58 protein-coding genes (2 of these 58 running past the window's edge) are annotated in these 55,042 nt (G+C 66.4%); 43 read left to right on the top strand and 15 right to left on the bottom strand.

Annotation, left to right across the window (positions count from 1 at the left end):
- Positions 1 to 936, bottom strand: the 5' portion of a protein-coding gene (gene hemB, locus FAZ79_RS03800; protein ID WP_136866651.1) for a porphobilinogen synthase. 63 nt of this gene lie to the left of the window's left edge; the window shows 936 of its 999 coding nt (coding positions 1-936); it begins with the start codon at positions 934 to 936; the stop codon falls past the left edge of the window.
- 96 nt (positions 937 to 1,032) lie between these two features.
- Between hemB and FAZ79_RS03795 the strand changes: the two genes are divergently transcribed.
- The 9 genes from FAZ79_RS03795 (at position 1,033) to ccoS (ending at position 10,434) form a co-directional block, all read left to right on the top strand.
- Positions 1,033 to 1,452 carry a hypothetical protein gene (locus tag FAZ79_RS03795; protein WP_136866650.1) on the top strand — a complete coding sequence of 140 codons (420 nt, stop codon included), beginning with the start codon at positions 1,033 to 1,035 and terminating at the stop codon, positions 1,450 to 1,452.
- A gap of 167 nt (positions 1,453 to 1,619) precedes the next feature.
- Positions 1,620 to 2,186 (top strand): DsrE family protein, encoded by a 567-nt coding sequence (locus tag FAZ79_RS03790; protein WP_136866649.1) that lies wholly within the window; start codon positions 1,620 to 1,622, stop codon positions 2,184 to 2,186.
- Between the two features lie 63 nt (positions 2,187 to 2,249).
- A complete protein-coding gene (locus FAZ79_RS03785) occupies positions 2,250 to 2,867 on the top strand; it encodes a pyridoxamine 5'-phosphate oxidase family protein (protein ID WP_136866648.1) in 618 nt (205 codons plus the stop codon).
- 122 nt (positions 2,868 to 2,989) lie between these two features.
- Entirely contained in the window at positions 2,990 to 4,417 is a 1,428-nt protein-coding gene (gene yegQ, locus FAZ79_RS03780; RefSeq protein WP_197039208.1) for a tRNA 5-hydroxyuridine modification protein YegQ, read from the top strand.
- 4 nt (positions 4,418 to 4,421) lie between these two features.
- Complete coding sequence (gene lptF, locus FAZ79_RS03775) at positions 4,422 to 5,513, top strand: LPS export ABC transporter permease LptF (protein WP_136866646.1); 1,092 nt, start codon at positions 4,422 to 4,424, stop codon at positions 5,511 to 5,513.
- A complete protein-coding gene (gene lptG / locus FAZ79_RS03770) occupies positions 5,500 to 6,597 on the top strand; it encodes an LPS export ABC transporter permease LptG (RefSeq protein ID WP_169303559.1) in 1,098 nt (365 codons plus the stop codon). The genes lptF and lptG overlap by 14 nt, the downstream gene beginning before the upstream one ends.
- A gap of 49 nt (positions 6,598 to 6,646) precedes the next feature.
- Positions 6,647 to 8,881, top strand: a complete 2,235-nt coding sequence (gene parC / locus FAZ79_RS03765; protein ID WP_136866644.1) for a DNA topoisomerase IV subunit A — start codon at positions 6,647 to 6,649, stop codon at positions 8,879 to 8,881.
- Between the two features lie 228 nt (positions 8,882 to 9,109).
- A complete protein-coding gene (gene htpX / locus FAZ79_RS03760) occupies positions 9,110 to 10,024 on the top strand; it encodes a protease HtpX (RefSeq protein ID WP_136866643.1) in 915 nt (304 codons plus the stop codon).
- Positions 10,025 to 10,179: 155 nt separating this feature from the next.
- Positions 10,180 to 10,434 carry a cbb3-type cytochrome oxidase assembly protein CcoS gene (gene ccoS / locus FAZ79_RS03755; protein ID WP_136866642.1) on the top strand — a complete coding sequence of 85 codons (255 nt, stop codon included), beginning with the start codon at positions 10,180 to 10,182 and terminating at the stop codon, positions 10,432 to 10,434.
- Between the two features lie 294 nt (positions 10,435 to 10,728).
- Here the strand turns inward: ccoS and rpoH are convergent, their stop codons facing one another.
- From rpoH to ftsY, 4 genes are all read right to left on the bottom strand, one after another.
- On the bottom strand, positions 10,729 to 11,634 hold the full coding sequence (rpoH, locus tag FAZ79_RS03750; protein WP_347709479.1) for an RNA polymerase sigma factor RpoH: 906 nt from the start codon (positions 11,632 to 11,634) through the stop codon (positions 10,729 to 10,731).
- Between the two features lie 144 nt (positions 11,635 to 11,778).
- Positions 11,779 to 12,741, bottom strand: a complete 963-nt coding sequence (locus FAZ79_RS03745; protein WP_136866641.1) for a permease-like cell division protein FtsX — start codon at positions 12,739 to 12,741, stop codon at positions 11,779 to 11,781.
- Positions 12,738 to 13,409: a cell division ATP-binding protein FtsE gene (gene ftsE, locus FAZ79_RS03740; RefSeq protein WP_136866640.1), complete on the bottom strand. Its 672-nt coding sequence runs from the start codon at positions 13,407 to 13,409 to the stop codon at positions 12,738 to 12,740. Before ftsE ends, FAZ79_RS03745 begins: the two co-directional genes overlap by 4 nt.
- 170 nt (positions 13,410 to 13,579) lie before the next feature.
- Entirely contained in the window at positions 13,580 to 14,791 is a 1,212-nt protein-coding gene (gene ftsY / locus FAZ79_RS03735) for a signal recognition particle-docking protein FtsY (protein ID WP_136866639.1), read from the bottom strand.
- A 180-nt stretch (positions 14,792 to 14,971) separates the two neighbouring features.
- Between ftsY and rsmD the strand changes: the two genes are divergently transcribed.
- Positions 14,972 to 15,577, top strand: coding sequence for a 16S rRNA (guanine(966)-N(2))-methyltransferase RsmD (gene rsmD, locus FAZ79_RS03730; protein ID WP_136866638.1), 606 nt, complete (start codon positions 14,972 to 14,974; stop codon positions 15,575 to 15,577).
- Positions 15,578 to 15,606: 29 nt separating this feature from the next.
- On the opposite strand, the gene flgN is transcribed toward rsmD, so the two are convergent.
- From flgN to flgA, 3 genes are all read right to left on the bottom strand, one after another.
- A complete protein-coding gene (gene flgN / locus FAZ79_RS03725) occupies positions 15,607 to 16,104 on the bottom strand; it encodes a flagellar export chaperone FlgN (protein ID WP_169303558.1) in 498 nt (165 codons plus the stop codon).
- A gap of 148 nt (positions 16,105 to 16,252) precedes the next feature.
- Positions 16,253 to 16,570 carry a flagellar biosynthesis anti-sigma factor FlgM gene (gene flgM / locus FAZ79_RS03720; RefSeq protein WP_136866636.1) on the bottom strand — a complete coding sequence of 106 codons (318 nt, stop codon included), beginning with the start codon at positions 16,568 to 16,570 and terminating at the stop codon, positions 16,253 to 16,255.
- 193 nt (positions 16,571 to 16,763) lie between these two features.
- Positions 16,764 to 17,528, bottom strand: a complete 765-nt coding sequence (flgA, locus tag FAZ79_RS03715) for a flagellar basal body P-ring formation chaperone FlgA (RefSeq protein ID WP_169303557.1) — start codon at positions 17,526 to 17,528, stop codon at positions 16,764 to 16,766.
- Between the two features lie 303 nt (positions 17,529 to 17,831).
- Here flgA and FAZ79_RS03710 point away from each other — a divergent pair, with 303 nt between their 5' ends.
- The 24 genes from FAZ79_RS03710 to FAZ79_RS03595 all read left to right on the top strand — a co-directional run bounded on the left by FAZ79_RS03710 (position 17,832) and on the right by FAZ79_RS03595 (position 40,084).
- Complete coding sequence (locus FAZ79_RS03710; protein ID WP_331281117.1) at positions 17,832 to 18,791, top strand: chemotaxis protein; 960 nt, start codon at positions 17,832 to 17,834, stop codon at positions 18,789 to 18,791.
- A gap of 8 nt (positions 18,792 to 18,799) precedes the next feature.
- The gene (locus FAZ79_RS03705; RefSeq protein ID WP_136866634.1) at positions 18,800 to 19,603 is read left to right on the top strand and encodes a protein-glutamate O-methyltransferase CheR; all 804 of its coding nucleotides are present in this window, start codon (positions 18,800 to 18,802) and stop codon (positions 19,601 to 19,603) included.
- Between the two features lie 113 nt (positions 19,604 to 19,716).
- A complete protein-coding gene (gene flgB, locus FAZ79_RS03700; protein ID WP_247709483.1) occupies positions 19,717 to 20,130 on the top strand; it encodes a flagellar basal body rod protein FlgB in 414 nt (137 codons plus the stop codon).
- Positions 20,131 to 20,182: 52 nt separating this feature from the next.
- Positions 20,183 to 20,590 (top strand): flagellar basal body rod protein FlgC, encoded by a 408-nt coding sequence (gene flgC, locus FAZ79_RS03695; protein ID WP_136866633.1) that lies wholly within the window; start codon positions 20,183 to 20,185, stop codon positions 20,588 to 20,590.
- Positions 20,591 to 20,630: 40 nt separating this feature from the next.
- A complete protein-coding gene (locus FAZ79_RS03690; protein ID WP_136866632.1) occupies positions 20,631 to 21,338 on the top strand; it encodes a flagellar hook assembly protein FlgD in 708 nt (235 codons plus the stop codon).
- A gap of 15 nt (positions 21,339 to 21,353) precedes the next feature.
- Positions 21,354 to 22,604, top strand: coding sequence for a flagellar hook protein FlgE (flgE, locus tag FAZ79_RS03685; RefSeq protein ID WP_136866631.1), 1,251 nt, complete (start codon positions 21,354 to 21,356; stop codon positions 22,602 to 22,604).
- A gap of 176 nt (positions 22,605 to 22,780) precedes the next feature.
- Positions 22,781 to 23,524, top strand: coding sequence for a flagellar basal-body rod protein FlgF (gene flgF, locus FAZ79_RS03680; protein ID WP_136866630.1), 744 nt, complete (start codon positions 22,781 to 22,783; stop codon positions 23,522 to 23,524).
- 22 nt (positions 23,525 to 23,546) lie between these two features.
- Positions 23,547 to 24,335 (top strand): flagellar basal-body rod protein FlgG, encoded by a 789-nt coding sequence (gene flgG, locus FAZ79_RS03675; protein ID WP_136866629.1) that lies wholly within the window; start codon positions 23,547 to 23,549, stop codon positions 24,333 to 24,335.
- Between the two features lie 25 nt (positions 24,336 to 24,360).
- Positions 24,361 to 25,053, top strand: a complete 693-nt coding sequence (gene flgH / locus FAZ79_RS03670) for a flagellar basal body L-ring protein FlgH (RefSeq protein WP_136866628.1) — start codon at positions 24,361 to 24,363, stop codon at positions 25,051 to 25,053.
- 11 nt (positions 25,054 to 25,064) lie between these two features.
- Positions 25,065 to 26,198 carry a flagellar basal body P-ring protein FlgI gene (locus FAZ79_RS03665; RefSeq protein ID WP_136866627.1) on the top strand — a complete coding sequence of 378 codons (1,134 nt, stop codon included), beginning with the start codon at positions 25,065 to 25,067 and terminating at the stop codon, positions 26,196 to 26,198.
- 9 nt (positions 26,199 to 26,207) lie between these two features.
- A complete protein-coding gene (flgJ, locus tag FAZ79_RS03660) occupies positions 26,208 to 27,248 on the top strand; it encodes a flagellar assembly peptidoglycan hydrolase FlgJ (protein WP_136866626.1) in 1,041 nt (346 codons plus the stop codon).
- Positions 27,249 to 27,322: 74 nt separating this feature from the next.
- Positions 27,323 to 28,984 (top strand): flagellar hook-associated protein FlgK, encoded by a 1,662-nt coding sequence (gene flgK / locus FAZ79_RS03655; protein WP_136866625.1) that lies wholly within the window; start codon positions 27,323 to 27,325, stop codon positions 28,982 to 28,984.
- Between the two features lie 21 nt (positions 28,985 to 29,005).
- Positions 29,006 to 29,908, top strand: coding sequence for a flagellin (locus FAZ79_RS03650; protein WP_136866624.1), 903 nt, complete (start codon positions 29,006 to 29,008; stop codon positions 29,906 to 29,908).
- Positions 29,909 to 30,051: 143 nt separating this feature from the next.
- Positions 30,052 to 30,978: an ACP S-malonyltransferase gene (gene fabD / locus FAZ79_RS03645; protein ID WP_136866623.1), complete on the top strand. Its 927-nt coding sequence runs from the start codon at positions 30,052 to 30,054 to the stop codon at positions 30,976 to 30,978.
- Positions 30,979 to 31,017: 39 nt separating this feature from the next.
- Positions 31,018 to 31,776: a 3-oxoacyl-ACP reductase FabG gene (gene fabG / locus FAZ79_RS03640; RefSeq protein WP_136866622.1), complete on the top strand. Its 759-nt coding sequence runs from the start codon at positions 31,018 to 31,020 to the stop codon at positions 31,774 to 31,776.
- Positions 31,777 to 31,925: 149 nt separating this feature from the next.
- Positions 31,926 to 32,165 (top strand): acyl carrier protein, encoded by a 240-nt coding sequence (gene acpP, locus FAZ79_RS03635; RefSeq protein ID WP_058575544.1) that lies wholly within the window; start codon positions 31,926 to 31,928, stop codon positions 32,163 to 32,165.
- A 140-nt stretch (positions 32,166 to 32,305) separates the two neighbouring features.
- The gene (gene fabF / locus FAZ79_RS03630; RefSeq protein WP_136866621.1) at positions 32,306 to 33,553 is read left to right on the top strand and encodes a beta-ketoacyl-ACP synthase II; all 1,248 of its coding nucleotides are present in this window, start codon (positions 32,306 to 32,308) and stop codon (positions 33,551 to 33,553) included.
- A gap of 99 nt (positions 33,554 to 33,652) precedes the next feature.
- Complete coding sequence (locus FAZ79_RS03625) at positions 33,653 to 35,104, top strand: chorismate-binding protein (protein ID WP_247709482.1); 1,452 nt, start codon at positions 33,653 to 33,655, stop codon at positions 35,102 to 35,104.
- Positions 35,101 to 36,042 (top strand): aminotransferase class IV, encoded by a 942-nt coding sequence (locus FAZ79_RS03620; RefSeq protein WP_136866620.1) that lies wholly within the window; start codon positions 35,101 to 35,103, stop codon positions 36,040 to 36,042. Before FAZ79_RS03625 ends, FAZ79_RS03620 begins: the two co-directional genes overlap by 4 nt.
- A 33-nt stretch (positions 36,043 to 36,075) precedes the next feature.
- A complete protein-coding gene (gene mltG / locus FAZ79_RS03615; RefSeq protein WP_169303556.1) occupies positions 36,076 to 37,077 on the top strand; it encodes an endolytic transglycosylase MltG in 1,002 nt (333 codons plus the stop codon).
- Positions 37,074 to 37,709 (top strand): dTMP kinase, encoded by a 636-nt coding sequence (gene tmk / locus FAZ79_RS03610; protein WP_136866618.1) that lies wholly within the window; start codon positions 37,074 to 37,076, stop codon positions 37,707 to 37,709. The genes mltG and tmk overlap by 4 nt, the downstream gene beginning before the upstream one ends.
- On the top strand, positions 37,699 to 38,748 hold the full coding sequence (locus FAZ79_RS03605; RefSeq protein WP_169303555.1) for a hypothetical protein: 1,050 nt from the start codon (positions 37,699 to 37,701) through the stop codon (positions 38,746 to 38,748). The genes tmk and FAZ79_RS03605 overlap by 11 nt, the downstream gene beginning before the upstream one ends.
- A 111-nt stretch (positions 38,749 to 38,859) precedes the next feature.
- Complete coding sequence (locus FAZ79_RS03600) at positions 38,860 to 39,213, top strand: PilZ domain-containing protein (RefSeq protein ID WP_136866616.1); 354 nt, start codon at positions 38,860 to 38,862, stop codon at positions 39,211 to 39,213.
- A 43-nt stretch (positions 39,214 to 39,256) separates the two neighbouring features.
- Positions 39,257 to 40,084, top strand: coding sequence for a TatD family hydrolase (locus FAZ79_RS03595; RefSeq protein WP_136866615.1), 828 nt, complete (start codon positions 39,257 to 39,259; stop codon positions 40,082 to 40,084).
- A gap of 365 nt (positions 40,085 to 40,449) precedes the next feature.
- Here FAZ79_RS03595 and FAZ79_RS03590 read toward each other — a convergent pair whose 3' ends face one another.
- Positions 40,450 to 42,000, bottom strand: coding sequence for a LysM peptidoglycan-binding domain-containing protein (locus FAZ79_RS03590; protein ID WP_136866614.1), 1,551 nt, complete (start codon positions 41,998 to 42,000; stop codon positions 40,450 to 40,452).
- A gap of 23 nt (positions 42,001 to 42,023) precedes the next feature.
- The gene (gene gloB, locus FAZ79_RS03585; protein WP_169303554.1) at positions 42,024 to 42,833 is read right to left on the bottom strand and encodes a hydroxyacylglutathione hydrolase; all 810 of its coding nucleotides are present in this window, start codon (positions 42,831 to 42,833) and stop codon (positions 42,024 to 42,026) included.
- Between the two features lie 49 nt (positions 42,834 to 42,882).
- On the opposite strand from gloB, the gene FAZ79_RS03580 reads away from it, so the two are divergent.
- From FAZ79_RS03580 to FAZ79_RS03565, 4 genes are all read left to right on the top strand, one after another.
- Positions 42,883 to 44,844: a ComEC/Rec2 family competence protein gene (locus FAZ79_RS03580; RefSeq protein WP_136866612.1), complete on the top strand. Its 1,962-nt coding sequence runs from the start codon at positions 42,883 to 42,885 to the stop codon at positions 44,842 to 44,844.
- Positions 44,726 to 45,448, top strand: coding sequence for an MBL fold metallo-hydrolase (locus tag FAZ79_RS03575; protein WP_247709485.1), 723 nt, complete (start codon positions 44,726 to 44,728; stop codon positions 45,446 to 45,448). Before FAZ79_RS03580 ends, FAZ79_RS03575 begins: the two co-directional genes overlap by 119 nt.
- Before the next feature lie 215 nt (positions 45,449 to 45,663).
- Positions 45,664 to 46,104, top strand: coding sequence for a hypothetical protein (locus FAZ79_RS03570; protein WP_136866610.1), 441 nt, complete (start codon positions 45,664 to 45,666; stop codon positions 46,102 to 46,104).
- A gap of 150 nt (positions 46,105 to 46,254) precedes the next feature.
- Positions 46,255 to 46,596, top strand: a complete 342-nt coding sequence (locus FAZ79_RS03565) for a DUF2853 family protein (RefSeq protein ID WP_136866609.1) — start codon at positions 46,255 to 46,257, stop codon at positions 46,594 to 46,596.
- An 89-nt stretch (positions 46,597 to 46,685) separates the two neighbouring features.
- Here FAZ79_RS03565 and FAZ79_RS03560 read toward each other — a convergent pair whose 3' ends face one another.
- The 4 genes from FAZ79_RS03560 to FAZ79_RS03545 all read right to left on the bottom strand — a co-directional run bounded on the left by FAZ79_RS03560 (position 46,686) and on the right by FAZ79_RS03545 (position 49,784).
- Positions 46,686 to 47,096 (bottom strand): ectoine synthase, encoded by a 411-nt coding sequence (locus FAZ79_RS03560; protein WP_125198400.1) that lies wholly within the window; start codon positions 47,094 to 47,096, stop codon positions 46,686 to 46,688.
- Positions 47,097 to 47,195: 99 nt separating this feature from the next.
- A complete protein-coding gene (gene ectB / locus FAZ79_RS03555; RefSeq protein WP_197039214.1) occupies positions 47,196 to 48,470 on the bottom strand; it encodes a diaminobutyrate--2-oxoglutarate transaminase in 1,275 nt (424 codons plus the stop codon).
- Between the two features lie 93 nt (positions 48,471 to 48,563).
- Positions 48,564 to 49,037, bottom strand: coding sequence for a diaminobutyrate acetyltransferase (gene ectA / locus FAZ79_RS03550; RefSeq protein WP_136866608.1), 474 nt, complete (start codon positions 49,035 to 49,037; stop codon positions 48,564 to 48,566).
- Between the two features lie 255 nt (positions 49,038 to 49,292).
- Positions 49,293 to 49,784 carry an Rrf2 family transcriptional regulator gene (locus FAZ79_RS03545; RefSeq protein ID WP_136866607.1) on the bottom strand — a complete coding sequence of 164 codons (492 nt, stop codon included), beginning with the start codon at positions 49,782 to 49,784 and terminating at the stop codon, positions 49,293 to 49,295.
- Between the two features lie 114 nt (positions 49,785 to 49,898).
- Here FAZ79_RS03545 and FAZ79_RS03540 point away from each other — a divergent pair, with 114 nt between their 5' ends.
- Both FAZ79_RS03540 and FAZ79_RS03535 read left to right on the top strand, forming a co-directional pair.
- Positions 49,899 to 50,303, top strand: coding sequence for a hemerythrin domain-containing protein (locus FAZ79_RS03540; RefSeq protein ID WP_136866606.1), 405 nt, complete (start codon positions 49,899 to 49,901; stop codon positions 50,301 to 50,303).
- Positions 50,300 to 51,511 carry an NnrS family protein gene (locus FAZ79_RS03535; RefSeq protein ID WP_169303553.1) on the top strand — a complete coding sequence of 404 codons (1,212 nt, stop codon included), beginning with the start codon at positions 50,300 to 50,302 and terminating at the stop codon, positions 51,509 to 51,511. Before FAZ79_RS03540 ends, FAZ79_RS03535 begins: the two co-directional genes overlap by 4 nt.
- 16 nt (positions 51,512 to 51,527) lie before the next feature.
- Here the strand turns inward: FAZ79_RS03535 and hemN are convergent, their stop codons facing one another.
- Positions 51,528 to 52,913 (bottom strand): oxygen-independent coproporphyrinogen III oxidase, encoded by a 1,386-nt coding sequence (hemN, locus tag FAZ79_RS03530; protein ID WP_136866604.1) that lies wholly within the window; start codon positions 52,911 to 52,913, stop codon positions 51,528 to 51,530.
- 214 nt (positions 52,914 to 53,127) lie between these two features.
- Between hemN and FAZ79_RS03525 the strand changes: the two genes are divergently transcribed.
- The 3 genes in view from FAZ79_RS03525 to FAZ79_RS03515 are tightly spaced (at most 45 nt apart) and all read left to right on the top strand, a layout consistent with a single transcriptional unit that may run on beyond the window.
- Positions 53,128 to 53,736 (top strand): trimeric intracellular cation channel family protein, encoded by a 609-nt coding sequence (locus FAZ79_RS03525; RefSeq protein ID WP_136866603.1) that lies wholly within the window; start codon positions 53,128 to 53,130, stop codon positions 53,734 to 53,736.
- A gap of 45 nt (positions 53,737 to 53,781) precedes the next feature.
- On the top strand, positions 53,782 to 54,735 hold the full coding sequence (locus FAZ79_RS03520) for an ABC transporter ATP-binding protein (protein WP_136866602.1): 954 nt from the start codon (positions 53,782 to 53,784) through the stop codon (positions 54,733 to 54,735).
- Positions 54,732 to 55,042: the start of an ABC transporter permease gene (locus FAZ79_RS03515; RefSeq protein WP_197039217.1), read on the top strand. It continues 526 nt past the right edge of the window; 311 of the gene's 837 nt are visible here — the first part of the coding sequence; its start codon is at positions 54,732 to 54,734; its stop codon lies beyond the right edge, outside the window. The genes FAZ79_RS03520 and FAZ79_RS03515 overlap by 4 nt, the downstream gene beginning before the upstream one ends.

The raw sequence follows: 55,042 nt of genomic DNA, 5'->3' as shown, positions 1-55,042 counted from the left end.
CTTGAAGCCGACCAGGGTTTCCATGATGCACTTGTCCCAGTCGAGCCAGCCGCGCTCGGCGGCGGCCTTGAGCATCGCGTACTCGCCGGAGACGTGGTAGGCGAAGGTTGGGGCCTTGAGTTCCTGTTTCACCCGGGAGATGACGTCCAGGTACGGCATGCCCGGCTTGACCATTACCATGTCCGCGCCCTCGGCGAGATCCGCGGCCACTTCGTGCAAGGCCTCGTTGCCGTTGGCCGGATCCATCTGGTAGGTGGTCTTGTCGGCCTTGCCCAGGTTCGCCGCCGAGCCGACGGCGTCGCGGAACGGGCCGTAGAAGGCGGAGGCGTACTTCGCGCTGTAGGCCATGATGCGGGTATGGATGTGGCCCTTGGCCTCGAGGTTCGCGCGGATCGCGCCGATGCGCCCGTCCATCATGTCCGAGGGCGCGACGATGTCGGCACCGGCCGCGGCGTGGGATTCGGCCTGGCGAACCAGCACCTCGACGGTCTCGTCGTTGAGCACGTAGCCGGTCGCGTCGATGATGCCGTCCTGGCCGTGGGTGGTGTAGGGGTCGAGCGCCACGTCGGTCATGATGCCGAGTTCGGGAAAGCGTTCCTTGAGTGCCCGCACGGTGCGCTGGACCAGCCCGTCCGGGTCGAAGGCCGCCTCGGCCTGTTCGGATTTCGCCTCCGGTGGGGTGACCGGGAACAGCGCGAGCACCGGGATACCCAGCTCCAGCGCCTGCTCGGCCAGCCGCGACAGGTTCTCGATCCCGAGGCGCTCGACGCCGGGCATCGACTCCACCGGCTCCCGCCCGTTCGGGTCCTCGAGCACGAACACCGGCAGGATCAGGTCGTTGCTCGAGACCGTGTGCTCCTGCATCAGCCGGCGGCTGAAGGCGTCACGGCGCATGCGGCGCGGGCGATGGGCGGGGAAGGCGCGCGAGAACGTCATGGACGGCTCCGGTTGGCGTTGCTGAATGAAGGCCCGTTAGGATAGCAAAAGGGTCTCGTCGCTCGTGGCGAGGCAAGCGACAAGCAGGAGGGAGGCATGTACGAGTTCACGTTTCTGACGCCGGATCGCGGCGCGGGATTCGTCAAGCGGCTCGAGGCCGAGGGGCTGTCGGTCTCCGTCTCGCGCGACCCGATGGCCGAGGAGGCCACGACCATCTCGATTCCCGATGACATCAGCGATGAGCTGGTCGACCGGATCGAGGGCTGGTACGAGGAGGAAACGCAGGCGGCCGAGGCCGAGTTGTTTCGTGACGGCCGGGCAGAGGCCGCCATTTCCGCGGGCGTATGGGTGACGCTGGCGGACGGCCGGTCGAGCTTCGCCCCGATCGAGCCCTCGATCATGAGCCGGATGCTGTCGGTCCTGAGCCCGGATGAGGTGGGCGAGTTCGTCGACCGGGTGGCGAAAGCGGTCGAGTGCCCCGACGACACCCCCGCCTGCGCCCGTCGCGAGGATTGAAAGCCGGCGAACGAATCGCAAGGCGTTGTTTTCCCAGCAACGCGAGGTGATTGATGGCCTACTCTTGACTTGAGGGAGCGGCAGTCTCCCTCGGCCCGATTGGCCGCCGCGATGCGTCGCCGGCGCTCATTCGGGCGCGCTTAGCGCAACGACGAGAGGTGGTCGCCATGAAACGCCAGATCCTTCCCGCCCGGACACTCGCGGTGCCGGCCTTCCTGTTGTGGTTCGCCCTGTTTGGGTTCGCCTCGGTCGGGTCCCTGCTGGGCGCCTCCTCGGCCTGGGCGCAGGCCAAGGTCGCCACGCCCGACTACGAGCCGCCGAGGGTGGTCTACGACTTCTACCTCGACGATCCGGCCAAGATCAACGCCGCCCTGTACTGGGTGCGCTCGCTGATCAACCCGCTGCAGGCCAGTCCGTACAACATGGACCCGATGCTCGACATGGAGATCGTGGTGATCATCCACGGCACCGAGATCGTCACCGTGGCCAAGAAGAACGAGGCGAAGTACGAGGACGCGGTCGCCCGCATGCGCTACTACGCCAACCTCGGGGTGGATTTCCACGTCTGCGGTCTGGCCGCCGAGGACTACGACTACGACCGCGAGGACTTCCAGGACTTCATTACCCTGGTGCCGTCGGCCTTCACCGACCTGGTCCATTACCAGCAGCAGGGCTACGCGGTGATCAAGCCCGAGGTGTTCGTACGCACGCAGTCGATCGAATCGATGCGCTGACGGTCGTCGTGCCGGGTTTTGCCGTATCCTTGGGGCACGCTTGAGAGTCCCGAGGAAACCGTTTTGGACCCGCATCAGATCCGCTCGCTCGACGAACTCGAGTCCCTGTTCGACACGCCCGGCGAGGCGGCGATCAAGAAGGAGGTCGACCGCCTCGTGCCGGTCTACCGCCGGCTGATCGAGGCCTCGCCGTTCTTTGTTCTGGCCACCCACGGGGCCGGCGGGCTGGACTGCTCGCCGCGCGGTGACCCGGCCGGCTTTGTCGAGGTGCTCGACGAGCGGCGCATCGCGCTGCCCGAACGCCGCGGCAACAACCGCATCGACAGTCTGCGCAACCTGGTCGAGGATCCGCGCATCGGGCTTTTGTTCCTGGTGCCCGGCAAGAACGAGACGCTGCGCGTCAACGGTCGGGCGCGGATCACCACCGACCCGACCCTGCTCGAGCGGACCGCCATGAAGGGCAAGCCGCCGCAGTGCGTCATCGTGGTCGAGATCGAGACGGTCTACTTCCAGTGCGCCCGGGCGTTGCTGCGCGCGGGTCTCTGGGACCCGGACAGCCGGACGCTGGCCGCACGGACGCCGAGTGCCGGCGAGATGCTCGCCGGGGTGCCCGACTCCGGCATCGAGGCGGCGGTCTACGATGACGGGCTCGACGAGCGCCAGGCCCGCACGCTCTACTGATTGAGCCCCGGGAATTGACCTCGTGGCGGGGAATCCCGCCGGGCCTTGTCGGTCAACCTGTTAGAATCGCGCGCCACACACGCACCCGATCGATCCGGAGCCACCTTCTTATGACTCAGGGCATGCCCCAGGCCTCCCCCAACGGCACCACCCGCAAGACGCCCGAGCTGCTTTCCCCGGCGGGCACGCTCAAGTCGATGCGCTATGCCTTCGCCTACGGCGCCGATGCCGTCTACGCCGGCCTGCCGCGCTATTCCCTACGCGCGCGCAACAACGACTTCCTCGAGGACAACCTGCGCATCGGCATCGAGGAGGCGCACGCCGCGGGTAAGCAGTTCTTCGTCACGGTCAATCTCTCGCCGCACAACAGCAAATTGAAGACCTTCATCCGCGACATGGAGCCCATCGTCGCGATGAAGCCGGATGCCTTCATCATGGCCGACCCCGGCCTGATCATGATGGTGCGCGAGGCCTTCCCCGAGATGCCCATCCACCTGTCGGTGCAGGCCAACACGGTCAACTGGGCCACGGTGAAGTTCTGGGAGTCGGTGGGCGTGACCCGCGTGATCCTCTCGCGCGAACTGTCGCTGGACGAGATCCGCGAGATCCGCGAAAAGTGCCCGACCATGGAGCTCGAGGTGTTCGTCCACGGCGCGCTATGCATCGCCTACTCGGGGCGCTGCCTGCTGTCGGGCTACTTCAACCACCGCGACCCGAACCAGGGCACCTGCACCAATGCCTGTCGCTGGGAATACACGCCGCAGAACGCCGCCGAGGATATCTCCGGCGTGGTGCGTCCGGAGCCGGCGTCCGAGCAACCCCAGGAAAAGCCCATCTCGCTGGACGCGCTCAACGCGGCCAACCCGATGCGGGATGGCGCGATGGGCGATCAGGAACGCCATCCGCTCGCCGACCAGGTGTATCTCCTCGAGGAGAAGAGCCGCCCCGGCGAGCAGATGCCGATCGAGGAAGACGAGCACGGTACCTACATCCTCAACTCGCGCGACCTGCGCGCCGTCGAGCACGTCCAGGCGCTGGTCGACATCGGCGTCGACTGCCTCAAGATCGAGGGGCGCACCAAGTCGCACTACTACGTCGCCCGCACCGCGCAGGTCTACCGCCAGGCGATCGACGATGCCATGGCCGGGCGACCGTTCAACGAGGAGCTGATTGCCGATCTCGACAACCTCGCCAACCGCGGTTACACCGACGGCTTCTACAAGCGCCACCACACGCAGGAATACCAGAACTACATCGAGGGCGTCTCCAAGAGCCGTCAGCAGCAGTTCGTCGGCGAGATCAGCGAGATCGAGGGCGACTGGGCCCGGGTCGAGGTCAAGAACAAGCTCCGGGTCGGCGACCAGGTCACGTTCCTGCTCCCCGACGGCAACCGGGTCGACCAGCTCGCCGAGATGCAGACGCTGGAGGGCGAGCCGTTGGATGAGGCGCCGGGCGGCGGCTGGCGGGTACGCCTGCGCCTGCCGGAAGGGGCCGAGGCCTTCGGCGACCGGCTGCGCTACGGGCTGATCGCCCGCAACCTGGCCGACTGACGGCGTGCGGCTTGCCGGATACCTGCGCCGCGAGGCGCTGATTTCCATCGGCGCGGTGACCACCGTGCTGATGCTGATCATGGCCACCAACCTGTTGGCTCGCGCGCTCTCGCTTGCCGCCGACGGCACGTTGCCGGCCGCGCTGGTGCCCAACCTGCTTGGGTTCAACCTGGTCAAGATGCTGATGTACGTCGTCCCGGTGGCGACGTTCATCGGCCTGATGTTCGCGCTCGGGCGGCTCAACCGCGACAGTGAGCAGACGATCATGCGTTCGAGCGGTTTCGGTCTGTGGCGGATCACCGGGTCGCTTTTGCCGCTGGGGATTCCGCTGGCGTTGCTGACCGCCTGGATTTCGTTGTTCGGTTGGCCCATGGCCGAACAGGCGCGCGACCGGATGGTCGAGGGCGCGCAATCGGACTACATCGGCCAGCAGGTGCCGGTCGGCCGCTTCATCGAGGCCAACGAGGGCCGGCTGGTCGCCTACGTGGGCGCGTCCGAAAACGGCGGCTACCAGCGCATCTTCCTGTTCGATCGTGCCGAGGATGGCTCGATCGCGGTCGAGAGCGCGCCGTCGGGCGTGATGGTCGAGGAGGATGGCCAGCGCTACATCGCCCTCGAGGACGGCCGACGCATCGGCGGTACGGTCGGGGCGGCCGATTGGAATCGGCTCGATTACGAGCGCCACCTGATGCGCCTGCCGGGCCAGACGGAGGCCGATGGCGGGCAGGTCCGGGTGCGTTCGTCCGGCGAATTGTGGGCCTCGGGCAACCCGAACGACCACGCCGAGCTGTTCGAGCGCCTGTCGCAGGGCATCATCGCCCTGGTGCTGGTGCTGATCGCGATCCCGCTGGCGCAGGCGCCGCCGCGCAGCGGTCGTTACGGCCGCCTGTTCTGGGCCTTCTTGATCTACGCCCTGTACTTCAACGTCGTGCCGCTGGTTTCCGACGGCATCGAGGCCAACCACTACGGCCTGGCCGGCGCCGTGGTGCTGGCCCATGGCGGGTTCCTGCTCTTGTGGGGCGTGCTGTTCTGGTCGGCGCGTGGCGGCTGGGGACGATTGCGCAGCTTGTGGAAGGGACGCCGTGAATACGCTTGATCGCTACCTGATCCGCAGTGTCGTGACCGGCGGGCTGGCGGCCTCCGCGGCCTTCGGCGTGCTGATCCTCGTGTTCGGCATGATCGACGAGTTCAGCAAGATCGGGCCGGGCTATACCACCATTCAGGCGTTGCAGTTCGTCGTCTTGAGCACCCCGGGGTATCTCTACGAGCTGTTTCCGGTGACGGTGCTGGTCGGCGGGTTGTTGAGCCTCGGCGCGCTGGCGGCCCACTCGGAGCTGACGGTGATGCGGGCGACCGGCATGTCGCTGTTGCGCCTGGCCCGGCCGGTACTGATCGCCGGGGTCATCCTCGCCGCGCTGGGCACCACCATGGGCGAGACCATCGGCGCCTGGGGGCAGGCCGAGGCCAACCAGATGCGCGCGGCGGCCACCGAGAGCGAGGTGAGCACCGATCTGGCCAGTGGTTTCTGGCTGCGCGAGGGCGACCGGATCGTGAACGTGGAGCGCGCGCTGGTCGACGGCCAACTGCTCGGGTTGCGGGTGTTCGAGCTGGGCGCGGACAGCCGTCCGAAGCGGGTGATCGAGGCCGGCCGCGCCGAGAGCCTGGGTGACGATCGCTGGCGGCTCGAGGACGTCATCGACACGCGCCTGCCGATCGACGATCCGGCCTCGGCCGTGCGTGTCGAGCGGCACACCGCGATCGAACAGCGCCTGTTCGACCGCGAGATACTCGAGATCGCCGCGCTCAATCCGCGCTACATGAACGTCGCGCAGCTGGCCGACTACGTCGGTTATCTCGAGCGAAACCAGCTGGATGCCTCGGTCTACGCCACGGCCATGTGGTCACGCGTGGTCCAGCCGATCTCGGTGCTGGCGATGCTGCTGGTGACCCTGCCGTTCGTCTTCGTCGCCCAGCGCGGCGGCTCGGCCGGGCGCTGGCTGTTCATCGCCATCCTGCTGGGCGTGGCCTACATGACGCTCACCCAGATCGTCTCGGCACTGGCGCCGGCCTACGATATCTCCCCGATCCTGAGCACGATTCTGCCGCCGACCCTGTTCTCGATCGCGGGAGTGGTGGCATTGTATCGGGCGACACCGCGCGCCCGACGACCTGCCGGTTGACGATCGGGACGGCACGATCCGGCACGCAGAGGAACACATAGGGACCCGCATGTTCGAAGACCCGAGCCACAACGAATACGAGCGCCAGTCGATCGGCGCCTTCACGGAAAAGGCGTACCTCAACTACGCCATGTACGTCATCCTCGACCGGGCGCTGCCGCACGTCGCCGACGGCTTGAAGCCGGTGCAGCGACGCATCGTCTACGCGATGAGCGAGCTGGGGCTCTCGGCGCTGGCCAAGCACAAGAAGTCCGCCCGCACCGTGGGTGACGTGCTCGGCAAGTACCACCCGCACGGGGATTCGGCCTGCTACGAGGCCATGGTGCTGATGGCCCAGCCGTTCTCCTACCGCTACCCGCTGATCGACGGGCAGGGCAACTTCGGCTCCCCGGACGACCCGAAATCCTTCGCGGCGATGCGCTACACCGAATCGCGCCTGACCCGCTACGCCCAGACGCTGCTGGCCGAGGCCGACCAGGGCACGGTCGACTGGGTCGACAACTTTGACGGCTCGCTCAAGGAGCCGGCCCTGCTGCCCGCGCGCCTGCCCAACGTGCTGCTGAACGGTTCAACCGGCATCGCCGTGGGTCTGTCCACCGACATCCCGCCGCACAACCTCAAGGAGGTGGTCGATGCCTGCGTGGCCTTGATCAAGAACCCGGAGGCCGAGGTCGCGACCCTGTGCAAGCACGTCAAGGGACCGGACTTTCCCACCGAGGGCGAGATCATCACGCCGCCCGAGGACATCCGCCGGATGTACGAGACCGGCACCGGCAACGTGCGCCAGCGGGCCCGCTACGAGATGGAAAACGGCCAGATCGTGGTCACCGCGCTGCCGTTCCAGGTGTCGGGCTCGAAGGTGCTCGAGCAGATCGCCGGGCAGATGCACGCCAAGAAACTGCCGCTGGTCACGGATCTGCGCGACGAGTCCGACCACGAGTCGCCCACGCGGCTGGTGATCGTGCCCAGAAGTCGCCAGGTCGACATCGAGGCGCTCATGGCGCACCTGTTCGCGACCACGGATCTGGAGAAGAGCTACCGGATCAACATGAACGTGATCACGGCCGACGGTCGGCCGCGGGTGCTCAACCTCAAGGAGATGCTGACCGAGTGGCTCGCGTTCCGTCAGACGACCCTGCGCCGGCGGCTGGAATGGCGGCTGGCCAAGATCGAGCGCCGTCTCGAGGTACTCGCCGGCCTGTTGATCGCCTTTCTCAACATCGACGAGGTGATCGCGATCATCCGCGAGGCCGAGGATCCCAAGGCCGAGCTGATCGCCCGCTTCGAGCTGACCGAGCTGCAGGCCGACTCGATCCTGGAAATCCGCCTGCGCCAGCTGGCCAAGATCGAGGAGATCGCGGTCAAGAAGGAGCAGGCCGAGCTCGCCGAGGAGGCCGACGGCATCCGCACGCTGTTGGCCGACGAGTCGGCCCTGCGTGCCCTGATGCGCGACGAGCTGGTCGCCGATGCCAAGGAGTACGGCGATGCACGCCGCTCGCGGTTGGTCACGCGCGAATCGGCCCAGCCGCTCGACGAGACCCGCCTGATGACCGCCGAGCCGGTCACCGTGGTGTTGAGCCAGAATGGCTGGATCCGCGCGGCCAAGGGGCACGACGTCGATCCCGAGTCGCTGTCCTACAAGTCGGGCGACGGCTACCAGGCCCACATTGCCGGGCGGTCGACCCAGCCGACCGTGGTCTTCGACGACACGGGGCGTGCCTACACGCTCGCCACGCACACGCTTCCGTCGGCGCGCGGGCAGGGCGAGCCGGTCACCGGCCGGGTCACGCCACCCTCGGGTGCGCGTTTCACCGCGTTGGCGATGGGCGAGTCCGACCAGCGGGTGTTCCTCTGGTCACCGGCCGGGTTCGGTTTCGTGACCTCGATGGGCGACCTCGTCGGGCGCCAGCGGGCCGGCAAGCAGATCTTCAGCCTGCCAAAGGGCGTGGCACCGGGCCAGCCGGTGTTGCCGGGCAAGGCATTCGACTACCTGGCCGTGGCCACCAGCGACGGGCACGTCCTGGTCATGGAGGCCGACGAACTGCCGGTGCTCGCCAAGGGCAAGGGCAACAAGCTCGTGTCCCTGAAAAGCGGTGCGCAGGTCGTGGCGGTCGCGGCCCTCGGCGAGGACGACGGCCTGCGCGTCACCGCCGGGGCGCGCACCATGACCATCAAGCCCGCCGACCTGGCCCTGTATCGCGGCAAGCGGGCCGCCCGCGGTCGCAGCCTGCCGCGCGGCCTGACCCGCGTGGATGCCCTGGCGGCTGCCGCGGCGGGCGGTTGAGGCGGATGCATCGGCACGCCTCTGCCGGGCTCGACCCGACGCCCGGCTAACCAGTAGCCCGGCGCTGTGAAAATCGCTTGAAAAACCCACCGTGGCACCCCAGATTGGGGTAGGCTGCGTCTCGCACCGCGAGTCGCGGTTTGCCGGCGAATGGCTCGGATGCGCGGGTTAACGCGCATCGAGCCAGGCACACCGGAAGAAGATCAACCACTCATACCCGAGGTAGAGATGAAACGCATCGGCTTGTTCCTGCTGACCAACCTGGCCGTGATCGTCGTGCTGATGATCGTCTGGTTCGTGATTTCCAGCGTCTTCGGTCTAGGCCGGACGATGGATTACCAGGCGGGCACGATCAACCTGACCTCCACGCTGGTGCTGGCGGCGGTATTCGGCTTCGGCGGCTCGATCATCTCGCTGCTGATGTCCAAGTGGATCGCAAAGAAGAGCGTCGGCGCCCAGGTGATCGAGAACCCGCGCTCCGAGGGCGAGCGCTGGCTGGTCGAGACCGTGCAGCGCCAGGCACGCGAGGCCGGTATCGGCATGCCCGAGGTGGCCATCTACGAGTCGGCGGAGATCAACGCCTTTGCCACCGGCGCGAGCCGCAACAAGGCGCTGGTTGCCGTCTCTACCGGGTTGCTTTCCAGCATGACCCGTGACGAGGCAGAGGCGGTGCTCGGCCACGAGGTCGGTCACATCGCCAACGGCGACATGATCACGCTGACCCTGATCCAGGGCGTGGTGAACACCTTCGTGATCTTCTTCGCCCGCATCGTGGGCTTCTTTGTCGATCGCATGATCCTCAAGAACGAGGAGGGGCCGGGCATCGGCTTTTTCGTCACCACGATCGTCGCCGAGATCGTCTTCGGCATTCTCGCGAGCACCATCGTGATGTGGTTCTCCCGTCAGCGCGAGTTCCGGGCCGATGACGCCGGAGCACGCCTGGCCGGTCGCGAGAAGATGATCGCCGCGCTCGAGCGTCTCAAGCTCAACTACGATCGCCCGTCGGACATGCCGGCGCAGATGACCGCCTTCGGCATCTTCGGTCGGGGTGGCAAGTTCGGTCGGCTGTTCATGTCGCACCCGCCGCTCGACGAGCGGATCGCCGCCCTGCGGGCGGCCAGCGGCCAGGCCCAGGTTGCTTGATCAAGGCCCCGTGAGCGTGATTTGAAACCCCGCTGACGGCGGGTGACAATTGCCGGCCCCGCGGGGCCGGAACGAAAGGCCCGCCAAGCGCGGGCCTTCTTGTCGAGGGGTGGCGGATGCCGTTCGCTACGTCGACACCGTGACGGAGTAACGCGATGGAAGTCCTGTTTCTGTTCGTGCCGCTGAGCATGCTGGTGGTCGCCGGGCTGGTCTGGGCCGCGTTCTGGGCGATCCGGAACAACCAGTACGAGGACCTGGAGGGGCCGGCGCATCGCATTCTCATGGACGATGACGATCCGAAGATTCCGACCAACCAGGCCACCGAAGAGGCGGATGAGCCCGACGCCGAGGGCGCAGGCCGAACGCGTCAAGAAACGGCGGGGAAATCACCGCGTTCCGGTGAGGAATAACCCCAACCCAACTAGTGACATTGCCGTGGGGCTGGTTTAGGATACGGCCAACAACGGGAGGAACCAGACATGAAAGACTTCTTCAACTTCGACAATTTCGCGTTCACGTTCATCGTCGGCCTGATCGTGTTTTCCTGGCTGAGCTTCCTGAGCGTCGTCTTCTTCGGTTGATCGCCCGCGCGTATTGCGCGCTGGGTCAGCCACGAAAAAAGCCACCGCGGTGATCCGCGGTGGCTTTTTTGTTTGCCGGTTTGTTGGCCTGGCTGTTTCCAGCCCGCATGGGCCGGACCGGGATCAGGCCGGCTGGGGCAGGGCGGTGCGCAGCTTCTTGAGGGCGGCCGTCTCGATCTGGCGGATTCGCTCGGCCGAGACGCCGTACTCGTCGGCCAGGGTCTGCAGGGTGGCCTTGGGCTCGTCGAGCCAGCGGCGGGAGAGGATATCCCGGCTGCGGTCGTCGAGCATCGAGAGCGCGGCGGTCATCGCCTCGACGCGGTCGTCCTCGTCGCGCTGGGAGGCGATGTCCTCGACCGACAGGGCGTCCTGGTCGACCAGGATCTGCTCGTAGGACGGGCCGTCGCCATCTTCCGAGCCGTCGTAGGCCGGGGTGTCGAGGCCCATGTCGCGCCCGTAGAGGCGCGCCTCCATGGTCATGACCTCGCGCTCGGGGACGTCGAGCTCCTCGGCGACCGCCTCGGCCTCCGACTTGGAGAGCCAGCCGATCGAGTTCTTCATCTGGCGCATCTTGAAGAACAGCTTGCGCTGCGCCTTGGTGGTGGCCACCTTGACGATGCGCCAGTTCTTGAGGATGTACTCGTGGATCTCGGCCCGGATCCAGTGCACCGCGAAGGTCACCAGGCGCACCTTCTGGTCCGGGTCGAAGCGCTTGACCGCCTTCATCAGGCCGATGTTGCCTTCCTGGATCAGATCGGCCAGCGGCAGCCCGTAGCCCCGGTAGCCCCGGGCGACATGCACGACGAAACGCAGGTGACCGAGGACGAGCTTCTGTGCCGCCTCGATATCACCGGTTTCCTTCAGCCGCCGGCCCAGCGCCTGTTCCTCCTCGACGGAGATGACGGGCAGACGGCGCACCTCGTTGAGGTACTGCGACAGCGAATCGCCCATGACCGGCATGGTCATGCCGGCTGACGGGGTCAGGCCCCGCGATTTGCTGTCGATCATCTGGTTGCTTGCTGTCTGCATGCTGTCGTTCTCGCCTCGCTGCAAGTATCCCAATCGTCTCGTGAACCCGTATTTTAGCACTCGCGATATGAGAGTGCTAAACCCGGGACAAGTTCCCCTCGCCCCTGCTCAGAGTGAAAAGACTAATGCACCAATCGAAAAAAATCATGGAGTGCTCAGCCGGCCGATGTAGAAGCGACCGATGACTTGCGCGGACAGCCACCCGAGCAGGGCCCCGGCGGTCATCAGTAGCAGCACCAGCGTCGGGTCGATTTGCGGCGAGATCGCCGCGCCGTAGGAGGCGGCAAAGCGCTCGATCGGGCCGGCGGTCACCGAGACCGCCAGGGCGACCAGGCCGCTTGCCACAAGACCGCCCAGCAACCCCGTCAGCGTGCCGTCGTAGAGCAGGGGGCGCAGCATGTAGCGCTCGGTCCCACCGATCAGGGCGATCAGGGCGATCTCGCGGCGACGCTCGTGCAGCTCGAGGCGCAGGGTGTTGCCGACCACGAACACCACGGTCAGCCCCAGCAGGATCAGGAGCCACCAGCCGAGTTCGTCGAAGAAGGCGCGGATCTGCTCGAGGCGTTCGATCCATTCGCCCCCGGAGGAGAACTCGGCGACGGCCGACTGCTCGCGCAGCCCCTCGGCCAGCGCCAGGCGCGTGTCCGGGCGGGCGTCGCTCAAGGTCAGTTCGATGACCCAGGGCAGCGGATTCGAATCCAGACCCTCCAAGCCATCCATGTGCAGGCGTTCGGTCAGCGTCTCGAGGCCCTCCTCGGGCGGGATGACACGCTGTTCGGCCACGGTCGCCTGTCTGTCCAGCCAGTCGCGCAGCGATTGTCGCTCGGCCTCGTCCGTTCCCGGGGCGAGGTAGAGATCCATGCGAGCGGCATCGCTCATCCAGATGGCGCCCAATCGCTCGACCTGGTGGCCCAGGGTCATCACCAGGGCGGGCAGGCTGAGCACCACGCCCAGCACCAGGATGGTGGCCCAGGCCCCCACCGGGCGGCGGATCAGCCGTGCCAGTGCGCCCCGCAGGCACTGGCGGTGGTGCCGACGCCAGGCGGCCAGCGGGTGGCGGCTCTTCTCGCGGGTGCCACGGGTCTCGTGGTGGGCCGGCGCGCTCATGACTCGGCCTCCTCGAAGGCGCTGATGCGGCCCTGGTTGAGGGCGATGCGCGGTACCGGGTATTGCTTGAGAAGCTCGACGTCGTGACTGGCGATCAGCACGGTGACCCCCACGGCGTGGAACTCGAAGAAGCGGTCGAAGATGTCACGGGACAGGTCGGGGTCGAGGTTGCCGGTCGGCTCGTCGGCCAGCAGGATGCGTGGCCGGTTGACCAGCGCGCGGGCGATGTTGACCCGCTGCTGTTCACCGCCGGAAAGCTCCTCGATCCGGGCTCGTTGACGGCCCAGCAGTCCCACCTTGTCGAGCGCGGCGTCGACGCGGCGGCGAATGTCGCCGGGGAGGTAGCCCGAGACCTGCAGGGGCAGGGCGACGTTGTCGAACACGAGCCGGTCGGCGAGCAGGTGGTGGTCCTGGAAGACCACGCCGATCTGCCGGCGCAGCTTGGGGTACTGGTGGCGCCCCATCCGGTTCAAGTCATAGCCGCCGATCAGCACCTTGCCCGAGGTGGGGCGGTCAAGTGCCGGGATCAGTCGTAGCAGGGTCGACTTGCCGGCGCCGGAATGACCGGTGAGGAACGCCATGCGCCCGGCCGGCAGACGAAAGCTGATGTCCTGAAGGCCGAACTGCCCGTTGGCGTAGCGACGGGAAACGTTGGCGAACTCAATCATGGCGGCGGGCACCTCGTGGGCCGTTTGATGTTGGTGTCGCCACCTCGTTCGTTTCCCGGCAATCGGCTTGCTCTGTCTGGTCGGTCACGGCGCGGCTCCTTCCACTTTTCTCGGTTCGCCCGCTCGGTGTTTGGTCGGCGCATTCGCGGTCACGGCTCAGGGCGAAGCGCTCAGTCGGCTTGACGGTCGAGCAGCGCGTCGACAAAGGCACGCGGCTCGAAGGGGCGCAGGTCCTCGGCTTTCTCGCCAACGCCGATGAAGTGAATCGGCAGGCCGAGTTCGTCGGCGATGGCAAAGACGATGCCGCCCTTGGCGGTGCCGTCGAGCTTGGTGACGATCAGCCCGGTGAGCTTGACGGCCTGATTGAACTGGCGTGCCTGGACCAGCGCGTTCTGCCCGATGCTGGCATCAATGACCAGCAGCACCTCGTCCGGCGCCTCGGGTTCAGCCTTGCCGATCACGCGGATCAGCTTGCCCAGTTCGTCCATCAGGCCCGACTGGGTGTGCAGGCGGCCGGCCGTATCGACGATCAGGATGTCACTGCCGCGCGCCTTGGCCGAGCTGACGGCATCGAAGGCCACCGAGGCCGGATCGCCACGGCCCGGTTCGCCGATCACGCGGACGTCGTTGCGTTCGCCCCAGCGAATCAGCTGCTCGACGGCGGCGGCGCGGAAGGTATCCGCGGCGGCCAGGGTCACGTCGCGGCCTTCGGCCTTGAAGCGATGCGCGAGCTTGCCGATGCTGGTGGTCTTGCCGCCGCCGTTGATGCCGCAGACCACCATCACGTGCGGGCGACCCGCCTGGCGACGGGCCGGCGGTTCGTCGGGCTGCACCGCCTCCAGGCGTTCGATCATCAGGCGGTAGAGGGTCTCGAACAGGTGTTCGGGGTCGTTGACGTGCTTGCGGCTGACCTCGTCGGTCAGCTCGTCGATCAGGGCCGCGGTCGTTTTTTGGCCGACGTCGGCCATGATCAGGCGCGTTTCCAGCTCCTCGAGCAGGTCGTCGTCGATTCGCTTCTTGCCGAGGAAGAGATCGCCCAGCCCTTCGGTCAGGCCCGAGCGGGTCTTCGCCAGCCGGCTGAACAGCGAGCCGGACTGTTCCGGTGCGGGGCGCGGCGCCGGGGGCTCGCTCGGGGTGGATGACGCGGTGTCGGATTTCTGGCGCCGCGTGTCCTGCTCCGTGACGGTCAGGTCGTTGGCGGGCGTGGCGGCCGGTTCCTCGTGGATCGGGGGCGGCTCGGCGGGGGTGCCGTGTTCCGAGGCCGGCTCGGGCGGGGTGGGCTCGTCATCGCCGGTCGAGGTCTCGACGGCGGGCTGGTCGACCTCGTCCTGGCCCTCGGTGGCGTCGTTCTTGCGCTTCTTGCGTCTGAGAAATCCGAACATGACGTTGCTTGTCTACCTGGGTTCGCGGCGGATGACTGCCGGGGCGTCCCGGCGTGGCGTGGCCGTGAACTGGCACTGGCCCGCATGGCGCCGACGGAGTTTATCATGCGGCCATTGCCGGTCGGGGGTTCAGGGGCCCTTGATCGCCCGACGTTTACGCGATTCGCAAGGAGTGTCCTCATGCCCAGCACCCCCAAGGGGAGAAGCCCGGCGCGCGGCGAGCAGGTGCGCATCATCGGTGGGGAGTGGCGCTCGCGCCGCCTGCGTTTCCCCCCGGCCCGCGATTTGCGCCCGACCCCCGACCGGGTGCGCGAGACGCTGTTCAACTGGCTGGGTCAGGATCTCGCCGGTTGGCGGGTGCTCGACCTGTTCGCCGGCAGTGGTGTGCTCGGGATCGAGGCGTTGTCCCGTGGAGCCGCCTGGGTGGGGTTCGTCGAACGCTCGGCGCGCGTGGCACGGTCGCTCGAGGAAAACCTGGCTCGATTGGATGCCCCGGCGGAACGTTTCACGATCTGGGCCATGAATGCCCGTCACTGGTGGTCGTCACCGCCCCAGAGGTTCGAGGGTCCGATCGACCTGGTGTTCCTCGATCCGCCGTTTCGTCAGCCCGAATTGCTTCAGGAGGCGCTCGACGCGCTGGCCGAGGCCCCCTGGCTTGCCGAGGATGCCCGGGTGTTCGTCGAGGGCGGGGCGCCGGAGTCCCTGCGGCTCCCCGAGCGATTCGTGGTCAGCCGCGAGACGCGGGCCGGGGAAAGTCGGTCGCTGTTGCTCGATCGGGCGGGCTGACGGGGCGTGCCGGGTGCCGGCGCCGACGATCAGGCGTCACCGAGGGTGCGGCCGCCTCGACCGGTATTGCGTTCGGTGCCGCCGGCGGTGTAGAGCGAGCCGGCCGGCTCGTCACGCTGGGTGAGAAAGTCGATTCGTTCGCCGAGGAAGTGATCGATCCGCCGCAGGGCCATCAGGTTGGTTTCGGATAGGTCGCGAAACCGCCGTGCCGTCTCCTTGAGTTGCTCCCAGTGGGCCCGTGTCTGCCCGTCTTCATGCTGGAGTGCCGCGTCCGTGTCGGTCTCGCCCTGCGCGGCGAGCCAGTCCAGCCGGGCCTGTTCGGCATGGGCCAGCTTCTCGTTGTGCTCGCGGATCCGGCGGAAGACCTCGTCGAACTCGTCGAGTGACGGGGTTTCCGGCCGGCGCAGCAGCCCGGCGAGGGTCTCGTGCTCGTCGAGCAGGGCCTGCGCCGGCTCGAGCATCGCGGCGAGCCAGTCGCTGGTCGAGGGGCTGTTGTCGGCGGGGCTGCTGGAATCGAACTGGGTCATCGATGGGTGCCTGCTTGGGGCTTCTGCCGGATTGTCATGGATGGCAGCGTGAGCATACGAATTGTGGACGCCCAATAGAAGCACCCCGGTCGGGAACGCCCGCCGGGGTGTATTTCCTGGCATCGCGCCGGCGCCGCGTTCCGCGCCCTTAGAGGGTCTCGAACTGGCGCAGCTTCTCGGCGATGCGGCTGGAATCGATCTGGTATTCGCCCTGGCTGATCAGATCCTTGATCCGATCGACCTTGGCCTGGTCAAAGGGGGCGGATTCGGCCATCGCGCGGCCCATTTCCTGGAGCTGGGAGGCCCCACTGGAGAGCGTCACGGCGTCATCCTCCTTGATGCCGTTCGTCGCGCTGCCGGAGGCTCGCTGGCTCTCGCCCTTGGCCTCGGTCCGGCCGCGGGACGAGTCCACTGACCCGTTCGGGCCCAGGTTGCGCGGGCCAAAGCCGTTGATTTCGTTTGCCATGATGCTTGATCCTTCCTGTCTCGGACGATGTGTCCGCGCCGCGGCACGGGCCGGGCTGGCAGGCGTCTAGGTTAACGTAAAATCGCCTTCGCCCTTGAACATCGGCCGGTGGGCGGAAAACTTTAGCCCCGACTGAAATACGTCTGCGGGGCGAGGTTCGTACGTTTCCCGTTCGTCGTGACGGGGTGTGGCGTCAGCCGCCGATCGCCTCGACGGTGCGGCTGTCGATCACGACCGTCTCGATCACCTTGCCCGAGCCGGTGTTCTTCACCTTCACCCGCTGGCCGACGCCAGCGCGACCCTGCACCTCGCCAGTCGAGCCCACCACGAAACCGCCCCGGCCGATCTGGATGGCGACGATGTCGCCGCGTTCGACCACGGCATTGATGCCGAGGTTGTGGGCGGTGACCAATTGACCCGATTGTAGCGGTTGGGTGGCCACCATGCCGATAAGTTCCGCGGGGTCGGTGTAGTACTGCCGACGCGCGCGATTGGCGTCCACGGTGGCGAGGTCGAGGTCCTCGGCAGATAGCACGTCGCCGGCAGACAACGGCCGGGCCGCGACGACGGCCTGCTGTCGCCGGGTGAGTTCGACCGGGACGTAGATGCGCCAGGGCGAGGAGCCGTGGCAACTGACCTTCACCGTCTGGCGTCCCCGATTGAGATTCAGTGGGCGGCCCTCGTTGATTTCCAGCGCCTGATCGCACACCCCCAGGCGCAGCCGCGGGTCGAGGCGCCCGGCGCGCAGCGTCAGGCGGTCGTTCCCGCTGCCCTGGGCCGCGAGGAACGCGTCCATGGCCTGGCCGACCTGGGCCTGGACGGTCTCCGGCGGCTCGCCCGGCGCCGCCTGGAGCAGTGTCGGCGCCAATAGGAGCAGGGCGGACAACAGCATGCCGCTCATCCGGTTGGCGGCGCGGGCGTGGCGGGTTGCTTTGATGTGTGAGTTAAGACGACTCATCTGTAAACCGTTACGTCCTCGGGCTGTGGTTTGCCTTGCATCGACGTAGCAAGCACTTACCATGCCAGCCGTATGAACCGGCGCGCGTCCGGAGGCCCGGGCGGTTGCGTGGGGCAACCGGTGGTCGACTGCGCTACCATGCCCTTACCCCTTTTCAATATTGGTGCGGCGATAGCCAGCGCCGTTGTGGGAAGGGATGCGATGAGACGCTAAAGATTGCGCCCGTCGCGCCGATACGCCGGTTTAATAACGAACACCAATCGTGTTCCCGCCACATTCCGCGTCACCAGGACAGGACTAGCCGTGAAAAGCAACGTGATGTCATCCGTCGATTCCCGCACCCAGCTCGCCGGTCGCAACCGGTTGGAATTGCTGGTGTTCGGCCTCGGTAACGATCAGCGGTTCGGGATCAACGTCTTCAAGGTCCGCGAGGTAATCCGTTGCCCCAAGCTGACCGACGTGCCGCATTCGGACAGCTCGATTCGCGGGATCGCCGATGTGCGTGGCCATACCATCACCGTCATCGATCTGTCGGAGGCGATCGGCAAGGGCCGCATGACCGACGAGCAGGTGGAAAACGCCTTCGTCATCATCACCGAGTACAACCGTGCCGTGCAGGGCTTTTTGGTGCACTCGGTCGATCGGATCGTCAACCTCTCCTGGAAGGAAGTGCTGACCCCGCCGAGCGGGACCAACAACTCCAATTTCCTCACAGCCGTGGCGCGAATCGACAAGCAGCTGGTCGAGATCATCGACGTCGAGCAGATCTTCGCGCGCGTCGTTGGCGTGGCCGATACCGTCTCCGACGACGTGATCGGCGAGTACGGCGAGATTGCCAAGGGCTCGGACCTGGTGCTGGTGGTCGACGACTCGGTGGTCGCGCGCAAGCAGGTGGAAAGCACGCTTGAGCAGATGCACCTGAAGTCCGTCGTGACCAAGAACGGGCAGGAGGCGATCGACACGCTGCGCCGCTGGAAGGAAAAGCAGCCCGAGCAGCTCGAGCGGCTGGCCATGGTCGTCTCCGACATTGAGATGCCCACCATGGACGGTTACACGCTGACCTCGCTGATTCGCCAGGACTCGGCCCTCAAGGGGATCTACGTCATCCTGCACTCCTCGCTCAGTGGGGTGTTCAACGAGAAGATGGTCAAGCAGGTGGGGGCCGATCGCTTCATTCCCAAGTTCCACCCGGATGACCTTGCCCGGGTCGTGGGTGACGCCCTTCGCCGCCATGAGGTGCACCACGCCGTGGACGAGGCTTGAGCCGCGGCATGAAGGCCGAAACCTTCGACCGGTTCTGCGCGTTCCTGGAGCAGCACAGCGGGATCCTGCTGAGCCGCGACAAGCAGTACCTGGTGGAAACCCGCTTGTCGCGCGTCGCCCGGTCGAAGGGCTACTCGACGGTCGAATCCCTGATCGAGACGCTCCTGTCGCGTCGGGATCGCATGCTCGCGCGCGACGTGGTCGATGCCATGACCACCAACGAAACCCTCTGGTTCCGCGATGGCTACCCCTTTGCCGCGCTGGAGAAGAAGTTCTTTCCCGAGGCGGTGGCAGCGAAGAAGGCCACCTACCGGGTCTGGTCGGCGGCCTGCTCGACCGGCCAGGAGGCGTTCTCGATCAGCATCATCGCCGAGGAACAGCGGGTGCCGTTCAACCTCGAGATCGTCGGCACCGATATCTCCGAGGCGGTGGTCGAGAAGGCCCGCCGGGGGGTGTTCGATGACCTGTCGCTCGGGCGGGGGTTGTCGCCGGAGCGCAAGCGTCAATTTTTCGTCAAGGCGACCGACGGCTGGAAGGTCGCGCCCCAGATCAGCCGTCGCACCCAGTTCCGGGTCGGCAATCTGCTCGAGCTGCGCCCGGAAGCCCGTCGCTACGACCTGGTGTTCTGTCGCAACGTGCTCATCTACTTCTCGCGGGACACCAAGGCGAAGATCATCGATCGTATCGCCGATACCCTGGTGCCCGGCGGCTACCTGATCCTCGGCGCCTCGGAGTCGCTTACCCAACTCTCCGACCGTTTCACCCCCGAGCGTCTGCCCACCGGCGGCACCGCCTACCGACTCAAGAGCTGATCCCGGTTGGGTTCCTTGGGTGCTCCCCGCACCCTCTATCAAGCCTCGGTTTCAAAAACTGGCACGCTTATCGCATAAGCCCTCGGCACTGACATTGTGTCGAGGGTTTTTTCATGTCGATCATCAATGACCGCCTGCTTGGCATCCACGACGATGCCCTGATTCTCCAGGAGCGCAGCCTCAAGATGCGCGCGGAGAACATCGCCAATGCCGACACCCCGGGCTACAAGGCGCGCGCGATGTCGTTCGATCGGGCGATGGAGACCGCGTTGCAGAGCAAGTCCTCGTCTGCCGGTAGCGCCGGGCGCCTCAAGACCGAGGATCCGCGCCAGATCGGTGGCGGCGGCGTGACGTCGGGGATCCGTGAGGGGTTTTCGGTGCCGGATGCGCCCGCCCTGGATGGCAACACGGTCGATCTCGACAAGGAGCGAGTGGGCTTTACCCAGGACGCGGTGGGTTACCAGACGACGCTTTCGTTTCTCAACAGTCGTGTTTCCGGCATCAAGAAGGCCCTGAGTGGCCAGTGATGACCGCGCCGGATTTCCGCGAACTACACTTTTCAGTCAAGGCAGGTGAAGCATGAGCTTGTACGACGTTTTCAATATTTCCTCCTCCGCGATGGCGGCGCAGTCGACGCGCCTGAACACCACCGCATCAAACCTGGCGAATGCCAACGTCGATGCCTCCTCGCCGGAAGAGGCCTACAAGGCAAGACAGCCGGTCTTTCAGACCGTGCTCGAAGCCAATGGCGGGCGCGGTGTGAAGGTGGTGGGCATCACCGAGTCGCAGGCGCAGCCGGCGCCGAAGCATGATCCGGGCAACCCGCTGGCCGACGAGAATGGGTACGTCTACAGCTCGAACGTCAACCCGGTCGAGGAGATGGTCAACATGCTGTCGGCCTCGCGTACCTATCAGACCAACGTCCAGGTGATGGACACGACCAAGCAGCTCGCGATGCGCACGCTGCAGCTTGGCCAGAGCCAGTAAGGCCGGAACGTGAAGGCCGAAAACCGGCAAGGGGCATGACATGACCAGTTCCGTGAACAGCGACATCTACGCCGACCTCGGGCTTGCCGCGCGCAAGAGCAGTGAGGGTGAGAGCAAGAACAAGCAGAATCTCGATCAGACGGATTTTCTCAAGCTGCTGACCACGCAGATGCAGAACCAGGACCCGATGAAGCCGATGGACAACACCCAGTTCGTCGCGCAGATGGCTCAGTTCTCCTCGCTCGAGGGCATTACCCAATTGAACGAGACTGTCTCCGGCTTCCAGGAATCGGTGCAGTCCAACCAGGTGATGCAGGCCTCGTCACTGGTCGGCAAGGCCGCCATGGTCAAGGGCGATACGGCTCAGATGTACCACATGCAACAGGCGGATGGCAGCACGGCACCATCGGGGATTCTGGGCGCGGTCGACGTGCCCACCGGTGCCTCGAAGATGAGTGTCGAGATCACGAACGCCAGCGGGCAGGTGGTCAAGTCCATCGACGTGCCGGTGGATGGATCGGATCGACCGTCCTTTTCCTGGGACGGCCGACTGAAGGACGGGCGGATGGCGCCCGAGGGCAACTACAAGGTGAACGCGACGGCCACGGTGGACGGCAAGGGGCAGGCGCCCCAGACCTACGTCGGGGCGGTGATCAGCAGCGTGGGCGTGACCAAGAATGGTCCGGAGCTGAATCTCGACGGCTTGTCGTCGGTGAAGCTATCGGATGTCGTTGAAATCATTAATTAAACCGGAGGACGCAGCATGTCGTTCAATACCTCCATCAGCGGCCTGAACGCCGCGCAGAAAGACCTGAACGTGACGAGCAACAACATTGCCAACGCCAAGTCCACCGGCTTCAAGAAGTCGCGGGCCGAGTTCGGCGATATCTATGCGGTCAGCGCGTTCGGCAACAGCAAGACCGCCGTGGGGCAGGGTGTCATCAACCAGGCGGTGACCCAGCAGTTCGCGCAGGGCAACCTCGAGTTCACCGACAACTCACTCGATCTCGCCATTTCCGGTCAGGGGTTCTTTGCCTTCCAGCCGTCGCTGGACAGTTCGGAGTCGGTATTCAGTCGGGCCGGCGCACTGGGCGTGAACAAGAATGGTTATCTCGTGAACCAGGCGGGTGAGTTCCTGAAGGCGTTGCCGGTCAACGAAAATGGCACCCTGCAATCGACCTCGTTGGCGACATCCAGCCCGGTGCAATTGCCGGTCGCGGCCGGTGCCCCGCAGGCGACTACGGAAGGCAGTCTGTCCCTCAACTTGCCTGCAGGGGCAGAAACCCCTCCGGTGACTACCTTCGACCCTGACGACCCAGATTCCTACAATCAGGCGAACTCGCAGCGGATTTATGATTCTTTGGGGAATCCGCACACGCTGACGAGTTATTTCGTGAAAACGGGGAATCCCAACGAATGGGATGTCTACTACCAGATCGATGATCAGCCGGTAGCGGACATGACCCAGCAGACGGTCACGTTCAACACGGATGGTTCGTTTGACACGGCCAGTGCCAATCCGGTCACCGTGACCGAGACCGGTGCGAATTTGGGCACCGGTGCGGGGGATCTCAGTATCGACATGACCTTCCGCACCGACTCGACTCAATACAATGGTCCGTTCAACGTTGCCGACCAGTCAGCCGACGGCAACACAACCGGCCAGCTGACTGGCATCTCGGTGGGTACCGATGGCCTGATCCGCGCAAGCTACACCAATGGCGAGTCCATCCCGCTGGGCAAGGTCGCCTTGGTTGATTTCCGTAACCCACAAGGTCTGAAGCAGGTGGGCGACAACCAGTGGATCGAGTCGATCGACTCAGGTGAGCCGCTGGCGGGCGAGGCCGGTACGGGCACCTTCGGTGCGATCCAGGGCGGCGCGCTCGAGGCATCCAACGTCGACCTGACGTCTGAGTTGGTCAACCTGATCACCGCGCAGCGGAACTTCCAGGCCAACTCGCGGGCGATCGAGGCCAACAAGACCTTGAGCGACACCATCATCGGCATTCGCTGATCCTTTCGGCGAGTGACCGTTCCACCGGGCGGCCTGCGGGCCGCCCTTTTTTTGTCCGCAAGTGATTCAATTGCGCCATCTTTCGCCAGTTTTCTTCTCTTGGCACACCTCCTGCATTACCCATGGCAACGGGGCATTTTCCCCGCTTGTGATTCGTGAATCGTGGAGGTGTTGTGATGGATCGTCTGGCTTATATCGCCATGAGCGGTGCCTCGCAGACATTACGGGCCCAGGCCACCAACGCCAATAATTTGGCGAACGTGAACACCCAGGGCTTCAAGGCCGACATCGATGCCTTTGCCGCGCTGCCGGTCTACGGCCCGGGGCAGGCATCGCGCGCCTACACCGAGGCGCAAGGCAAGGGTGCCGATTTCTCGCCTGGTCCCCTGATGACCACCGGTCGGGATCTCGACATTGCCGTCAAGGGCGAGGGCTTTATCGCCGTGGAGGCCCCGGATGGCCGGGTGGCCTACACACGGCGCGGTGACCTTCATCTGACGGCCAACGGCCAGTTGCAGACCGGGCAAGGCGATCCGGTGATGGGCAACGAGGGGCCGATCGCGATCCCGCCGGCCGAGAAGATCGATATTCACGCCGACGGCAGCATCAGCATCATCCCGGTGGGCGGTCAGACCAACGCCCCGGCGATGGTCGATCGGATCCGGCTGGTCAACCCCGACCAGGCGGACCTGCAGAAGGCTCCGGACGGCCGGTTCTCGCTGCGCGAGGGCGCCGAGGAGCCGCAGGCCGATGCCGCCGTGCAGATCGCCAGTGGCGTGCTCGAGGGCAGCAACGTCAATGCCGTCGAGGCCATGGTCAACATGATCGAGTACGGCCGCATGTTCGAGACACAAAGCCGAATGATTCGCACGGCGGACGAGAACGGCGAAGCCGCCGACCGCCTGATGCGCCTCGGTTAATTGGATTTAGGGGAGAGACACCATGACCACACCCGCACTTTGGACCGCCAAGACCGGCCTGGACGCGCAGCAGACGCGCATGTCGGTGATTTCCAACAACCTCGCCAACGTCAATACCACCGGGTTCAAGCGTGACCGGGCGGTGTTCGAGGACCTGATCTACCAGAACTACCGTCAGGTCGGCGCGGCGAACAACCAGCAGGACGAGGTGCCCACCGGCCTGAACGTCGGCACGGGCGTTCGCGTGGTGGCCACCGAGAAGCAGCACACGCAGGGCAATATCCAGCAGACGGACAACGCCCTGGACATGGCCGTCAACGGTCGCGGCTTCTTCCAGGTGCTCCAGCCCGACGGCAACATCGCCTACACCCGAGACGGTGACTTCTCGCTCAACAGCGACGGCCAGCTGGTTACGGCCAACGGCCAGCCGGTCGAGCCGGCGATCAACGTCCCGCAGGGGGCCCAGTCCATCACCATCGGCACGGACGGCACGGTCAGCGCGCAGCTGGCCGGCCAGGCCGAACCGGTTCAGCTGGGCAACATCCAGCTGGCGGATTTCGTCAACCCGGCGGGCCTGCAGCCGATCGGCAACAACCTGTTCGTCGAATCGGGTGCCAGTGGCGCCCCGCAGCTGGATACCCCGGGCCTCAACGGCCTGGGCGCGATCCAGCAGGGGGCACTGGAAAGCTCGAACGTCAATGTGGTCGAGGAGCTGGTCAGCATGATCGAGACGCAGCGTTCCTACGAGATGAACTCCAAGGCCATCTCGACCACCGACGGCATGCTCCAGTACCTGAACCAGAACGTCTGATGACGCCGATCCGCGGAGGCACGCCATGAAACCGTCAATCCACTGGCTTACCCGGGGCGTGGTCCTGATCGGCGCGGCACTGCTGGCCGGTTGTGCCAGCCAGCCGCCGATCAAGCCGGACCCGCAGTTCAACGCCGCACTGCCGCCGGAGGCCTCCGAGCACAACCCGGTGCAGAGCAATGGCGCGATCTTCCAGGCGGGGCAGGTGGACAACATGTTCGCCGACGCTCGTCCGTACCGCGTCGGCGACATCCTGACGGTCATCCTCGAGGAGCGCATGCAGGCCTCCAAGAGCGCGCAGACCTCCACCGGCAAGAGCCAGGAGACCGCCATCACCCCGCCCAACGTGCTGGGGCTGACCGGCCCGGCGATCGAGCGGCTCAACGCCCAGATCACCGGCGAGCGGGATTTCGCGGGCGACGGGGAGAGCAGCCAGCAGAACACGCTCAATGGCCAGATCACGGTCACCGTCGCGCGGGTGCTTTCCAACGGCAATCTCGTGATTCGTGGCCAGAAGTGGATCGGCATCAACCAGGGCAGCGAGTTCATCAAGCTGGCCGGCATGGTCCGGCCGCAGGACATCGCGCCCGACAACACCGTCATGTCCACGCGCGTGGCCAACGCGCAGATTGCCTACGGCGGCGAAGGCGTGATCAACGAATCGAACAACATGGGCTGGCTGGCGCGCTTCTTCAACAGCCCGGTCTTCCCCTTCTGATGGTGACAGGCATGAACATCAAGACACACCTTCGCGCCTTCCTGGCCGGCCTGCTGCCTTTGGTGCTGGCGGCCGGGGCAGCGACCTTCGCCCCGCAGGCCGGCGCCGAGCGCATCAAGGACGTGGCGAGCTTCGCCGGCGTGCGCGACAACCAGCTGGTCGGTTACGGCATCGTGGTGGGTCTCGCCGGCACCGGCGATCAGACCACCCAGGTGCCGTTCACGCGTCAGAGTATCCAGAACATGCTCGAGCGCCAGGGTCTCTCGCCCGGCGGCGGCAACGTCCAGTTGAACAACGTCGCCGCGGTCATGGTCACGGCCAACCTGCCGCCGTTCGCCAAGCCGGGTCAGACGGTCGACGTGACGGTCTCCTCGATCGGCAATGCCGACAGCCTGCGCGGCGGTGAGCTCCTGATGACGCCGCTCAAGGGCGCGGACGACAACATCTACGCCGTTGCCCAGGGCAGCCTGATCGTGGGTGGCCTGGATGCCTCGGGCCGCGACGGCTCGCGCGTGACCGTCAACATCCCCACGGCCGGGCGCATTCCAAACGGTGCGACGGTCGAGCGCAGCGTCCCGTCCAAGATGGGTGGCGCCGGCGCGGTGTTCCTCAATCTCAACCAGCCGGACTTCACCACCGCGCGGCGTATGGAACAGGCGATCAACGACGTGCTGGGGGGCGGGGTCGCCCAGGCGGTCGACGGCGGCACGGTCAAGGTGCGCGCCCCCGATTCGCCCGACCAGCGCGTCGGTTTCATGTCGGTGCTCGAGAACGTCGAATTCCAGCCCGGCGAGGGCCCGGCCCGCGTGGTGGTCAATTCGCGCAGCGGCACGGTCGTGATCGGTCAGAACGTGCGCATCGAGGCGGCTGCCGTTTCGCACGGCAATCTCACCGTCACGGTCGACGAGGACCTGGACGTTTCCCAGCCGGGCCCGTTCGCGGAGGGCGAGACGGTGGTCACGCCGGATTCGGACGTGGCCGTGCAGGAGGAGAGCAGCCGCGCCTTCCTGTTCGACCCGGGCGTGAAGCTCAACGACATCGTCAATGCGGTGAACGCGGTCGGCGCCTCGCCGTCGGACCTGGTGGCCATCCTCGAGGCGCTCAAGAGTGCCGGGGCGCTCAAGGCCGAGTTGATCGTGATCTGAGGTGACGTAATGGTCAGTCCAGCGCAAATCAATTCCTACACCGACTTCCAGGGCCTGAACCAGCTGCGTTCCCAGGCCGGGAAGGACCCCGGGCAGGCCCTCAAGCAGGTCGCCTCCCAGTTCGAGACGCAGTTCGTCAAGATGATGCTGCAATCGATGCGCGAGGCCACGCCACGCGACGGGCTGTTCAATAGCGAACAGACCAAGACCTTCGAGGGCATGTTCGACCAGGAGATCGCGCAGAAGCTCTCCAGCCGCGCTGGCGGGATTGGCCTGGCCGAGATGATCGAGCGCCAGCTTTCCAAGCAGACCGGCGGCATGGACGGGGAGCGGCGGTCAGAGGGGTTCCCGCTGCAGGTCAAGGAGAACGGCGGCGTGGTCGAACAGGCGCCGCGTGCCTACCCCCTGCCCGATGCCTCCGAGTGGACCCTGCGTCCGCACGCCTGGATGCAGAAGGACAAGGAGACCGAGGGCGCCGCCGCGGACGACGAGAAACGGGCGCAGCCCGGACCGACGAAAGAGCGGTTGGCCGCGCTGGATTCCTCCGACGCTGCCGGCCGCAAGCAGCAGCCGGCCTACTGGGAATCGCCCGAGCAGTTCGTCGAGGCCATCCTGCCGCATGCCCGCGAGGCGGCGGAGAAGCTCGGCGTCTCGCCGAAGGTGCTGGTCGCGCAGTCGGCGTTGGAGACGGGCTGGGGCAAGCACGTCCCGCATGACGGCGGTGGCCAGGCGAGCAACAACTTCTTCGGCATCAAGGCCGATCGCAGCTGGGACGGCGACCGTCAGGTGCATGGCACGCTGGAATTCGAGTCCGGCAGCCTGGTCCGCCGACAGGCGGCCTTCCGCCAGTACGACTCGATGGCCGCCTCCTTCAACGACTTTGCCCGCTTTATCCAGGAAAACCCGCGCTACGGCAAGGCACTGGAGGCGCGTGACGACCCCGAGCAGTTCGCCCGCGAACTGCAGCAGGCCGGCTACGCCACCGATCCGAAATACGCCGACAAGCTGATCTCGATCATGAACTCGCCGGCGATGCGAGACGCGGTGTGATCGGGTCGGGCCGACGTTCAAGTTTTTCCTCAATCGGCCGATACGGTCGGCAGTAAACCCTTCGAGGCCTCATCATGGCGGACATCCTCAGCAACTCGGTCAGCGGCCTGCTCGCGGTGCAACGCGCACTGACGACGACCGGGCACAACGTCTCGAACGCCAATACCGAGGGGTACTCGCGGCAGACGGTCAACCTCAGTGCCCGGACGCCGCAGTTCATGGGCAACGGCTACGTCGGGACGGGCACGCAGGTGCAGTCGATCACGCGCAGCTTCGACCAGTACGTCGAAAGCCAGTTGCGTGACGTCACCAGTGACAACAGCCGGCTCCAGTTCGTCAGCGACATCGCCAGCCAGGTAACCACCGTGCTCGGAGATACCGAGTCCGGTATTGCCCAGAGCTCCCAGGCCTTCTTCGGGGCGGCGAGCGATGTGGCGGCCAACCCGACCGATATCACCGCACGACAGGCCTACCTCAACGAGGCATCGGCGCTCACCGACCGGTTCAACCAGCTAGACGGCCGTCTTGCCGACCTCAATACACGGATTGGGCAGCAGGCGAATGCAATCTCCCGCGAGGTGAACACCTTCGCCGAGGAAGTGGCCAGCCTGAACGACAAGATCAGCCGGGCCTACGCCCAGGATCCGAACGCCTTGCCGAATGACCTGCTCGATCGTCGCGACCAGCTGGTTCGTGATATTGCCGAGCGCGTGAACATTCGTGTGAACGACGACGGTGCGGGTTCGCTGAACCTGGCGGTAGGGTCGGGGCAATCCCTGGTCACAGGCGGCGCAGCCACCGAGTTCCAGGCGATCAACGGGGCCGCGGGGCTGACGGTCAAGATCGGCGACAAGACGATCACCGAGCGGGTAACCGGCGGCCAGCTGGGCGGTATGATCGAGACGCAGAACGAGTTGATCACGCCGCTGCGCAACGAGCTGGGGCGTGCCGCCCTGGTGTTGGCCCAGGAAGCGAACGCGATTCAGGAGGCCGGCTACGATCTGGACGGAAACGCCGGGACGCCGTTGTTCACGGCTATTGGTGGTTTCTCGCCCAGTGTTTCGGTGGATGGTCGGAATGACGGCAGCGGTTCCGCCTCGGGCAGTATCGCGGACGCGACCCTCCTGACCGATGCCCGCTACGAGGCGCGCTTCGATGGTACGAACTGGAGTGTTCGCAGTCAGGATGACCCGGGCACGGAACTGGCGAGCGTTGGTTCGGGGGGCAGCACCACCGCGATCCCGGGGCTGGACATCACGTTCTCGGGCACCCCGGAAGTGGGCGATGTGCTGTACATCGACCCGGCTGCCGGTGCGGCCGGCCAGATCGAGACAACCCTGGCTGACCCCCGGGACGTGGCGGCCGCCGGGGGCGACGGTGGCGGCAATTCGTTGGGCAATCGTGATAACACCCAGATCGAGGCGATGGCCGAGCTGGCAAATCGCACCCTCGTGGGGCAGACCGGTGCCGGTGCCGCGGATGGGCAGACGCTGGGTGGCGCCCTGTCCTCCGCTGTCAGCAATGCCGGCTCGGTGGCGCGCACCGCCGAAATGCAGGGCGAGTCGGCTCAGGCCTCGCTGGACAACCTGGTTGCGCGCCAACAGTCGGTGTCCGGCGTGAATCTCGACGAAGAGGCCGCCAACCTGCTCAAGTACCAGCAGCAATACCAGGCTCTGGCTCGAAGCATTTCCATCTCGGGCAACCTGTTCCAGTCCGTTCTCAATGCCGTCGGCTAAGGCCGGCTCGGGAGCTACACGATGCGCGTTTCCACGTCACTGATTTTCCAGCAAGGCTTGCAAAGCCTGCAGCGGCAGCAGTCTGAGATGATCCGGGCGCAGACCGACATCGCCACCGGCGTGAAGCTGCGTACCGCGGATCGCGATCCGGTGGCCTTCGGTCAGGCCAGTCAGCTGACCAATCAGCAGGCGCGCGTGGATCAGTTCCTGCGCAGCAACGACATGGCGACTGGCAAGATCGAGGCGCAAGAAACCCGTCTGGCGGCGAGTACCGATATTCTCCAGCGCGTGCGCGACATCGCGATACGGGCCAATAATGCCGTCAATGACGGAGTGAGTCGTGGCGCGCTGGCGGATGAGCTGGCCGAGTTGCGGTCCGCCCTGGCCGAGCAGACAAATGCCAAGGACGAGCGGGGCGAATACGTCTTTTCGGGCGTGCGTGCGAACCAGATCCCGTATGACCCGGCCGGTCAGGATCAGCTCAACACCGCTACCCAGAACACCGGGGCGGTGGAGCTGCGTGTTGGGGAATCCGATTCGGTGACCGTCAGCCGGGTCGCCACGGACATCTTCAACACCTCTCCGACCTCCGGGCGGTCGGCGTTGCAGGTCATCGACGAGCTCGAGGCAGCCGTGCGTGCGGGTGACGATACCCAATACGAAGCACTGCAGACCGATGTGGATGCGGTGCTTGATCAGGTGATCACCGCACAAGGGCAAATGGGCAACGACCTCAAGAAGCTCGAACGCCTGCGCGATGACCAGAACGCCTGGAGCCTCAGCAACAAGGAATCGATCTCGAAACTCCGGGACACCGATCTCGCCGAGGCCATCACCCGCCTCAACCAGAACTACCTGACCCTTCAGGCCACCCAGCAGAGCATGGCCAAGACCCAGCAGCTATCGCTGTTCAATAATCTCTAATTGGGCCGCGATGGTCGCCGGCGTCCGCGACTCGCTTCCGGGCGTCGGTTTTTCGCGTCTGGCCGTTCGTCGCTGTGGCCATCCGTCGGCGTCCCGTGGCGCTGTGATACCATCCCCGCGTTTTTCAACGGTGAGGCGAGACCATGATTGCAGGGGTGTTTCCAGGACAGGGTTCCCAGTCGATCGGCATGGCCAGTGGCTGGGGCGAGCACGAGGATATCGCGCAGGCGGTGTTTGATCGTGCCGGTGATGTGCTTGGCTACGATCTCTGGAAACTCGTGGCCGAGGGCGAGTCCGCCGACCTGAACCGGACCGAGGTCACCCAGCCGGCCATGCTGGCCGCCGACGTGGCGGCCTGGCAGATCTGGCGCCGCAACGACGGCGCCATGCCCGCTGCGCTGGCTGGCCACAGCCTGGGTGAATACGCCGCCCTGGTCGCCGCCGAGTCCATCGATTTCGAAGCCGCCGTCGCACTGGTCGCCCGGCGCGGCCAGCTGATGCAGTCGGCCGTGGCCGAAGGGCAGGGCGCGATGGCCGCGATACTGGGTCTCGAGGACGAGGCGGTGCGCGGCGTCTGCGAGAAGGCCGCCGACGGCGAGGTCTGCGAGGCCGTCAATTTCAATGCCCCGGGCCAGGTAGTGATTGCCGGTGACCGGGCCGCCGTCGAGCGGGCCGAGGCAGTCGCTAGCGAGGCGGGTGCCAAACGCTTCGTGCTGCTGCCGGTGAGCGTGCCGTCGCACTCCTCGCTCATGCGCGAGGCCGGCGAACAGCTGCGAGCCGAGATCGCGCAGGTCGACATCCGTCCCCCGCAGATCCCCGTCATTCACAACGTCGATGCCCTGACCCACGACAAGCCCGAGGCCATCGCCACGGCACTGATCGAGCAGCTGTTCCGTCCGGTCCAGTGGGTCGCCTGCGTCCAGGCGATGCAGGCCATGGGCGCCGGCGACCAGGTCGAGTTCGGTCCGGGCAAGGTGCTCACCGGCCTCGCGCGTCGCATCGACCGCCAGATGGGCGCCAAGGCCGTCTTCGACCAGGCGACCCTGGAAAAGGCACTGGGCGCCGAGTAAGCCGGCCCGATCGAACACGAATCATCACGAGGAATCCCCATGTCTGAACAAGCGACTCAATTTGCCAACCTCGACGGCCGCGTTGCCCTGGTCACTGGCGCCTCGCGCGGCATCGGCGCGGCCATCGCCGATGCGCTGGTTGCCGCTGGGGCGACGGTCGTCGGCACGGCCACCTCGGAGAAGGGCGCGGCCGCCATCGACGAACGCCTGGGCGAGCGTGGCGCGGGCATGGCGCTGGACGTCACCGACGCCGAGCAGGTCGACGCGGTGATCAAGGCGATCGAGTCGCGCTTCGGGCCGGTCGCCGTGCTGGTCAACAACGCCGGCATTACCCGCGACACGCTGCTGATGCGCATGAAGGAGGACGACTGGGACGCCATCATCCAGACCAACCTCACGTCGGTGTTCCGCCTGTCGCAGAAGGTCATGCGTTCGATGGCCAAGGCCCGCTGGGGGCGCATCATCTCGATCGCCTCGGTGGTCGGCTCGATGGGCAACGCCGGGCAGACCAACTACGCGGCGGCCAAGGCCGGCATCATGGGCTTCTCCAAGTCGCTGGCCCGCGAGATCGGGCCGCGTGGCGTGACCGTCAACGTGGTCGCCCCCGGGTTCATCGAGACCGACATGACCCGCGATCTGCCGGAAAAGCAGAAAGAAGCGCTACTGGGCAACATCCCCAACGGCCGCCTGGGTCAGCCCGAGGAGATCGCCTCGGCGGTCCGTTTCCTGGCGGCGCCCGAGGCCGGCTACATCAACGGCCAGACCATCCACGTCAACGGCGGCATGTACATGGCATAAGCCCCGTCGCGGCGCGCCTTGCCGCGAATGGGCATTTTTATTTGGCCTGCCGGTCGGTTTTCACTAGAATGCCGGGCAGTGTTGGCCCGGAGTTGCCGGGCCAAAACGTTTAATTGAACAGTGTTTGTACCAGAAGAGGTTCGATACGAATGAGCACCGTTGAAGAACGCGTCAAGAAGATTGTTGTAGAGCAGTTGGGCGTCAAGGAAGAAGAAGTCACCAATGAAGCTTCATTCGTTGACGACCTCGGCGCGGATTCCCTGGATACCGTCGAGCTGGTCATGGCGCTGGAAGAAGAGTTCGAGTGCGAGATTCCGGACGAAGAGGCCGAGAAGATCACCACCGTTCAGCAGGCCATCGACTACGTCAATAACCACAAGGACGCCTGATTCGGCCCTTGTGCGTTTCGCAGGCCCTGGCCGGGTGTCCGGGCTTGTGAACTGAAAAACCGTGTTTCGGCCTTCTGCACAGGAGGTCGATCGCGGTTTTTTACTTGGTGGTGTCCACCAATCGAACTGGAAAGAACAGCATGAGCAAACGTCGCGTCGTGATTACCGGCCTCGGGCTGGTGACCCCGCTGGGGAACAACGTCAAGGATTCCTGGGACGGCATTCTCGCCGGCCGGTCGGGTGCGGCCCCCATCGATCGCTTCGACACCGACAAGATGGCGGTCAAGTTCGCCGCCATGGTGAAGGACTTCGATCCCACCGCGTTCATCCCCGCGAAGGACGTGAAGAAGATGGAGCCGTTTATCCATTACGCCCTGGGGGCGTCGATCGAAGCGATCGAGGACGCGGACCTGGTCAGCGACTCGCTCGATCTGGATCGGGTGGGCACCTTCATCGGTTCCGGCATCGGTGGGCTGGGTGGCATCGAGCGCAACACGCTCGCCCTGGAAAACCAGGGGCCGCGACGCGTGTCGCCGTTCTTCGTCCCCGGCGCGATCATCAACATGGCCTCCGGTCAGCTGTCGATCCGCTACGGTTTCCGCGGCCCGAACCTCGCCACGGTCACCGCCTGCACCTCGGGCACCCACAGCATCGGCCAGGCCGCGCGCCTGATCGCCTACGGGGATGCCGACGTGATGATTGCCGGCGGTACCGAGGGCGCGGTCTCGCCGCTGGGCGTGGCCGGCTTCGCCGCGGCGCGGGCGCTGTCCACCCGTAACGACGATCCCGAACGCGCCTCGCGCCCCTGGGACCGCGACCGCGACGGCTTCGTGCTGGGCGAGGGCGCCGGCGTGATGGTGCTCGAGTCGCTCGAGCACGCCCAGGCCCGTGGTGCGCGCATCTACGGCGAGCTCAAGGGCTTCGGCATGAGCTCGGATGCCTACCACATGACCCTGCCGGCCACCGACGGCAACGGTGCCCGCCGCTGCATGGACGCCGCGCTCAAGGACGCGGGCCTGTCCCCGGCCGACATCGATTACATCAACGCCCACGGCACGTCCACGCCGGCGGGCGATGGCACCGAGGTGCATGCGATCAAGTCGCTATTCGGCGACCAGCCGGTCAACTGCCCGGTCAGTTCGACCAAGTCGATGACCGGCCACCTGCTGGGCGCGGCCGGCGGCATCGAGGCGGTGTTCTCGGTGCTGGCCCTGCGCGACCAGATCCTGCCGCCGACCATCAACCTCGACAACCCCTCCGAGGACTGCGACCTCGACTTCGTGCCGCACGAGGCGCGCCGCGTCGAGGGTTTCGAGGTGGCGATGTCCAACTCGTTCGGCTTCGGCGGCACCAACGGCACGCTGATCTTCGGCCGCTCGGTCGACTGATGGCCACGGTGCGGCGTTCGATCGCATCTGGCTTTCGGCGGTCTCCTCAAAGACCGTCGACATGGCACATCCCTCGTTCACCGTTTGCCTGAACCGCCCGTGAGCCCACCCGTCATTCATCGCCTCAACGATGACCCGCAGCGGGTACCGCCACCGCTCGCGGTGGTGCTGGCCCATGCGGGGGATCGCGCGAGCCACCTGTTCGAAAGCGTGACCGCCGGTGGCCCGCTGAGCCGCTGGTCGATCCTGTTTTCCGCGGTCGACGAACGGCTCCGCGCCCCGGCAACGCCGGCAAGCGACGAGCCCCGCTTTCTCGAGCGTTTCCAGCAGGCCGTCTCGCGTCACCAGCCGTTGCCGGCATCGTTCGATGCCAGTGACTGGCTGGCGTCGCAGAACCTGCCAGCGGAATTTCCCTTCCTTGGTGGCTGGAGCTTCTTCCTCGCCTACGAGATGGCCGCCGAGATCGAGCCTACCCTCGACCTGCCGGCCTTCGCCCTCGGCGCCGAGAGCGGCTTTCCGCGCGCGATCGCCGAATATCACCCGGCCGCCCTGGTGCGGGATCACGTGACCGGCGAGGACATCGTCGTGCACGATGGCAGCGCCCGGGGCGAGGCATTCGCCGGGGCCCTGATCACGGCCTGGCAACAGGCCCGTGGCGCAGCCGGCAGCGATCGTGGCGGCACGGTGGAGCTGGCCGAACTCCAGGCCCCGGCGGGGGCGCCGCACCACGAGCGGGTGGCGAAGGTGCGCGACTACCTGTTCGCCGGCGACGTCTTCCAGGCCAACCTGTCGCATGCCTGGCGTTTCCGACTGGCCCTCGGGGTGTCGTCCGCGGCGGTCTACGATGCCTTGTGTCGCCGCAACCCCGCCCCGTTCGCCGCCTGGTATCGCCAACCCGAGGGCGAGATCGTCAGTTCCTCGCCGGAGCGATTGCTGCGCGTGGCCGACGGACGCGCCGAGACCCGGCCAATTGCCGGCACCCGCCGACGCGACCCGGACCCGGTGCGCGACCGCGAGCTGATCGAGCAGCTCCAGGCCCACCCCAAGGAGCGTGCCGAGCACGTCATGCTCATCGATCTGGAGCGCAACGATCTCGGCCGGGTCTGCGAGCCCGGCTCGGTGCAGGTCGACGAGTTGATGGTGGTCGAGTCCTACGCCCAGGTACACCACCTGGTCTCGAACGTGGTCGGGCGACTGCCGGCGGCCGCCTCGCCACTGGCCGCCCTGGCGGCGTGCTTTCCCGGCGGCACCATTACCGGTTGCCCGAAGGTGCGCTGCATGGAGATCCTTGCCGAGCTCGAGCAAACCGGGCGTGGGCCGTACACGGGAAGCCTGGGCTACTTGAGCAATCACGGCCGGATGGACAGCAACATCCTGATTCGAAGCCTGTTCCTCGCCCCGGACGGGCAGGGAGAGTTCCGCACCGGCGGCGGCATCGTGGCCGACTCCGACCCGGCGCGCGAACTCGACGAGACCTACCAGAAGGCCCGCGGCGTACTTGATGCCCTGGGCGGCGAGGCAGCGTTGGCGGCCGGGGTGCCGGTCGGATGAACGCGGCCGGGTTTGCCGTCAACGACCGGGGCTGCGCCTTCGGCGATGGCCTGTTCGAGACGCTGTTCGTCCACGAGGGGCGAGTGGCCCGGCTTGACGATCACCTCGCCCGGCTGCGTTGCGGGCTGTCGCGACTCGGCCTGCCCGAGCCGTCCGGAGACCAGGTGCTCGCGGTGCTCGACGAGGCGATCAAGACCGGGGCGAGCGATCACGGGACAACCGGGGTGTGCAAGCTCGTGGTCACCGCCGGTAGCGGCCCGCGTGGCTACCGGCGTCCCGAGCAACCCGCGCTGACGGTGACGGCTACCGTCGGGCCGCTGCCGCCGGTGCCGACGGAACCACTGGCGCTCGACCCGGTACCGGTGATCGTGGAGGGCGTGACCGCGTTGCGCGGTCTCAAGCACCTCAACCGCCTCTCGCAGGTGCTTGCCCAGCAGTCGCTGCCCGCGGGACGGCGCGAGGGGCTGATGCTCGACCCGGCCGGGCGCGTGGTTTCCGGTACGATGGGCAACCTGTTCTGGCGCGAACGCGGGGGCTGGCATACCCCGCCGTTGGTTGGCGGGGCCATTGCCGGCACGCGCCGTGCCTGGTGGATCGAGACGCTGGACGCGCGGGTGACCCCCTGCGCCCCGGGCCGACTTGCCCTGGCCGAGGCGGCCTTTCTCTGCAACGCCGTCTCGGCCTGGCGACCGGTCGGCTGGTTGCTCGGGCGGGCGCTGCCCGACGTCGATGGCCCACCCGCCGACGGGCTCGAATCGGTGGCAGGCTGCTGGCAGCCACCGGCGGGGGCAATGCGCCCCCGACAGAACCCGTGGCCGGCGACCTTGTCCGAGGCCATGGCCGACAGTTGCTGGGGGCGGGTTGCCCTCGCGGAGTCCGGCGCCCCCTGCGAGGCGGCGTGCCCGACCCCACCGTCACCCCAATCGATCGAGCGTTAGGAGTTCTGGATGCGGCGAGCCATCGGAGTGTTCTTGATCTGGGCAGCCGGCATGGGCTTGCTCGCGGGCCTGTTGGTCGGAACGGGACTGGCCGTGCATTACTGGCAGAAACCGCTTGCCGAGGCGCCGACCACGCTCACCGTGGAACCGGGGCAGTCCATGCCGGCCATCGCCGCGGCCATCCACGAGGTGCAGCCGGCCATCCCGACGCGCGTGATCGACTGGACCGCGCGCTTTCGGGGCCAGGCACGCTCGATCCAGGCGGGCGAGTACGAGGTGCGACCCGACGACCGATTGGCGTCCCTGCTCGATCGGATGGTCGCCGGTGACGTGATCGAATACCGGTTCACCGTGCCGGAAGGCGTCACCGCGCAGGCCTTTCTCGACCAGCTGGCCGAGGCGCCGCGTATCCGGCGCACGCTCGACGAACTGACGCCGTCGGCAGTGATTGAGGCGCTCGATCTGCCGGTGGAGCACCTCGAGGGCTGGCTGTTCCCGGATACCTACCAGTACCCGTCCGGCACCACCGACCGGGCGCTGATCCAACGCGCCTTCGACCAGATGCGCGAGGCGCTGGACGCCGCCTGGGCGGCCCGAGCGGACGACCTGCCGCTGGAGGACCCCTACGAGGCCCTGATCCTCGCCTCGGTGATCGAGAAGGAAACCGGGCTGTCGGGCGAGCGTGGCGAGGTCGCCGGCGTGTTCGTCAATCGGCTCAAGCGCGGCATGCGCCTGCAGACCGACCCCACCGTGATCTACGGCATGGGCAAGGACTACGACGGACGCCTGTACAGCCGGCACCTGCGCGAGGACACGCCTTACAACACCTACACCCGCGACGGGCTGCCGCCGACACCGATCGCCTTGCCGTCGAGCGCCTCGCTGGCGGCCGCGACCCGGCCGGCCGAGACCGATGCGCTGTACTTCGTGGCCGACGGTAGCGGCGGGCACGCGTTCTCGCGCACGCTCAAAGAACACAACCGCGCCGTGGCGCGTTGGCGGGCGATCAAGCGAGAACAGGGAGAACGCCCATGACCGCCGCCACCTCGCCGCGTTTCGTTACCCTCGAGGGGCTGGAAGGGGCGGGCAAGTCGACCGCCATGGCCTTCGTGCGTGGCTGGTTCGAGGCCCGTGGCGAGACGGTGCTCTGCACTCGCGAGCCGGGCGGCACCCCACTGGCCGAGGAGTTGCGCGCGGTGCTCAAGGCCGTACGCGAGGAGCCGGTAGCCGCTTCGACCGAGCTCTTGTTGATGTTTGCGGCGCGTGCCCAGCACGTCGAGCGGGTGATCCGTCCGGCCCTCGCGGCCGGGAAGGTGGTGGTCTGCGATCGCTTTACCGATTCCACCCGCGCCTACCAGGGCGCTGGCCGCGGGCTGTCGATGGCGACCATCGACCAGTTGGCCGAGGTGGCACACGCGGGTTGTGACCCCGGGCTCACGCTCTGGCTGGACGTGCCGGTGGCGCTGGGGCTCGAACGGGCGGCGAGCCGCGAGGCCGCCGATCGATTCGAGCAGGAGACGCTCGATTTCTTCGAGCGCGTGCGTGACGGGTTCGAGGCACTCAGCGAGCGCGAACCCGCGCGGTTCCGGCGGGTGGATGCCACGCGCGCCCTCGACGAGGTGCGTGCCCAAATCGAGACCGAACTGGAGGCAGCGCATGGCGGTTGACGCACCGGAAGGCAATCTCTCGGGCCTGGCCGAGCAGCGGTTGGTCAGCGATCCGGCCACCATCCGCAGCGCCGGCTGGCTGAACGATGCCTGGGCGCAGCTCGAGCGGATGATTGCCGCCGGGCGCCTGCCGCACGGGCTGCTGCTGCATGGCCGTCTGGGCGCGCCCATGACCGCGCTGCTCGAGACGCTGGCGCGCCGCCTGATCTGCGAGGCGCCCCGCGAAGGCTGGCCCTGCGGCGAGTGCCCGGCCTGTCGCCAGGCCGAGCAGGGCAGTTTTCCCGACCTGCATCGGCTGGCCGACGATCCCGATCACCGCGATATCCCGGTCGATGCCATCCGCGCCCTGATCGACGGGGCGTTCATCACCCGGTACGGCCGCATGCGGCTGGTCCTGGTCGAGCGTATCGAACGGCTCAACCGCGCCTCCGGCAACGCCCTGCTAAAGCTCCTCGAGGAACCGCCGGAATCGATGCAGTTCCTCTGCACGGTCGAGCAGGTCGACCGGTTGCTGCCCACGATCCGTTCGCGGTTGCAGCGGGTGCGCCTGCGCGAGCCGAGACCCGACGAACTGGCCGCCTGGTGGCGGCAGGCCACGGGGTGTTCGCCCGAGCGGGCCGAGTTGCTGGCCTTTATCGACGATCCCACCCTGGTCGACGGCACGGACCCCACCTTCGATTGGCAGGCGGTAGCGCAGGCGTGGGTGCGGCTGGCCGAGGAGCCCCGCTCGCCGCTTGCCGCCATCGCCCCGTGGCTGGCCACGCCACGCCCGGTGCTGGCCCGTTGGCTGTTGCGGCTTTGGCCGGCCGTCGCCCGCCGCCAGGCCGGGCTGACCGACACGGTGCCGGCCGCCCTGCTGCCGATGCTCGATCGTCTGGCTCGTGCCCACGACGGCGAGCAATGGCTCGCGGTGCAGACCCGACTGATCCAGTTCGCCCGCGAGGCGGGGCACCCGCTGCACCCCGAGCTTTCGGTCGAGCAGCTGGCACTGGACCTGGTCGACCCGCGTCTGGCTCGGCGTCTCGAGCCGGTCGGCTGACTTCGGCCTACCGGCGATTCCCGGTAGACTTCGGACTGGATTACTGACCCACGACCCGGCCGGCGCCCCACGCGCGGACGGGTCGACAACCGTGTGACGAGGTAGCGTGCAATGGCAGCAGGAGGCGGCCTGGGTGGAGGCATGATCCACCACAACATCCCGGACAAGGACACGCTCTACAAGTCCTACATGCCGTTCGTGAAGAACGGCGGGTTGTTCATCCCGGGGCACACCCACATCCCGATGGGCAAGGAGATCTTCCTGACCCTGACCCTGATGGGCAGCCCCGAGCGGTTGGCCGTGGCCGCCAAGGTGATCTGGGTCACCCCGCAGGGCGCGCAGGGCGGCAAGGTGGCCGGCATTGGCGTGCAGTTCGGTCGCATGGACCAGGGCCGCACGCGCCAGCAGATCGAGACCTACCTCGCCGGCGCGCTGGAAAAGGAAACGCCGACCTACACCATGTGACGCGCCGCCGCGCGCCGATCGCTGTTATCTCTCTCGGAGCACCATGCAACTGTTCGACTCGCACTGCCACCTCGACCGGGTGGAGCTCGACGCCTTCGACAACGACTTCGACCGCTTCATGCATACCGCCTGGCTGGAATCGGTCACGCGGATGCTGTGCGTGTCGATCAAGCCGTCGACCTGGCCGGCGATGACCGACCTGGTCTCGCCGTACCTTGCCGGCAACCCCGAGCGGCGCACTGAGCGTCCCGAGGTGTTCCTCTCCTACGGCCTGCATCCCACGGACGATGCCGGCGCGGTAATCCCGGCCGACGAGCTGGTGCGCGCGATCCGCGATGACCGGCACGCCGATTCCATCGTCGCGGTCGGCGAGACCGGGCTCGACTACTTCCACTGCCAGGAAGGCGAGCGCTGGCAGCACGATCGCTTCGTCAATCACATCGAGGCGGCCAAGGCGGTGGGCAAGCCGGTCATCATCCACACCCGCGGAGCCCCGGGGGACACGATGGACGTGCTCGAGCGCGAGCACGCCGAGGAATGCGGCGGGGTGATGCACTGTTTCGCCGAGGACTGGGAAACCGCGCGCCGCGCGCTGGACCTCGGCTTCTACATCTCGTTTTCCGGCATCGTGACGTTCAAGTCGGCCGCCGCGCTACGCGAGGTGGCGAAGAAAGTGCCCGGTGACCGGATCCTGATCGAGACCGATTCGCCGTATCTCTCACCGGTCCCGTACCGCGGCAAGCCCAACAACCCCATCCGGGTGCGGCATGTTGCCGAGATGCTGGCCGACCTGCGCGGCGAGAGCCTGCCGGAAATGGCGACCCGGTCACGCGAAAACGCCCAGCGCTGGCTGGGGCTGGCGACCGGCTGACGCCCCGGGCGGCAACGCGCAAGGGAAGCTCTGCACGAATGCCATGCCACTCTGGCTTGGCGAGTCGTTCGTGATCAAGGCGCGATGTCGCCGGCGTGCCGGTGGCCACGTCAAGGCATCGCAACGCGGAGCACGGGCGACTCGCCAAGCCCCGCCGGGCGCGCCTTGAGCCGGGCATATGCTGCGTTGTCGTCCTTGGAAAGAGAATGACTCTTCCGCGGCGGACGAGCGCCTTGCACCTGCCCGGCTCAAGGCACGCAGAGCGGTATGGCATTCGTGCAGAGTTTCCCAAGTGAAGAAGGGCCCCCGTGTCTGACGTGAGGGCCCTTTTCCTGTCTGGGGAGTAACTCCTAGTCGGCGGCGGATTAGTTGCTGGCCACCCGCAGCTCCTGGCCGGGCTTGAGGGCGGCGTCGGGACCGATGCGGTTGAGCGCGGTCAATTCCTCGACGGTGGTGGAGAACCGCTGGGCCAACTGCCAGAGCGTGTCGCCCGGCTGGACCACGTACTTCGAGGGGGCGCCCTGGTCGTCACTGGCCATCGTCGCACCGATGATCACCTTGTCGCCCGGGCGCAGGACCGGGTTGTCGCCGTAGGCGTTCATGCGCCGCAACTCGGCGAGCTTGACGCCATGCTGGCGCGAGATCGCCCAGAGCGATTCGCCCGGCTGGACGGTGTGCGTGCGGGCGTTGCCCGAGGCGATCGCGCGATCCACGCGCCCGGTCGGGACCAGGATGACCTGGCCGGGGCGGGCCACCGCGTCCTGGCGGCGGTTGATCGCGAGCAGCTCGTCGACCGAACTGCCATAGCGTTGCGCCACGCGGTAGAAGCTGTCGCCGCGCACGAAGGTGTAGCGCTGCCAGTCCTCGGCGGCGCTGGCCGCGGAGTTGAGCGTGTCGACGTCGAAGCGCCCGCGTGCCTCGCGCGGCACGAGCAGTTGCCGTGGCGTGTCGCCGGTGATCGAGCGACCGAAGCCCGGGTTGAGGCGATAGAGCTCGTCGTGGTCCATGCCGGTCAGATCGGCCAGCTTGACCAGGCTGACGGAGCGATCGAGTTCGACCTGGGCGAGCGCGGGACGGTTCTCGATCGCGTGCGGGGTAAAGCCGTACTTCTCCGGTTCGGAGAAGATGCGCACCAGCGCGAACAGCCGGGCGGGGTAGTCCTGGGTCTCCTTGCGAATCTGCTTGAGGCTCCAGAAATCCGTGGGCCGGCCACGCTGCTCGTTTTCCCGGATGGCGTTGAGCAGGGTGCCCTGGCCGCCGTTGTAGGCGGCGATCACGGTGGGCCAGTCGTCGTCGAACATGCCGCGCAACTGGCTGAAATAGGTCACGGCCGCGTCGGTGGAGGCCTCGATGTCGCGACGGCCGTCGTAGAAGGCATCGCGATCCAGCCCGAAGTAGGTGCCGGTCGACGGGATGAACTGCCAGATGCCGGCCGCCGAGCTCGATGACAGGGCCTGCGGCAGGTAGGCGCTCTCCACGATCGGCAGTAGGGTCAGCTCCAGGGGCAGGTTCGCCGCCTCGAGTTTCTCCACGATCATGTAGAGATAGGGTTCGGCGCGCTGGCTGACCTCGCGCAGGTACTCCGGGTGGCGGGCGTAGCGGCGGATCTCGGCGTCCACCCGCGCGTTGTCCGGTATCGGTAGCGTGAAGCGGCTGGCGACCGCGCCCCACAGGTCGTGGCGGTGATCGGTGGCCGGTTCGCCGTCGCCTCCCTGGCGGCTGATCGCCGGCAGGGTGGAGAAGCCCGGCCGGCTGGACTCGCGCGCCTCACTGCCATCACGGTCGGCGGGTGGCACGAGTGCGGCACAGCCGTGCAGGAGCAGGACGAGCGCCGGCAGGAGCAGGCCACGCAGCAGCCGGGTCGGCAGTTGGGTCGGCAGTCGGGTGGTTAGCGCGGGAAGGGAGTGGCTTGGCATTCGTGCAGGATTCCTTCAGCGGGTCACAGGCGGGCCAGGCCGTCGAAGTCGTCTTTCCAGTGGCGCAACTGGGCGAAGGCCTCGATGTCGTTCTCGATGGTCTCCCCGACGTAGGCCTCCACCGCCCGGCGCAGCACCGGCTCGCGGATGCGCAGAAACGGGTTGGTGCGTTTCTCGAGATCCATCGAGGCGCTGGCCGTCGGCTCTCCTTTCGCGCGCATGGCGGCAACCTCGCGCACCCGGGCGGCGATGTCGGCGTTGTCGGGCTCGGCGTGCGCGGCGAACCGCAGGCTGTCGGTGGTGTACTCGTGACCGCAGTAGATCGTCGCCCCGTCACCGATCGCATCGGCCGCGTCGGCCAGCCGGTCGAGCGAGTGCAGCATCTGCGCCGCGGTGCCCTCGAACAACCGTCCGCAACCGGCGGTGAACAGGGTGTCGCCGCAGAAGATCGCCTGACCGTTGATGAAGCTCAAGTGATCCTGTGTGTGGCCCGGCGTGGCCATGACCGCGAATTCGCCCACCTGGGGAATCGTGAACCGGTCGCCTTCGCCGACGACGGTGTCGACCCCGACGCGTCGGCAGCTGTCCGGGCCGTAGACCGGCATCGGGAACCGCCGGGTCAGCTCGCCGAGCCCCTGCACGTGGTCGCCATGGTGATGCGTGATCAGGGTGGCCACGGGGTTAAGACCGCGTGACTCGATCGCCTCGATGATGGGGCCGGCCTCGCCGGCATCCACGATCACGGTGGCGCGATCCGCCCCCTCGATCAGCCAGACGTAGTTGTCCGCGAGGACGGGAATGCAATGGATGGTCGGGGCGGTTACAGTGCTCATGCCGGCATGGTAACGCAGTCTGACGAGGGCAAGGAATGCCTTTGTGGGCATGTTGGCAACCCCATTCTCGCTGCAGGGACGCGGCTCGATGGACAACCTTTCCCTTGATGACGGGCGGCAGTCGCCCCGGTCATGTCGACCGACCAACCGGCACGGCTCGCCCGGGTCGTGTGATCGCCACGGAAACGAACCGCGCCAGGGCAAACCGATCGCCGCCCGTTGGCTCCTGGCCGGCTGGGCGGGTGGCGCGCTGCTCGCCTGGTTCTTGCCCTGGCCGCTGCTGGTCGCGTCGGGTCTTGGTGCCGATGACGGGGCGTGGCCGGTACGAATCGTGGCCCATGCGTTGGCCCTCGGGGTGGTTGCCGCGGCGCTGTGGGTCAGAGGAAAGGGGCGCAATGGTCCGGCCTTGCTGGCGATGGCCCTCGCGGGCGCGCTGCACACCCTGGTGCCGGTCGGGGCGTTGCTGGGCCAGACGCCGACGTTCGACGATCGCGTGGATTGTCATATCGACGGCGCCGTCGTCGGGCTGGTCGATGACCGCGCCGATCGACGTCGGTTCACTTTCGCCATCCAGGCAGCCGAGCCGGCCGATCACGGCAATGATCGCGCCGGCTCGATCTGCCGGCAGTTGCCATCGGGCGGGCGGCTCAAGCTCAGCGATTACACGCCGCCGGACGAGCGGGGCGGTCTGGTCGCCGGCACCCGCTACGCGCTCACGGCCCGTCTCAAGCCATTGCGAGGCCATGCCAACCCGGGCGGCTTCGATTACCGTCGTTACCTGTTTCGCCACCAGATCCTTGCCACCGGCTACCTACGCGATCGCCAGCCGCAGGCCCTCGGGGCGGCAAACGGGTGGCGGGCACGGGTCGATCGTTGGCGAGCCGGTGCCCGCGAGCGCCTGAAATCGGGGCTGGCGGCCGTCGCGGCGCCGGATGACTCGCTGGAGGCAGGCGCGGCGTTGTTGCATGGCCTGGCCCTGGGGGATCGCGGCGAGCTGAGTGACGAGCAGTGGGAGCTGCTGCTGGCTTCGGGCACCAACCACCTGCTCGCGATTTCGGGGTTGCACGTGGGCATGGTGGCGGCGCTGGCCGCCTGGTGGCTGCGAATGCTCTGGGGGCGATTGCCGATCAGCCGCGGCATGCCCGCCCAGCGGGTGGCGGCATTGGCCGCCGTCATCGCCGCCTGGGCCTACGCGCTGATCGCCGGGCTGTCGATTCCCACCCTGCGAGCCGCCCTGATGCTCACGGTGCTGCTGCTTGGCGTGTTGATGCAGCGGCGCTGGCGCCTGCTCGACCTGTGGCTGGTCGCCTTCATCCTCGTGCTCGCCATCGACCCGTTCGCCCCGCTGGACATGGGGTTCTGGCTGTCGTTTGCCGCCGTGCTGCTGATCATCGTGCTCGTTCGCGGGCGCGATGCCCTTTGGCGCCCCTGGGAGCTGCTCCGCCTGCAATGGCTGCTCACGCTGGGGCTGCTCCCCCTGACCTGGGGGCTGTTCGATCGGGTGGCCTTCGCCTCCTTGCCGGCCAACCTCGTTGCCGTGCCGTTGGTCTCGATGCTGATCACGCCGCTCGCCCTGTTCAGCCTGGGCCTGGCCACGATCAGTCCCGCATTGGCCGCCTGGCCCATCGGGTTGATCAACGCGCTGGGCGCCGGGTTGTTCGCGGTCCTCGGGTGGCTGGTCGACGTCTTCCCCGACTCGAATCACGGCGCCCGGGGCGCTCGCGCTCGGTCTGTTTGCGTTTGGCGTGATCTGGTTGGGGTTGCCGCGTCGCTTTCCGGGCCAGTGGCTGGCCATTCTGCTCTTGCTGCCGGCGATTCTCGTGGGGCCGTCGCGACCGGCGACCGGGGAGTTCACGGCGGTGGTGCTCGACGTCGGGCAGGGCGCGGCGGTCCTGTTACGCACCGCGCGGCACGACCTGCTCTACGATGCCGGGCCCCGGCATGGCCGCTTCGACACCGGCGAGGCAATCGTGCTGCCGGCGCTGCGGGCGGTGGGCGTGACCCGGCTTGATCGCATCGTGATCAGTCACGCGGCCATGGATCATGCCGGCGGGCTTGCCTCGATACGCCAGGCGTTTCCGGACGCGACCGTGATCGGCCTGTCCGGCGATCGGTTCGCCGGCAGCGGGGAGGGGCGTGAGTGCCGGCACGGCGAGCGGTGGCACCTCGATGGGGTGGTGTTCAGGCTGCTGCGTGCGCCGCTTGGTTCGGCCAACGACCGTTCCTGCGTGTTGCGGGTGGAGGGGGCGTCCGGGTCATTGCTCTTGACCGGCGATATCGAGGCGGCGGCCGAGCACTGGCTGCGGCGCCACGCGCGAGTGAAGGCCGATGCCGTGCTGGTACCGCATCACGGGTCGGCGAGCTCATCGACGCCCGGTTTCGTCGAGGCCACCGGTGCCCGTCATGCACTGGTCAGTGCCGGGTTCCTCAACCGCTGGGATCATCCGCGCGATTCCGTGGTGTCCCGCTGGCACGCGTCGGGGGCCTCGGTCTGGCGTACCGATCGACATGGGGCGTTGTGGATCGAAAGCGGCGAGTTGCGCACCGAGCGGTCCGAGCGCTGGCCATTTGCCTGGCGCCGACCGACGGCGATGCCGGGCGTGGAGAGCCCGTGATCGCCCGCGATTTGTTGTCATGCCCCCGGCTGGTGGCATGACTTCTGCTAACCTCTGCTAACGAAATCACCATATCCCGGTGCCCTGTCTTAGAGTGGTGTCGGGATCGAGTGCGCCGTCGACGTGACAAGTTCACGGTCGGATGGCGCCCAATGGCCACGGAATCGGCTGAATGGGGCAGGGAGGCATGGCCCGCGAGGTAACACCGGTCCCCGATGAAATCGACCAGCCTGTATTCCGAGGAGCAGATCCGTGCCGCCGAGCAGTACCTCAAGGAGGTCGGCGCGGATGACATGAGCCTCGACAATCGCAACGGCCGCAGCGGCCGGCCGGAATCGGTGCGTGCGCTGAGCCCCGACGAGCGGGGTATCCGTATCCTCGAGGGTGTCTATCTCGACTTCTTCGCCAAGGACCGCCTGGCCCTGATCGTGCCGCGCTACACGCAGCAGTTGCCCCTGACCTGGATCAAGGAGGGCGCCCGCCTGGTCATCATGCGCCGTTTCGCCGACGAGAATCTGGGCATCCGCCAGATCATCGAGGGGTTGGTCACCAAGACCACCGAGGCCCGGCGTGATGACGACCCCAACCAGGGGGTCGTGCTGATCATGCAGATCAATCGCCAGCGCCAGTTCGAGCCTGGCGAGAATCCCGGCTGACTTCACCTCGCCATGTCGTGCTGAGCCGATCGATCCGACGGCTTGTCAATTCCAGCTCACTGACCTATTGATGGGTGTCAGGTCTCGTTGAACGAACGGACACGGGTCGTGCGCCGTGGACGAGACCGGGAACCGAGCGGAGGAATCGCCATGAGCAGTCGGGATGAACTGATCGAAAAGTACGCCGAAGAGATTCAGGAGAAGTGCGGGGAAACACCGGATCGTGACTTGCTGGAGCGCGTGGTCGTCGGCCTTGGGCCGGCGGTCTACAACGCCGATGCGTCGATTGTTGCGGCAAGCGACGAGAGCGAGCTCGAGAGCATCAAGAAGAATTTCCTGGTCAAGAAGCTCGGCCTGACCGATGGGCCGGACCTGGACGCGGCGCTCGACAAGGTGTTCGAGCAGTACGGTCGGTCCAACCGTCACAAGTACCGGGCCGTGGTCTACTACCTGCTTACGCGCCACTTCGGTCGCGAGGCGGCCTACGCCTGAACCCGCAACCTCGGCACCACAACAAAAAACCCCGGCCTGCGAACAGGTCGGGGTTTCTTCGTTTCACGGCTACCGGAAGTTGACCGTGATCAGTCGTCCAGGCTCAGTGCCGGGTAGACGCCGTTCTCGTCGTGAACCTCGCGGCCGGTCAGCGGCGGGTTGAACACGCAGATCAGGCGCATGTCCTCGCTGCCGCCGCGCAGGTAATGCTTGTCGGCGGCCGGATCATTGAGGAGATACATCATGCCGTCGCGGATCGGGTAGGTGACATCGTTGTTGATGTCGTGGATCTCGCCGTTGCCACCCACGCAGTAGACCGCCTCGATGTGGTTCTGGTAGTGGATGAAGGTCTCCGTGCCGGCACGGATGATGGTGTCGTTGTAGGAGAAGCCGACCTTGTCGTCGGCGAGGATCAGACGGCGGCTGACCCAGTTGCCGTTTTCCGCTTCGACTTCGCGGTCGGTGCCGATGATGTCCCGGTCAAGATAACGTACGAGCATGGTGAACTCCGTTACGGGTAGAAAGGTAAAGGGGTAGGGGGCTAAAACACGGCCCCGCGCGAGGGCGGGGCCGAATGACGTTGAAGCCGGCCGACAGGCTTAGCCCTGGTAGGCGGCCGCGGCGGCGTCGACGGACTCGTCGAGGATGTCCAGGCCCTGGTTCAGCTCGGCCTCGCTGATCGTCAGCGGGGCGAGGAACTTGATCACCTGGTCGTCGGCGCCGGCGGTCTCCGCCAGCAGGCCGCGCTTGAAGGCCTCTTCCGAGATCTTGTTGCAGAACTCGTCCTTCTCGGACTCCAGGCCCCAGATCATGCCCAGGCCGCGCACGTCGGAGATCAGGTCCTTGTGGCGCTCGGCGATGGCGCGGAAGCGCTTCTCGACCTTCTCGCCCTTGGCGACGATCTCCTTGGAGAACTCGTCGGTGTCCCAGCGCTCCAGCGCGGTCGCGCCGGCGACGAAGGCCAGCGAGTTGCCGCGGAAGGTGCCGGTGTGTTCGCCCGGCGACCACTCGTCGATTTCCGGACGCATCAGGACGATCGCCATCGGCAGGCCGGTGCCGATCGACTTCGAGATGGTGACGATGTCCGGCTTGATGCCCGCACGCTCGAAGCTGAAGAAGTTGCCGGTCCGGCCGTTGCCGACCTGGATGTCGTCGACGATCAGCAGGATGTCGAGGTCCTTGCACATCTTGTCGAGCTTCTGGAGCCACTCGACCGAGGCGACGTTGATGCCGCCCTCGCCCTGGATGGTCTCGACCACGATGCCCGCCGGCAGCTCGTAGCCCGAGCTCGCGTCCTCGTAGTACTGGCGCATCATGTCGATGCTGTCCATCTGGCCTTCGCCGGTCGGGTCGAAGTAGTTGTCGTACGGCATTTTGGTGACGTTCAGCGGCACGCCGTAGAAGTCGTCGTGATAGAACTCGTTGCCGGTGACGGCCAGGGCGCCCAGGGTGTGACCGTGGTAGGCGTTGGTAAAGGAGACGATCTTGGAGCGCTCCTTGACCTTGCGCGCCAGCTTCAGGGCCGTCTCGACGGCGTTGGTGCCGGTCGGGCCAACGAACTGGATCTTGTAGTCCAGGTCGCGGGGCTGAAGGATGGTCTCCTGCAGCTTCTTGATGAACAGGTACTTGGCGTCGGTCGCCTTGTCGAGCGCGTTGGTGACGCCGTCACGCTCGATGAAGTCGATGATGGCGCGCTTGATCGCCGGGTCGTTATGGCCGTAGTTCAGGGAGCCGGCGCCGCCGAAGAAGTCGATGTACGCCTTGCCGTGGTGGTCCCACATCGTGGCGTTCTTGGATTTGACGAAAATGGTCGGGAACGAGCGGATGTAACCGCGAACGTTGGACTCGTATTTCTCGAACAGGTCGATGTTCATCACAGGTCCTCGTCTTGAGCTTGAAAAAGAAATCGGGATCGAAAAGAAAATAGCACCGCCGGTGGGAATCGCACCGGGCGGTGATGTCGTTGATCAGAGATCGATGACGTAGAGGTCTTCCGGCTGATGGCCATCGCCGAGAAGCTCGCTGGAGAGATAGGGCTCGTTGCGGATCGAGCAGCCCAGCTTTTCGGCCCAGCGGGTGAACAGGGCCTGGGAGGCCGGATTGTCCGGGGCGATGGTCAGTTCGATGCGCTTGATGTCGCTGAACCAGTCGCGCTCCTGGAGGGCGCCGAGCAGGCGGGAGGCAACGCCCTGGCCGCGGGCCGAGGCATCGACGCCGATCTGCCAGACGAACAGGGTGTCAGGGTTGTCCGGCAGCCGATAGGCGGTGACGAAACCCACGAGGTCATCGCCGTTTTCCGCGATGGCGCAGGTCGAGCGGAAGTGGTCCGCAAGCAGGAAGTAGAGGTAGGCCGAGTTGAGGTCGAGCGTGCCCGCTCGTTGGATCAGTTGGTGAATCCGACCCCCATCCTCGAGGCGCGGTTCACGAAAATGAATCGTCATGCTTTTTTGCCTGTCCGCGTTCAGTTTCCAGCCGCGATCAGGTCCGTATAAGTGAGCGGCCATTATAGGGCATGAGGCGTAAAGCTCAACCGTTGAAGCCGTCCGCGAGCGGTTGGTAACCCGTCTGTAACGGCGCCGTCATGCGGTTTTCATCCCGGATTCGCCCGCGAGGAATCACTCGAGCGATTCCCGGGGTCGATCGGGGTGAACCTCACCGGTTTGCCGCATGCAAACGGCCGCATGGCGGGCCCAGAACTACTGGGTGGTCGGCGGCCCGTGGCGATGGAAGGTCAGCGGGAGATCGCCCGGCGGCAGGTGGGCGATGTCGGCCAGGGTGTAGCGGTCGAGCACCGCCCAGAAGGCCTCCAGCGCCTCGCCGAGCACAGGGGCCAACCGGCAGCTCGCCGCGATCCGGCAGTCCCCGGTCGTCGAGAAGCATTCGACCAGCTCCCAGTGGCCTTCCATGTCGCGGGCGACCGCCCCCAGCGAGATGGACGACTCGGCGCGGGCCAGCGCCAGACCGCCGCCCTTGCCGCGGCGCGCCTTGACGTAGCCGCGCGCGGCGAGGGCATTCGCCACCTTCATCAGGTGGTTGTAGGAAATCTCGAAGTAGTCGGCGATCTCGCGGATCTTCGGCAGGGCGATCGTTTCCTCGGCGTTTGTCCCCCGCGCGTTGTGTCGAGCGGCGTGATCGGCCAGGTACATCAGGAGTCGAAAGGCGAAATCGGTCTGTTGATTGAGCTGCATGGCGTCCATTCTCGGCGGTGGTCCATCGATCAAGCGGATCGCTGGGCGTTTGTAATATGCAAACAGTATGCATATTCTGGTCGGCCAGTACCAGCCACGCGGGAGGAGCCCCCGATGCATCGCCACGAATCCCTGCAGCCCCTGTCTCGCGAACACCATCAGACTTTGAAGATCGCACGGCGATTGCAGTGGGGCGAGCCGGATGCGGACCTGCTTCGGGATCTGGCCGAACACCGCGGCGAGCTCGCGGCGCATTTCGTCACCGAAGAGTCCATTGGGCGTCAGGCGTTAAGGCAATGTCCGACGGATTCAACCCTGGCAGGGCAGCTCGATCGGATGCAACGCGAGCACCGCCAGATCGAGGAGCTCTTGACCGAGGTGCTCGATGGCGCCGGCGAGCAATCGAGCTTCCATCGCTTGGGTGAATTACTGGTCACCCACGTGCGGTTCGAGGAACGTGAATTGTTCAATCACTTGCAGGAAGGATGTCTGCCGGGGCAGGCGGGAGAGCCGGCATGAGCGATTGGCGCCACTGGCCCGTCCTCTCGGTCGGGTTTCGCCCCTGGTTTCTGCTGATGCTGGGGTTTGCCACGCTCGCGATGGGGCTCTGGGCCGCGGTCTGGATCGTTGGAGGCTGGGGGGCTGCCATGCAGGGACTGCTCGACGGCGGGCAACTCGATTGGCGCTGGCATGCCCACGAGATGATCTTTGGCGTGGGGGTGGCACTGGTGGCGGGCTTTCTGACCACGGCCGCGCAGAACTGGACCGGCCGGCGCGCCTGGCATCCGGCCGGTCTGCTGGCGGTGCTAGGGATCTGGCTCGCCGCGCGGCTCGCGTTTCTGCTCATGGGGGGCGATCCACTCTGGCCCTACCTGCTCTCGATCGCCGCCGAGCTGGGCATCCTGTTCGTGGTGGCCCGTCTGATCCTGCTGTCCCGCCAATGGCACAACCTGTTGTTCGTCTTGGCGCTGACCGGGATGGTGCTGGCGGATGCGCTGTTCGCCCTGCTGCGGCACGACGGGGGGCTGGCCGGCATCCACGGCTGGCTGGGGCTGCTGCCGATCGTGGCGATGTTGTTGTTCATCGCCCAGCGGGTGGTGCCGCCGTTTTCGGCCAATCGCTTGGGCATTCCGCCGCGGCGCACCGGCCGTTATGTGGCGTTCATCCTGGGTGGTGGGCCGTTGCTGCTGTTCGTTGTCGTGCTCGCCAAACCGATCGTGCCGAACGCCGTGTCGCTGGTCGGGGCGACGATCGCCGCCGTGGTCGCCGTGACCGGCGGTTATGCGCTCACTCGCTGGTGGCACCGCCGGGTGCTTACCGAACCGATGTTGTGGTTACTGTTCCTGGGGGTCTCGGTGGTGCTGCTCGGGCTGGCATGGCTGGCGGGGGTCCTCGTCGGCGTGCCGGCCGGCGGGCTGGACGGCCCGGTGCATGCGCTGGGTCTGGGCATGCTGGTGGTCATGGCGATGGGCATGATGACGCGGGTCAGTGCCGGGCACACGGGGCGCCCGATTCACCTGCCACGATGGCTCCGTCCGATGCTGGTGTTGATGCTGGCGGTGGTGGCCGGACGGCTGCTGTTGCCAATCTGGCCGGGGTTGGAGCCGGCCTGGCTCGCGGTCACCGCCGGTGGGTTGGCGCTGGTCTATCTGGCGATGCTGTTGGTGATTGGCCCCTGGCTGGTCCACGAACGCGCGGATGCCCGTCCGCCGGTGCGCCGGAGTTAACCAGCGGGCCGGTGCCTCAGATCACCTTGGAGAAGCGCTGACCGTCGAGCGTGCCGTGGTACTCGTCGAAGGCCATGCAGACGTTGCGGATCAGCAGCCGTCCGCGCGGTTGAACCTCGATCGAGTCGGGCGTGATGGTGACCAGTTCGTCGCGGGCCATGTCGGCCAGCTCGTCCAGCGCGTCGGCGAAGTGCTCGGCAAAGTCGATGCCGAAACGCGCCTCGACCTCGGGGATCGACAGCCGGAAGTGACAGATCAGCTCGGTGATCACGTACCGGCGCAGCACGTCCTCCTCGGTAATTACCACCCCCTTCTCGATCGGCAGGTGCCCGGCGATCAATGCCTCGTGGTAGGCGGTCAGATCCTTGACGTTCTGGCTGAACGCGCCGCCCACCTGGCTGATCGACGAGGCGCCCATCGCGACCATGTCGCACTCGGCGTGGGTGGAGTAGCCTTGGAAATTGCGCTGCAGCGTGCCTTCGCGCTGGGCGATCGCCAGCGGATCGTCGGGCTTGGCAAAATGATCCATGCCGATCAGCACGTAGCCGGCCTGTTGCAGGTAGCGGATGGTCGAGCCGAGGATGTCGAGTTTCTCCGCCGGGCTGGGCAGGTCGTCGCCCGCGATCCGGCGCTGCGGTTTGAAGCGCTGCGGCAGGTGGGCGTAGTTGAAGATCGACAGCCGGTCGGGGTCGAGTTCGATCACCCGGTCGAGTGTGGCCATGAACCGGTCACGCGACTGGTGCGGCAGTCCGTAGATCAAATCGATGCTCACCCCGTGGAAGTCCTGTTCGCGGGCGGTCTGGACCACTTCGCGGGTCTCCTCGACGCTCTGCACGCGGTTGACCGCCCGCTGCACCTCGGGGTCGAAGTCCTGCACCCCGAGGCTGATGCGGTTGAAGCCGATCTCGCGTAGCAGGCGGATGGTGTCTGCATCGGCCTCGCGCGGGTCGATCTCGATGGAGTATTCGCCGGTGTCATCCGTCTTGAGCGCGAAGTGCTCGCCGGTCTTGGCCATCAGCTCGCGCATCTCGTCGTGCGAGAGGAAGGTGGGCGTACCGCCGCCCCAGTGGAGCTGGTCGACCGGCCGACCGGCATCGAACAGCTCGGCCTGCAGCGCCATCTCCCGGTAGACGTCCTCGAGGTAGGGGCGGGCCTTGGCGCGATCCTTGGTGACCACCTTGTTGCAGGCGCAGTAGTAGCAGACCGTGTCGCAGAACGGGATGTGCACGTACAGCGACAGCGGCCCGCCGGTGGCGTTCGACCGCGCGGCGGCCGCCCGGTAGTCGTCTTCGGTGAAGCCGTCGTGGAACTGCACCGCGGTCGGGTAGGAGGTATACCGCGGCCCGCTGGTGTCGTAGCGGCGGATCAGGTCGGCATCGAAGGGGATCTCGGTCTGGCTCATGGGCGGCGGTCGGCGATTGGTTGAACGAGTGGAATCACATCGGAAGTCTAGCGCCACCCGCATTGCCTCGTCCCCCGAGTAGAATGCTGGGGAATTGGGCCGGTTGGTGTCGGCCGGGCTTTTTTCCCGGTCGCCGACTGGCTATCCTCCGCGACCTTTATCTTGTCCCCGGCGGATCGGTGACAGGGCAGGGTGGACACACAGGAGACGGGGCATGATCGGCGAAATGCTGCAGGGGCTGGATTACTTCGGGACGGCGGTGTTCGCCGTCACGGGCGCCCTGATGGCCGATCGAAAGCGCATGGACATGATGGGCTTTCTGATCCTGGCGACCGTCACCGCCATCGGCGGCGGCACGATACGGGATCTTTTGCTGGATCGGCCGGTCTTCTGGCTGACCCAGTGGGAGTACCTGGTGATCGCCGCGGTGACGGCGATCGTCACCTTCTACGTCAGCAAGCCGTTTCACCAGCGGGCCAACTGGCTGCCCTGGGCCGATGCCGTCGGGCTGGCGGCCTTCTGCGTGATCGGCACCCAGATCGCGCTATCGATGGATGCCAATCCGATGATCGCGGTGATGATGGGCATCATGACCGCCGCCTTCGGCGGGCTGATCCGCGACGTGCTCGCCGGCGAGCCGCCGTTGCTGTTGCACCGGGAGATCTACGCCTCGGCCGCCCTGGTTGGCGGGATCGTCTATGTTCTGTTCGCCCACTGGCTGGACTGGTCGATCGCCGCGGTGATCCTGGGCTTTCTGGTGACGCTGGCCGTGCGCGGGCTGGGTATCCGCTATCACTGGCACCTGCCCTCCGCCGATCGCTAGGGGAAGGTCCGCACGCATCACGAATCAACGCATCACGAGTTCCTCATGAGCAATGCCGTCGAAATCTACGAGCTGGAGAAGACCTACGAGGGTGGCACGCGCGCCCTCAAGGGCATCGAGCTGTCCATCGCCGAGGGTGACTTCTTCGCCCTGCTGGGGCCGAACGGGGCGGGCAAGTCGACCACCATCGGCATCCTCTGCTCGCTGGTGAACAAGACCCACGGGACCGTGCGCGTGTTCGGCCACGATCTCGATCGCGACCGCGCGTGGGTCAAGTCCCAGATCGGCGTGGTGCCGCAGGAATTCAACTTCAACCAGTTCGAGCCGGTCGAGGAGGTCGTCATCAACCAGGGCGGCTTCTACGGCATGACCCGCAAGGCGGCGAAGAAGCGTGCCCACGAACTGTTGAAGCAGTTGGGCCTCTACGACAAGCGCGAGGGCATGGCCCGGGCGCTCTCGGGTGGCATGAAGCGCCGGCTGATGATCGCCCGCGCGCTGGTGCACAGCCCGCGCATGCTGATCCTCGATGAGCCCACCGCCGGGGTGGACATCGAGCTGCGCCGCGGGATGTGGGACTTTCTCACCCAGATCAACAAGCAGGGCACCACCATCATCCTGACCACGCACTACCTCGAGGAAGCCGAGGCGCTGTGCCGCAACATCGCGATCATCAACGAGGGACGGATCGTCGAGCACAGCTCGATGCGGAACCTCCTGGCCAAGCTGTCGCAGGAGACCTTCGTGCTCTACGCCCGCGAGCCGGTGGAATCGCTGCCGGAAATGCCGGTGGTCGGCTCGCGCCTGATCGACGACGAGACCATCGAGGTCGACCTCACCCGCGGTCAGGAACTGACCGGCGTGTTCGACGTGCTGCGTGGCCACGGCATCGTGATCGAACGCATGAAGAACAAGACCAATCGCCTCGAGGAGCTGTTCCTGCGCCTGGTGCAGGACGACGACGAGGCAACGGCCAATGAACAGACCGGAGACCGCGCATGAGCATCCGTTCACAAAGCGAGGCATTCGACCATCAGGGGCCGGGCGACAAGGCAGTCGGCCTGACGCCGCGAGGGGCGTGGAACGCCTTCATGATGCTGCTCACCCGCGAGATCCTGCGCTTCGGCCGGATCTGGGTGCAGACGGTGCTGCCGCCGATGATCATGACCGCGCTCTACTTCGTGGTCTTCGGCCACCTGATCGGCCCGCGCATCGGCGTGATCGACGGGGTGCCCTACATCCAGTACCTGGTGCCCGGGCTGATCCTGATGTCGGTGATCACGCAGAGCTACGCCAATTCGGTGTCCTC

This window comes from Guyparkeria sp. SB14A (assembly GCF_005096345.1).
Lineage (GTDB): Bacteria > Pseudomonadota > Gammaproteobacteria > Halothiobacillales > Halothiobacillaceae > Guyparkeria > Guyparkeria hydrothermalis.
Note: the sequence above shows the minus strand (reverse complement) of the source record. Positions and strands in the feature narration are given on the sequence as shown.

Excerpts from the sequence above, each read along its gene's own strand:
- FAZ79_RS03535 (WP_169303553.1), top strand. The coding sequence starts at position 50,300 with ATGAGCGATTGGCGCCACTGGCCCGTCCTCTCGGTCGGGTTTCGCCCC.
- FAZ79_RS03795 (WP_136866650.1), top strand. The coding sequence starts at position 1,033 with ATGTACGAGTTCACGTTTCTGACGCCGGATCGCGGCGCGGGATTCGTC.
- FAZ79_RS03665 (WP_136866627.1), top strand. The coding sequence starts at position 25,065 with ATGAACATCAAGACACACCTTCGCGCCTTCCTGGCCGGCCTGCTGCCT.
- ftsY (WP_136866639.1), bottom strand. The coding sequence starts at position 14,791 with ATGTTCGGATTTCTCAGACGCAAGAAGCGCAAGAACGACGCCACCGAG.
- FAZ79_RS03620 (WP_136866620.1), top strand. The coding sequence starts at position 35,101 with ATGAACGCGGCCGGGTTTGCCGTCAACGACCGGGGCTGCGCCTTCGGC.
- ectA (WP_136866608.1), bottom strand. The coding sequence starts at position 49,037 with ATGACGATTCATTTTCGTGAACCGCGCCTCGAGGATGGGGGTCGGATT.
- fabD (WP_136866623.1), top strand. The coding sequence starts at position 30,052 with ATGATTGCAGGGGTGTTTCCAGGACAGGGTTCCCAGTCGATCGGCATG.
- FAZ79_RS03540 (WP_136866606.1), top strand. The coding sequence starts at position 49,899 with ATGCATCGCCACGAATCCCTGCAGCCCCTGTCTCGCGAACACCATCAG.
- parC (WP_136866644.1), top strand. The coding sequence starts at position 6,647 with ATGTTCGAAGACCCGAGCCACAACGAATACGAGCGCCAGTCGATCGGC.
- FAZ79_RS03590 (WP_136866614.1), bottom strand. The coding sequence starts at position 42,000 with ATGCCAAGCCACTCCCTTCCCGCGCTAACCACCCGACTGCCGACCCAA.
- flgJ (WP_136866626.1), top strand. The coding sequence starts at position 26,208 with ATGGTCAGTCCAGCGCAAATCAATTCCTACACCGACTTCCAGGGCCTG.
- FAZ79_RS03570 (WP_136866610.1), top strand. The coding sequence starts at position 45,664 with ATGAAATCGACCAGCCTGTATTCCGAGGAGCAGATCCGTGCCGCCGAG.
- flgN (WP_169303558.1), bottom strand. The coding sequence starts at position 16,104 with ATGACCCAGTTCGATTCCAGCAGCCCCGCCGACAACAGCCCCTCGACC.
- flgE (WP_136866631.1), top strand. The coding sequence starts at position 21,354 with ATGTCGTTCAATACCTCCATCAGCGGCCTGAACGCCGCGCAGAAAGAC.
- fabF (WP_136866621.1), top strand. The coding sequence starts at position 32,306 with ATGAGCAAACGTCGCGTCGTGATTACCGGCCTCGGGCTGGTGACCCCG.
- FAZ79_RS03790 (WP_136866649.1), top strand. The coding sequence starts at position 1,620 with ATGAAACGCCAGATCCTTCCCGCCCGGACACTCGCGGTGCCGGCCTTC.
- ftsE (WP_136866640.1), bottom strand. The coding sequence starts at position 13,409 with ATGATTGAGTTCGCCAACGTTTCCCGTCGCTACGCCAACGGGCAGTTC.
- fabG (WP_136866622.1), top strand. The coding sequence starts at position 31,018 with ATGTCTGAACAAGCGACTCAATTTGCCAACCTCGACGGCCGCGTTGCC.
- FAZ79_RS03690 (WP_136866632.1), top strand. The coding sequence starts at position 20,631 with ATGACCAGTTCCGTGAACAGCGACATCTACGCCGACCTCGGGCTTGCC.
- flgG (WP_136866629.1), top strand. The coding sequence starts at position 23,547 with ATGACCACACCCGCACTTTGGACCGCCAAGACCGGCCTGGACGCGCAG.
- tmk (WP_136866618.1), top strand. The coding sequence starts at position 37,074 with ATGACCGCCGCCACCTCGCCGCGTTTCGTTACCCTCGAGGGGCTGGAA.
- htpX (WP_136866643.1), top strand. The coding sequence starts at position 9,110 with ATGAAACGCATCGGCTTGTTCCTGCTGACCAACCTGGCCGTGATCGTC.
- ccoS (WP_136866642.1), top strand. The coding sequence starts at position 10,180 with ATGGAAGTCCTGTTTCTGTTCGTGCCGCTGAGCATGCTGGTGGTCGCC.
- flgC (WP_136866633.1), top strand. The coding sequence starts at position 20,183 with ATGAGCTTGTACGACGTTTTCAATATTTCCTCCTCCGCGATGGCGGCG.
- flgA (WP_169303557.1), bottom strand. The coding sequence starts at position 17,528 with ATGAGTCGTCTTAACTCACACATCAAAGCAACCCGCCACGCCCGCGCC.
- FAZ79_RS03525 (WP_136866603.1), top strand. The coding sequence starts at position 53,128 with ATGATCGGCGAAATGCTGCAGGGGCTGGATTACTTCGGGACGGCGGTG.
- hemN (WP_136866604.1), bottom strand. The coding sequence starts at position 52,913 with ATGAGCCAGACCGAGATCCCCTTCGATGCCGACCTGATCCGCCGCTAC.
- acpP (WP_058575544.1), top strand. The coding sequence starts at position 31,926 with ATGAGCACCGTTGAAGAACGCGTCAAGAAGATTGTTGTAGAGCAGTTG.
- FAZ79_RS03595 (WP_136866615.1), top strand. The coding sequence starts at position 39,257 with ATGCAACTGTTCGACTCGCACTGCCACCTCGACCGGGTGGAGCTCGAC.
- flgB (WP_247709483.1), top strand. The coding sequence starts at position 19,717 with ATGTCGATCATCAATGACCGCCTGCTTGGCATCCACGACGATGCCCTG.
- FAZ79_RS03580 (WP_136866612.1), top strand. The coding sequence starts at position 42,883 with ATGTTGGCAACCCCATTCTCGCTGCAGGGACGCGGCTCGATGGACAAC.
- FAZ79_RS03545 (WP_136866607.1), bottom strand. The coding sequence starts at position 49,784 with ATGCAGCTCAATCAACAGACCGATTTCGCCTTTCGACTCCTGATGTAC.
- FAZ79_RS03565 (WP_136866609.1), top strand. The coding sequence starts at position 46,255 with ATGAGCAGTCGGGATGAACTGATCGAAAAGTACGCCGAAGAGATTCAG.
- flgK (WP_136866625.1), top strand. The coding sequence starts at position 27,323 with ATGGCGGACATCCTCAGCAACTCGGTCAGCGGCCTGCTCGCGGTGCAA.
- FAZ79_RS03705 (WP_136866634.1), top strand. The coding sequence starts at position 18,800 with ATGAAGGCCGAAACCTTCGACCGGTTCTGCGCGTTCCTGGAGCAGCAC.
- rsmD (WP_136866638.1), top strand. The coding sequence starts at position 14,972 with ATGCCCAGCACCCCCAAGGGGAGAAGCCCGGCGCGCGGCGAGCAGGTG.
- FAZ79_RS03650 (WP_136866624.1), top strand. The coding sequence starts at position 29,006 with ATGCGCGTTTCCACGTCACTGATTTTCCAGCAAGGCTTGCAAAGCCTG.
- FAZ79_RS03560 (WP_125198400.1), bottom strand. The coding sequence starts at position 47,096 with ATGCTCGTACGTTATCTTGACCGGGACATCATCGGCACCGACCGCGAA.
- flgF (WP_136866630.1), top strand. The coding sequence starts at position 22,781 with ATGGATCGTCTGGCTTATATCGCCATGAGCGGTGCCTCGCAGACATTA.
- yegQ (WP_197039208.1), top strand. The coding sequence starts at position 2,990 with ATGCCCCAGGCCTCCCCCAACGGCACCACCCGCAAGACGCCCGAGCTG.
- FAZ79_RS03600 (WP_136866616.1), top strand. The coding sequence starts at position 38,860 with ATGGCAGCAGGAGGCGGCCTGGGTGGAGGCATGATCCACCACAACATC.
- ectB (WP_197039214.1), bottom strand. The coding sequence starts at position 48,470 with ATGAACATCGACCTGTTCGAGAAATACGAGTCCAACGTTCGCGGTTAC.
- flgM (WP_136866636.1), bottom strand. The coding sequence starts at position 16,570 with ATGGCAAACGAAATCAACGGCTTTGGCCCGCGCAACCTGGGCCCGAAC.
- FAZ79_RS03520 (WP_136866602.1), top strand. The coding sequence starts at position 53,782 with ATGAGCAATGCCGTCGAAATCTACGAGCTGGAGAAGACCTACGAGGGT.
- FAZ79_RS03745 (WP_136866641.1), bottom strand. The coding sequence starts at position 12,741 with ATGAGCGCGCCGGCCCACCACGAGACCCGTGGCACCCGCGAGAAGAGC.
- gloB (WP_169303554.1), bottom strand. The coding sequence starts at position 42,833 with ATGAGCACTGTAACCGCCCCGACCATCCATTGCATTCCCGTCCTCGCG.
- rpoH (WP_347709479.1), bottom strand. The coding sequence starts at position 11,634 with ATGCAGACAGCAAGCAACCAGATGATCGACAGCAAATCGCGGGGCCTG.
- FAZ79_RS03605 (WP_169303555.1), top strand. The coding sequence starts at position 37,699 with ATGGCGGTTGACGCACCGGAAGGCAATCTCTCGGGCCTGGCCGAGCAG.
- flgH (WP_136866628.1), top strand. The coding sequence starts at position 24,361 with ATGAAACCGTCAATCCACTGGCTTACCCGGGGCGTGGTCCTGATCGGC.